The organism is Devosia nitrariae, from assembly GCF_030160115.1.
GTDB classification, from domain to species: domain Bacteria; phylum Pseudomonadota; class Alphaproteobacteria; order Rhizobiales; family Devosiaceae; genus Devosia; species Devosia nitrariae.
On sequence record NZ_BSNS01000015.1, the window covers coordinates 54,266 to 110,413 of the forward strand.

A 56,148-nucleotide genomic window follows, 5' to 3' on the forward strand; every position below is an offset into this window, starting at 1 on the left:
GTCGCGGGCGAGATACGAAAACGCGCCCTCGCTCGACACCAGCCACTGCCGCTCCTCCGGAATTGCGGCGAGCGCCTCGCGGATCGGCGCGACGGTCGCTTCGATCTCGGCTGAATAGGCGGCGGCATTGGCGTTGTAGGTCTCCGCGTTCTCCGGATCGTATTCGACAAACGCGGCCCGGATGTTCTCGACATAAACGAGGGCGTCCGACGGCGACATCCAGGCATGAGGGTTAGGCTTGCCCGAATAGGGCCCGTCCGCGATGCTCATAGGCTCGACCCCATCCGAAAGGATGACGCTCGGAATGTCGCCGAGGTTGGAGAGGAACTGCTCGAACCAGAGTTCGAGGTTCAGCCCATTGTAGAGGATAAGGTCGGCGTCCTGCGCGCCGATTAGGTCGCCGGGCGTGGGTTGATAGTTGTGGATCTCGGCCCCCGGCTTGGTGATGGAAACGACCTCGGCTGCGTCCCCGGCAACGTTACGTGCCATATCGGCGAGGATGGTGAAGCTGGTGACGGCCTTGAACCCATCCTGGGCATGAGCCGGCAAGCTCGTCGCCAGGGCGGTGACGGCAATCAGCGAAATGAAAAGACGACGATGCATTGCAGATCCCTTGAAATACGAACCTTGGCACACATAATGCAACTGCAAATCATTCGCAAGTAGGTTGCCGAGAAGGACTCAACCCAGGCGCGGGGCCCGGCCAGCGCTATGTCTTGTCCGAAGCGCGGGCGATGAAAGCATCCTTGTAGTCCGGATGCCATCGCGACAGGGCCGGCCGGCCTTGCGTCATGTCTTCTGCGGCCCAGGTGATGCGGGTGCGGTCGAGCTCGGATGAAACTTCGTTGTCGGGGCAGATTATATAAAAGGCGCCTTCTTCGAGCCGGTCCAGCATGTAGGTTACAACTTGGTCTGAGGTCCAAGCGGCTTCCGGCTTGATTGCGCCGAGCCTGCGGCTGTGCATCCCGGTAAAGGTGTAGCCCGGAACCAGCAGGTGGGCCGTCAATTGACCGGGGTACTTGGAGCGCAGTTCATGTTCCAGTTGTTCGGTCAATACCTTCACGCCCGCCTTCGACACTGAATAGGCGACGTTACCCGGAGGGGTGGTGATGCCTTCCTTCGAGCCGGTGTTGACGATCCATCCGCGGTGTCCTGATGCCGACATTTGCGGGACAAAGGCCTCGAGGCCGTTGAACACCCCCCAGAGATTTACCGCCAGCATCTTTTCCCAGCCCGCGCGATCGCCCCAGGGCGAAGACGGAACGTGAACGCCTGCGTTGTTCATGAGAAAGGAGACGCTGCCGAAGCGCGAGAAGACATCAGCGGCGATCGAGTTCAGTCGTTGGGCATCCGAGACATCGGCAACAATGCCTACGACCGCACCGTCGTTTGCCGTCTCGAGCTCAGAGGCTGCCTGGTTCAGAAGCGCATCGTCCGAGTCTATGAGAACCAGATTCAAGCCATAGTGCGACAAACGCTCCGCGGTCGCCCGTCCGATTCCGCTCGCAGCGCCTGTGATTACAGCGGTCTCGCCGGATTTGAGGAATGGCAGCATGGCAGTGGTCCTCTTCTTGGTGAGGCTCAATTCTGCATGAACGTATCGGCCATGGCATCAACAATAAGCCGGCCAGCACCATTGGGATCGACATCGGAGCGTTTCAGCGCTCGACTGCGAAAAGCCAACCAACTGATGTCGCAGAAGCGTGACACACGGCCGGTCCGTTACACTCGGTTAACTTTCTGCCAGTTTTTGCTGCTTAAACTGATCGATTGGGGGCTCCTTAACGGGAGCTGAGATTGACGTTTAAACTCATCGACATCGCCGTCACCGAGCGGCACCCGCACCCGCGAATCGCAGGGCGGGTGGTCGGCGTGGTCCGGGCGGTGCTGAGCGAGGTACAGGAAGGCTTCACCCAGGAACACGACATCCATGTGAATGTCTGGACCGAGGTGAACGATGAAATGAGCGAGGCCGATATCGACCTCGCCTTGATGATGAAGGCGAGCGACATCATCACCCGCGTCAAGGCGCAGCTCGACCCCGGCAAGCCGCCGCTGGCGGCCGAATAACCGGTCCTGGGCATGGGCCCAGCAGCGGCAAATTTAGACTTTGACCGGCAAATCGAGGCCGCGGTTGAGCGCCACGAGCGTGCGCCGCACCTCACTCTCGGCCGCTTTGCTCACGACCTTGCGGTCGGCGCCGTGGCTGAGGGGCACGGGGGTGCCGAAGGCGATGGTTACTTCCTTGGTGCCGCCGGTCAGGATTTCGCGGATGTTCTGGCCGACCGATTTCGACTTGATCCAGGCAATGAGCGAGCGCTCGTTGCGCGACACCGGCAGCCCTTGCAGGCGTGTGTAGGCGACGGTCAGCGGCTGGATCATCACGTCCTCCGCGCCCGCTTCCTCCATGGCGTGCTGGGCAGCCCCGATCAGCGCCGAGCGGAACGGCAGGACATGTGTGCCGATGTCGGACTGGCCCTCGGCAAAGAGCAGTACCGCATTGCCCGCCGCCATGTGCGAGGCCATCTCGCGGCTGGTCCGGCCTGCGTCGCTCCGGCGGGTGCGGTCGACATAGATGGTCCTTTGCAAATTTGCCATGAAGCCGACGAACGGCCACTTGCCAACCTCACTCTTGGCAACGAACGTCACGTCGGCAACCGAACCTATGGCAATGATATCGGTCCAGGAAATGTGGTTTGAAACGAGGAGGGTTGGTCTTCCCGTCGCCGGCTGGCCGACGACGGTGACCTTCAATCCGAGGAAGATGCAGCCCAGCCTGTGAAAGAGGCGCGGTCCCGCCTGCCAGAACGGCAGGCGCAGCGCCAGGATCAGGAACTGGGTGGGAATGATAACGAGAATGAACGGCACGTAGATGAGGATGAAAAAGAGGCTGCGGAAGACCAATCTATTTCTCCTTGTCGGTGCTCGCCTTGCCTTCGAGCGGTACGGCATAGAGCTCAAGCCGATGGTCGACGAGCCGATAGCCGAGCTTGCGGGCGATCACTTCCTGTATGGCTTCGATTTCCTCGTTGCGGAACTCGATGACCTTGCCTGAACGGATGTCGATGAGGTGGTCGTGATGCTCGTCGGGAATGGGCTCGAAGCGGGCGCGGCCGTCCTTGAAGTCGTGCTTTGTGACGAGCCCGGCCTCTTCGAAGAGGTTGACGGTGCGATAGACCGTCGAAAGCGAAATGCGCGGATCGATCGTCGAGGCGCGCCGGTAGAGCTCCTCGACGTCGGGATGGTCGGTCGCGGCCTCGAGCACCTGCGCGATCACGCGGCGCTGGTCGGTCATGCGCATGCCGCGCGCCGCACAGGCTTCCTCGAGGCTGAGGTCCTGCTCGGTCTTGCTCACCTGTCGACCCCCGTGTCGCGTTCGCCCATCAGCGGGTTAACCAAGATCGCGGCTCATGACAAGCGCGGTCGCCGCGCTGCCGTCCGGTCGCGCGTAGTATCCATGCCGTTCGCCGACCTGCGCGAAGCCCTCGCGCCGGTAGAGGTGCACGGCCGGCAGATTGGCCTCGTCGACCTCCAGGAACATGCGTGTGACCGGCGAGAACATGAGGTCCTCGAAGGCGGCGTGCATCAGTGCGCGTCCGACGCCCTTGCCGCGCCATTTCGGGTCGACCGCGAGGGTCAGCAGTTCCGCTTCGTCCGCGGCGAGCCGCAGCATGGCAAACCCGGCGATCCGCCGGTTGGCGTCGCACGCGACATAGGCCGGCGTGGTGCGGGAATCACCGAGATAGGCCGCGAACTCCTCACGCGGCCAGCCACGATAGAAAGCGCCCGCATGCAGGCGCGCCAGCGCCTCGGCATCCGCGCCGATGCCCGGTTCGATATGCAGCCCGCCGGGGGCGATCCACAGCCTGTCCACGATCCTTCAAAGCCTAGCTATGCGTTTGTTCGTCTGCGGCTTGGCATCCGCATCGCGGATATAGGCGGCCTCGGGCGCGAACGCCACCGGATCGGCCGACGCGGCAAAGCGCGCCACGTGGACAATGTCGACAAACGGCGTCTCGATCAGCACGCAATCGGGGCGGACCGCCGCGCGCGCCGCCTCCATGGTCATCAGCCGCGCCGGTCCCTCCGGTACGCCAGGCGCCGAGAACGCCTGGAAATAGGCCTCACCCCGCCGCGCATCGACGAGCACGCAGACCGACCGAGCGGCCTCCCCCGAAAGCGAGAGAGCAAGGAGCGAAGGTACGCCGACGACGGGTATGCTGCGGGCTAGCGCAACACCGCGCGCCGCCGAAAGACCGATCCTGAGTCCAGTGAACGAGCCGGGGCCGGTCGTGACGGCAAGGCGCTGCAGATCGCCATAGGCCAGCCCATTGCGTGCGAGCAGCGTCTCGATGCGCGCAAAGATCAGCTCGGCATGACCGGTGCCGATCTCGTCGACGCTGACGTCGGACGTCCCGTCAGCCATCAGCAGCGCCAGTTGCAGGCGCGGCGCGGCAGTATCGATGGCAAGGGTGATGGGCGCGGAGGAAGGCATCATTTGCCTCTAACCCCGCCGCACGCGCAAGTCGAGCCCCGCGCGGCACCGCCTTGACGCTGCCCGAACCGGCGGCGACTTTGCCGTCATGCGCGCTGATTCGCTCGGGGACACCCCTCGATGACCCCTCTGGCTGAGACTGCCATGCTCGCCCATGGCTGGCGGCGCTTTCTGCTGCTCGTCGTCGCCGGTGCCGTCGCCGGGCTTTCCGTGCCGCCGCTCTTCGTGTTGCCGGCGGTGTTCCTTGCCTTTCCTGTCTGGATCTGGTGCCTCGATGGCGCCGAGCGCGGCAAAGGCTTCGCCCGCCTCTTCGGACCGGCCTTTGCCATCGGGTTCGCCTTCGGCTGGGGGTATTTCACCGTTGCCTTCCACTGGCTCGGCACCGCCTTCTTCGTCGATGGCGGTTTCATGCTGGTTCTGATGCCCTTCGCGATCCTGGCGCTCGCCGCGCTCATTGCCGCCTTCTGGGGCCTCGCCAGCGCGGCAGCTCACCTGTTCTGGTCGCATGGGCCCTGGCGGATCGTAACGCTTGCAACATTCCTGACCATCGCCGAATGGACGCGCGGCCATGTGCTCTCCGGCTTTCCCTTCGATCTTCTCGGCTATGCGCTCACCCCCACCGCCGAGATGATGCAGTTGGCCTCGGTCATCGGCGTCTACGGCCTCACCTTCCTTGCCGCGCTTCTCGCCATGACCCCGGCGCTGATCTGGCCGGCCGAGGAACGGCCGCTGACGCGGCGCCTGGCGCCATTCTTCCTTGCCCTTGCCGTCATCGCCGCGCAGCTGGGCTACGGCTACAACCGCCTTGCCGGAACGCCCGTCACTGCGCGCGAAGATGTCCGCCTGCGCCTCGTGCAGCCGCTCGTCTACGAGCACGCCGATTGGGGCAATGTCGATCCTGCGGCCATCATCGACCGGCTGATCATGCTCACCGAGATGCGCATGGGCCCCGACGATGCGGGCCTGGCGGCGGCGACCCATGTCGTCTGGCCGGAATCGGCACTGCCCTTTTATCTCAGCCAGTACCCGGAAGCGCTCGCCCGCATAGCCCGCATGCTGCCCCAGGGCGTCACGCTCCTTGCCGGCGCGCCGCGAGTGCCCTTCGAGGCCGCGCCCGGTACGGCGCCGTTCAATGCGATTCTTGCCATCGACGATGCCGGCGAGATCGTTGCAAGCTACGACAAGTCGCACCTGGTGCCGTTTGGCGAGTTCCTGCCCTTCCAGGAGTTCTGGGCAAATCTGGGCATCAAGCAATTCGTCCCTGGCGCCGAAGGATGGGCCGCCGGTGACCCGCGCCGCCGGCTGATGCAGGTCCCCGGCACGCCGCCGTTCCTGGCGCTGATTTGCTACGAGATCATCTTCTCGGGCGATCTGGGCGATACCGGCGCGGCGCAATTCCTCTTCAACATCACCAACGACGCCTGGTTCGACGGATCGATCGGCCCGGCCCAGCATGCTCATCATGCGCGCGTGCGGGCGGTCGAAGAGGGAATGAGCCTCGTGCGCGCGGCCAACTCCGGGGTGACACTGGCAACCGACCCGTTGGGGCGGATCACAGCAGAGCTTCCCCCGCGTGAGATGGCGGTGGTGGACGCCGCGGTCTACCAGCGGCTCGAGCCGACCCTCTTTGCCCGCTACCGCCACTGGCCGCTGCTCGCCGCCCTGGCGCTGGGCCTGCTGATCGGCCTCGCCACCGGGCGCCGGCGGCGTCGGCGGTGAGCAAGAGATTTCATTTCCGCCGCTCGGATCATATCAAGCTTTCTTTATATCCCGCTTGACCGGAGCTCGGCGCGGTGCCAAAAACCATGTCCAACCAGTCGAAATGGCGCCTTGCGAGGCATTTTTGAGGGACTTGGCGTGGCACGCTCTTCCTATCTCTTCACCTCCGAGTCGGTTTCCGAAGGCCACCCGGACAAGGTCTGCGACCGCATCTCCGACGAAATCGTCGATCTGATTTTCAAGGAAGCCAAGAAGACCGGCATGGACCCGGCCAAGGTGCGCATCGCCTGCGAGACGCTGGCGACGACCAACCGCGTCGTTATCGCCGGCGAGGTGCGTGTGCCCGAGACCCTCCTCAAGAAGGACAGAGAGGGCAACATCGTCAAGGACGCCGCCGGCAATCCCATCGTCAATCCGGCCAAGTTCAAGTCGACCGCCCGCAAGGCCATCCGCGCCATCGGGTACGAGCAGGCCGGCTTCCATTGGAAGACCTGCCGTATCGACATGCTGCTGCACGGCCAGTCAGCGGACATCGCCCAGGGCGTGGACGAGTCCGGCAACAAGGAGGTGGGCGCCGGCGACCAGGGCATCATGTTCGGCTATGCCGCGCGCGAGACCCCCGAGCTCCTGCCCGCCCCGATCTACTATGCCCACAAGATCCTCTCGGTGCTAAGCCAGGCGCGCAAGGCCAACAACGGCCCGGCCGGGCTCCTCGGCCCCGACGCCAAGAGCCAGGTGACGGTCAAGTACGAGAACGGCATTCCCGTTGGCGTGACCCAGATCGTGCTCTCGACCCAGCACCTCGACTCCGAGCTCACGTCCGCCGACGTGCGCAGGATCGTCGAGCCCTATATCCGCGAGGCGTTGCCCGAGGGCTGGATCAGCGAGGAGACTGTCTGGCACGTCAACCCGACGGGCAAGTTCGTCGTGGGGGGGCCGGACGGTGACGCCGGGCTCACCGGCCGCAAGATCATCGTCGATACCTATGGCGGCGCTGCGCCCCATGGCGGCGGCGCCTTCTCGGGCAAGGACCCGACCAAGGTCGACCGGTCGGCTGCCTATGCGGCGCGCTATCTTGCCAAGAACGTGGTGGCTGCCGGCCTTGCCGATCGCGCCACCATCCAGCTCTCCTACGCCATCGGCGTTGCCCAGCCGCTCTCGATCTATGTGGATCTGCATGGGACAGGCAAGGTCGACGAATCGGCGGTCGAGAGGGCGCTCTCGACGGTCATGGACCTGACCCCGCGCGGCATCCGCACCCATCTCGATCTCAACCGCCCGATCTACGCCAAGACCGCCGCCTACGGCCATTTCGGCCGCAAGCCCGGGCGTGACGGCTCGTTCTCCTGGGAAAAGACCGACCTCGTCAGCGCGCTGAAAGCCGCGGTGAAGTAGAGGGCGAAAGATAAGATACACGGCAACGAGCTAATCGCCGGTTAGATGGTTGTCGACATCATCGGCCGGTTCACCTGCCTCGATGCTGCCATGGCCGATAACCTTTACCGCTTCCGCCGCCTCAAATGGGGCGATCCACAGGAAAAGCTCAAACTGCTGCCGGACCCGCCCGGCGGGGGTAAACTGCGTTTCAGTTGGGAGCACATCGCGATGGTGGTCCTGCTCCTTGCGGTCGCTTTCATGTCCTACGAGTTAGTCGTCGGCTAGACAAAAACAGGCTTGGAGGCGAGCCCGAGGCCGGGTAGAGACCCGCCATGGCTGACAAGATCCGCGACCTCCCAAAAACCCTCGACGGCGCGCCTCGCGCTTTTTTCGGCCGCCGTTCGGGCAAGACCCTGCACGAGGGCCAGCGCGCCCTCTACGATACGCTGCTGCCGAAACTGACGATTGCCGATGAGGAGGGTTCCGTCGACCCGGCGGAACTCTTTCCGCAAGCGCGATCCTTCGTCCTCGAGATCGGCTATGGCGGAGGCGAGCATCTGGCGCGGCAGGCACGTGCCTACCCGGAAACCGGCTTCATCGGCTGCGAAGTGTTTTCGGGAGGCATTGCCAAGCTGCTGCAGGCGGTCGAGAGGGACGGGCTCACCAATGTCAGGCTCTTCACCGACGATGCGCTGAAGCTCCTGCTCCGCCTGCCAGATGCCGCCTTCGAGGCGGTCTATCTTCTTTATCCCGATCCCTGGCCCAAGACGCGGCACCACAAGCGTCGCTTCGTCTCGCCGGCAACGCTGGCGGAATTGGCGCGTGTCATCCGCCCTGGGGGGATATTTTATTTTGCCACCGATATCGAGGACTACGCCAACTGGACGCTGGCCCACGTGCTGCGTCAGCCCGCCTTCCATTTCGCACCGGCAACGCCGGGCGGCTGGCACGAGCCCTATCCCGGCTGGCAGCCGACGCGTTATGAACAGAAGGCCCGGCGCGAGGGCCGATTGAAGAGCTTCTATTTCATTTTTGAGAAGCGCTGACGCCGTTCCGAGCCGGGATGGCGCTGCTCAGGGGAAGCGGGCTGCTACGGGCGAGCGGCCGGTTTAACCTGCGGTAAATCTTCTTGTCAGGATGGAACTTTTTTAAGCCTCCGACTCTGGACCCGAGGGCTCGTTCTACCCATATCGCAGGCTGAGGGGGCTGCGCCATCCTGTCGGGACGGCGCACCTCCTAATCATGTTTAAAGCGTGTTCATTCGCGCAGGCGTTTGCCAGCGCACATTGGTCTTTTCCGGAGTAGCTCATGACGAGTTCCGCTTTCCGCCGTGACATGCCGGACGAGGTGCTGATGGTCAGGCCCAGCAAATGGACGCTGATCGTGGTCACCAGCCTCAGGAACGAGAGGTTGAGGTTCAATGAGCTGCGCCGATCCATCGGCACCATCTCGCAGAAGATCCTGACGACGACGCTGCGAGAACTGGAACGCGATGGTTTCGTCAGTCGCACCCTCTATGCCACGATCCCGCCGCGGGTCGAGTATGAGTTGACCGATCTGGGGCAGGACCTGCTCGAACTGGCCGACCAGCTCGAAATTTTCTTTCGCGCCCATCGGGCCCAGGTCGAAGAAGCCCGCCGGCGGTTCGATGCTGCCAGTCACTCGGCGAACGCGCGGCTCGTCATCTCGCGTTGAAGCGTGCGAGAAAGTTGGGACTGGTTCTGCGCGAAACCTTCCATGACAACAAAAACCGATTTGAGTCCATCAAATCGCATCGCGCTCCAGCGGCTCTGCCGGGCGCGGGACGCCGTCGGTATTCACCGGCGGCGTCCGTTCTCCCGGCACTGGATCACAGTGTGATCGGAGCCAGGGTGGTCTTGTCGAAGAATTTCATGCTCTGGGTGCCGTCGTCATTGACGACGAACGCGCGCCACAGGCCGTTCCACTCGTCGACCGAAGAGGCGGGGACTCCCTGCTGGCGCAGCTCGATCTGGGCGATCTGGGCGTCCCGCACATAGCTGTTGTCGCTGTCGTCATTGGTATCGGCCATTGCGGGCACGGCAACGCCGGCAAATGCGGCAACGGTGGCGAGAGCAACGAGAGAGGTCTTGATCATTTTCGGTGTTCCTTTCGTTTGAACACACCGGAAATGATCATCGCCAATTTCATCCGCAAGTGACAAAAAACTGTAATAATGGGCTTGAAGATCCGGAATGGCCCACTAGGGTTTTTTAAAGGAAATTCAGGCACTTATAGGTAACTCAGTTTCCTCGACGACACTGGGTTTCATAGATGCTTCCGCCCCGAACGCAACGCCGCTGTGACGGTGCGCGGCGAGAAATTGCTTAAGTCCGTACTTAAGGATTGACGCCGACCGCATGCAGCTATACTTAAGGCGCGGCTTAAGCATCGGAGGCAAGCCATGATCGACCGTTCTGCCCAACGTGCATCCGCCCGCGAATGGACGGGTCTCGCCGTCCTCGCCCTGCCGACCCTTCTGGTTTCGATCGACGTTTCCGTCATTCTGCTGGCGTTGCCGCGAATCAGCGCCGAGCTCGGCGCAGGCAGCGCCGAACAACTTTGGATCATGGATATCTACGGCTTCATGCTCGCCGGCTTCATGATCACCATGGGCACGCTTGGCGACCGCATTGGACGGCGCAAGCTGGTGATGATCGGTGGGGCGGCGTTTGCCCTGGCCTCTGTCCTTGCCGCCTTCGCGCCTACTCCGGCTACCCTCATTGCCGCCCGCGCCCTGCTCGGTGTTGCCGGGGCGACGCTTTCTCCCTCGATCCTTGCGCTCATCACCAACATGTTTCGCGATGAGCGCCAGCGTGGCATGGCCATTTCCATCTGGCTGACCTGTTTCATGGGCGGTATGGCGCTCGGCCCGCTCGTGGGTGGAGTGATGATCGAGCGGTTCTGGTGGGGCGCGCCGTTCCTTCTCGGCGTGCCGGTCATGCTGCTCCTGCTGCTGACCGCCCCGATCCTGCTGCCCGAATACCGCGATGAATCCGCCGGCCGCATCGATCTCAAGAGCGTGCTGCTCTCGCTGGCCGCGATCCTGCCCATCGTCTTCGCGCTCAAGGAGTTCGCCAAGGGCGAGAACCTCGCGCAGGCCGGCATCGCCCTCGTCGTCGGCGCGACGTTCATGGCCATCTTCATCATTCGCCAGCTGCGGCTCGACGATCCCCTGCTCAACCTGTCGCTCTTTGCCAACCGGGCGTTCAGCGCCGTGGTCGCCGGCATGTTCCTCATCACCATGACCGGCGCGCTGATGCTGTTCGTTGCCCAATACCTGCAGCTGGTAGTGGGCCTGACGCCGACCATTGCTGGCGTGCTGGGGCTGCCGGGGATACTGGCGTCCGTTGCCGGCTTCATGTTGTCGCCCATCATTGCCCGCCATATGCGGCCGGCTCATCTCATTGCCGGCGGCCTCGTTCTTGCCTGTCTCGGCGCGCTGGTATTGATGATGGCAGTCATCGGCGGCGATCTACTCGCCCTGATTGCGGGCTTCGTGCTCTTCAACCTGGGCTGCACCCCCATGGTCAGCCTCGGCACCGGCATCCTGCTCGGCACGGTGCCGCCCGAAAAGGCCGGCTCTGCAGCTGCCCTTCAGGAAACCTGCAGCGAACTGGGCTTCAGCCTCGGCATCGCGGCCTTCGGCAGCCTTGCCATCGCCCTCTATCGTGCTGGTCTTGCCGGTGCCATGCCGGATGGCATCGAAGCCGAGGCGGCCACCGGCGCCTTCGAGACATTGGCCGGCGCGGTCGAAACCGCCGCGACGCTGCCTGAAGGGATCGGCGCGGAACTGCTGGTAACGGCTCGCGAGGCCTTCTCGTCCGCCATGACCGTCGTCACCGGCATCGAGGCCGCAATCCTGTTGCTGGTCGCGCTCATTGCCATCTTGACGCTGCGCCACATTGGCCCGCTCGGCACCAATGCCGGACACGCTCAGGCCCCCGAGGCGGAAGCGGCGGAAGGCGACGTCAAAACCGCGTCCGCTCGCTAAAGCGGGATGCGAAAAAAGCCTGTCCCGGACTTGAGCCGGGATGGGAACCGGGTTTTCGCGAAAAGCCCGCGACAACAATGAGCTGGAGCGCGATAGGATCGATGCATCAAATCCTATCGCGCTCCAGGCGCGTTGGATCGGGCGAAAGGCGTCTGCACGCGCCTTTCGCTGCGCGGCACCCCGCCCTTGCGCGAAGGGCAGTCGCGCGTTATATAACGCCTAACATCTCTGGCTTGATTGCAGAGTGGGTGCCGACCGGCCCCGCTCTTTTTTATTACTAAAGGGACCTCAAGCACCCAATGGGCTTCGATCTTACCGAGAAGCGCTATATCAAGGAAACCGGGCTCGAAACCCGCATCGCCGCTATCGTCGAGCCAGTCGCCAACGACTTGGGCTACGCGCTGGTGCGCGTCAAGGTGACCCCCGAGAATGGCTGTACTCTGCAGATAATGGCGGAGGACGAAAACGGTCGCTTCAGCATCGCCGACTGCGAAAAGCTCTCGAAAGACCTTTCGCCGGTCCTTGACGTCGAGGATCCGATCGACCGCGAGTACCATCTGGAGGTTTCGTCGCCCGGCATCGACCGTCCGCTGGTGAGGCGCCGCGATTTCGAGATCTATATCGGGCACGAAGCCAAGGTCGAGCTTTCCGACATGATCGAGGGCCGCAAGCGCTTCCGCGGCCTCATCGAGGCGGTCGACGACGAGGCTGTCACTATCCGCCTGCCCGATGCCCCGGCTGGCACCGATCCCGACCACCGGCTGCCCTTGACCATGCTGGGGGAAGCCAAGCTGGTCATGACCGACGCCTTGATGGACAAGGCGCGCAAAGACCAGGAACTGTACCCGATCGACGACCAGGACACCGAAGTCGTCGAATATGACGAAGACGATACCTCTGAGGAGTTGAACTGAAATGGCCGTCAGCGCGAACAGGCTCGAACTGCTGCAGATTGCGGACGCCGTCGCCCGCGAGAAATCGATCGACCGCATGGTCGTGATCGAGGCCATGCAGGACGCCATCGAGAAGGCCGCCAAGGCCCGTTACGGCGCCGAGACTGAGATCAAGGCCGAGATCAACCCGCGCTCGGGCGAATTGCGCATGTGGCGGCTCCTCGAGATCGTCGACGAGGTAGAGGAGCCTTCCCGCCAGGTCAATCTGAAGCTTGCACAATCCAAGAACTCCAGCGCCAAGATCGGCGATTTCCTCACCGAGCCGCTGCCGCCCATCGAGTTCGGCCGCATCGCCGCCCAGTCGGCCAAGCAAGTGATCGTCCAGAAGGTGCGCGACGCCGAGCGCGACCGCATGTACGAGGAATATTCCGGCCGCATCGGCGAGATCGTCAATGGCACGGTCAAGCGCGTCGAATACGGCAACGTCGTCGTCGACCTGGGACGCGGCGAGGGCATCATCCGGCGCGACGAACTCATTCCGCGCGAGCAGTTCCGCTACGGCGACCGCGTGCGCGCCTACATCTATGACGTACGGCGTGAGCAGCGCGGCCCGCAGATCTTCCTGTCGCGCACGCACCCGCAGTTCATGGCCAAGCTCTTCATGCAGGAAGTGCCCGAGATCTACGACGGCATCATCACCATCCGCTCGATTGCCCGTGACCCGGGCAGCCGCGCCAAGATCGCCGTGACCTCGTCCGACTCCTCGATTGATCCGGTCGGCGCGTGCGTCGGCATGCGCGGCAGCCGCGTGCAGGCGGTCGTGGGCGAACTGCAGGGCGAAAAAATCGATATCATCCCCTGGACCGACAACATAGCCGACCTCGTCGTCTCGGCCCTGCAGCCGGCCGATGTCGCCAAGGTCGTGCTCGACGAGCAGGCCGAGCGCATCGAGGTCGTCGTGCCCGATGAGCAGCTCTCGCTTGCCATCGGCCGGCGCGGCCAGAACGTGCGGCTTGCAAGCCAGCTCATCGGCTGGGACATCGACATCCTCACCGAGCAGGAGGAAAGCGAGCGCCGCACGAAGGAATTCACCGAACGCTCGGCTTTGTTCATGGAAGCCCTTGACGTTGACGAGATGGTTGCCCAGCTATTGGCTTCGGAAGGCTTCTCCTCGGTCGAAGAACTGGCTTATATCGACCTTGAGGAAATTTCCTCGATCGAAGGGTTCGACGAGGAGACCGCGGCCGAGATCCAGAATCGCGCCGTCGAATATCTCGCCGAGATCGACCGCAAGTTCGATGAAGAGCGCGTCGCGCTCGGCGTCGAGGACGAGCTTTATGAGATTGCCGGCCTGACCGCCGCGATGCTCGTGGCGCTCGGCAAGGAGGACATCAAGACCGTCGAGGACTTTGCCGGCTGCGCCGCCGACGATCTCGTCGGCTGGACCGAGCGCAAGGATGGCGAGGTCAAGCGTTTCGACGGTACCTTCAAGGACTTCCCCGTCTCGCGCGAGGAAGCCGAGGAGATGATCCTGCAGGCCCGCCTCAAGGCCGGCTGGATCACCGAGGAACAGTTGGCAAGCCAGGACGGCGAGGCCGACGACTTCGGCGAAGAGGCTGCGGTCTAGAGCGGGATGCGAAAAAGTGGAAACCGGTTTTTCGTGAGAAATCCCGCGACAACAAAACCCGGAGCGGGATGTGATTTGATAGAATCAAATCGCGTCGCGCTCTAGGTCGGCGCTCGCAGCGGAAGGGGTCCGATCATGCCCCCAAGCCAAGCGACGACCCGGCTTTGTGCCTTGACGCGAACGGAAAAGCCGGTCACGGACCTCATCCGGTTCGTGCTGGGTCCGGACGGGGTCTTGGTGCCCGATACCGAGGCGCGAGCGGAAGGCCGGGGCGTGTGGATCACCCTGAGCCACGCCGCGGTCGCAGAGGCGGCGAGCAAGAAAGTCTTTGCCCGCAGCCTCAAGACCGAGGTCAGGCTTCCCGAGGATCTGGCGGGTCTCACCCGCCTGCGCCTCGAGCAGCGTTTCGCCTCCAGCCTCGCCATGGCTCGCAAGGCCGGCCAGTTGGCCACCGGCGCCGGCAAGGTCAAGGCGGCGATCGAGTCGGGTGAGCTCCTGGCGCTCATCACCGCCACCGATGCGGCCGAGGACGGACGCAACAAGATGGCCCAGGCGCTGCGCGCGCTGCACTATGCGGCCGAGGAAGCCGGAGAAGCGGCGTTTACCGTGCCGCATCTCGAATTGCTGAGTTCGGACCAATTGGGTTTGGCACTCGGCCTGGAAAATGTGATACATGCTGCCCTCATGACTGGGGCGGCAGCCCGATCGGCGTTGGACAAGGGCCTCAGACTGACCCGCTACAACGCCTAAACCCGGGGTAGAGACGATACCGACGCCATAAGGCGTAGTCGGTGCCGCTTTGCCGCAAAGACGAGACAGAGACGCGAATTTCATGGCTGATAACGACGACAAGCGCACTGACGACACCTCCGGCGCTGGCGGCAAGAAGACGCTGACCCTGAAGGGTGGTCCCGGTCTCGGGAACCGCCCGGGCATGTCGCGCTCCTCGCGCACGGTCGTCGTCGAGAAGCGCACCCGCCGCGTGCCGACCCCCGGCGCTCCGGGTGGCCCGGGCCAGCGTCCACAAGGCGCCTCCGGCGCTCCGGGTCAGCCCAACAGGCCGCAGGCCGGTCGGCCGATGCAACAGCGCGGGTCCGTTGGGCTCTCGGCCGCCGAGGCCGAGGCGCGCCGTAACGCACTGCGCGAAGCGGCCGCCCGTCAGGCCGAGGATCAGGAGCGGTACGCTTCCGACGAAGCGCGTCGCGTTGAGGAAGATGCCCGACGGCGCCAACTGCGCGAGGAAGCCGAGCGCCAGGAAGAGGAGCGTCGCCGCGCGGCCGAGGCCGAAGCAAGCGTCGACGAAGTTCCGACCGCTGCTGCACAGGCAACCGCCGCGCCCGAGGCCGGCGAAAGCGCGGAAGAGGCCAGCCCCCGCCCCGGCGGTCCCAAATCCGTTCGCTTCGTTTCCGGCCGTCCAGGCCAGCAGAACCGTCCGGCCCCGCGCCGCGAGCCGCCGCGTCCGGGTCAGGAGGCGCGGCCGACTGCCGAGCGTCGCCCCGCCGGCGAACGCCGCACGAGCGGCGGCATGGCACCCATTGGCAATGTGCCGGCCGCGCCGCCCGCGCCGCCCAGCGAAGCCGATGGTCGCCGCACACGCACCGGCGCTCCGGTCAACCGTGCCTCGGTCACCGAAGCCGAGCTCGAGAATGCGCGTCGTGCCTCGCGCGGCGCCGAACGTCCCACGCGCCGTACCGGCGATGACAGCGGACGCGGGCGCCTGACTGTCGTCAATGCCGGCGTCGAGGGCGACCGCGATCGCGGTCCCTCGCTCGCCGCCATGCGCCGCCGTCGCGATAAGAAGATGGGCCGCAACCAGGTGGCCCAGCCCAAGTTGAGCCGCGAGGTGATCATTCCGGACGCCATCACCGTCCAGGAACTGGCAAACCGCATGGCCGAGCGCGCCGTCGATGTCATCAAGATCCTCATGGGGCAGGGTCAGATGGTGAAGATCAACGACGTTCTCGATACCGATACCGCAGAACTCATCGCCATCGAGCTCGGCCATACCGTCAAGCGCGTGTCGGAAGCCGACGTCGAGGAAGGCTTGTTCGACGTGACCTCAGACGACAATCCGGCCAACCTCAAACCCCGTCCTCCGGTCGTGACCATCATGGGCCACGTCGACCACGGCAAGACCTCGCTTCTCGATGCGATCCGCCATGCCAATGTGGTTTCGGGCGAGGCCGGTGGCATCACCCAGCACATCGGCGCCTATCAGGTCGAGCAGGAGGGGCAGAAGGTCACTTTCCTCGACACCCCGGGCCACGAAGCCTTTACTGCCATGCGCGCGCGCGGTGCCCAGGCGACCGACATCGCCGTGCTGGTGGTGGCGGCCGACGACGGCGTGATGCCGCAGACCATCGAGTCGATCAAACACGCCAAGGCTGCCGGCGTCCCGATCATTGTTGCCATCAACAAGATCGACAAGCCCGCGGCTGATCCGAACCGGGTGCGCACCGAGCTGCTGCAGCACGAGGTGTTCGTCGAATCCATGGGCGGCGATACGCTCGACGTCGAAGTTTCGGCCCATACCAAGCAGGGCCTCGACAAGCTCCTGGAAACCATCCTGCTGCAGGCCGAGGTGCTTGAATTGAGGGCCGCACCCGACGGGCGCGCCGAGGGTCTGGTCATCGAGGCCAAGCTCGATCGCGGCCGGGGTGCCGTGGCGACCGTTCTCGTCCAACGCGGGACGCTCCATGTCGGCGACATCCTCGTTGCCGGCACCGAGTTCGCCCGTGTGCGCGCGCTCATCAACGACAAGGGTGAGCAGGTCAAGGAAGCTGCGCCATCGACTCCGGTCGAGGTCCTCGGCTTCAACGGCGTGCCTTCTGCCGGCGATCGCCTCTCGGTGGTCGAGAGCGAGGCACGTGCCCGCGAGGTGACGGAGTACCGCCAGCGCCAGATCCGCGAGCGGACGGCCGGCGGCGGCGCAACCAGCCTCGAGCAGATGATGAACCAGCTCAAGGCCTCGGGCGTTTCCCGGTTCCCGCTCATCATCAAGGGCGACGTGCAGGGGTCGGTCGAAGCCATCGTGGCCAGCCTCGATAAGCTGGGGACCGAGGAGGTCTCGGCCCAAATCCTGCATTCGGGCGTCGGCGGCATTACCGAGTCGGACGTGACGCTCGCGACCGCCTCCAAGGCCATCATCATTGGCTTCAACGTGCGCGCCAACAAGCAGGCCGGCGAACTGGCCGCCCGCGAGGGCATCGAGATCCGCTACTACAACATCATCTACGATCTCGTGGATGACGTAAGATCGGCCATGTCCGGGCTCCTGGCGCCCGAGCGCCGCGAGACCTTCATCGGCTACGCCGAAATCCTCGAGGTGTTCAACATCTCCAAGGTCGGTAAGGTCGCCGGCTGCCGCGTCACCGAAGGTATCGTCGAACGCGGAGCGGGCGTGCGGCTTCTGCGCGAGGACGTCGTTGTCCACGAGGGCAAGCTCAAGACCCTCAAGCGCTTCAAGGACGAGGTCAAGGACGTCCAGTCCGGCCAGGAATGCGGCATGGCCTTCGAGAACTACGAGGACATCCGCGCCGGCGACGTCATCGAGTGTTTCCGCGTCGAGACGGTGCAGCGCTCGCTGTAATGCGAGTTCTCGCCGCTTGCTAAATCTTTGGAACCCCGCGCAATCTCTGCGCGGGGTTTTTTAGTGGGTCGGTTGGGCAACGTTCCCAATCCCACCCACAGGGTCATCCTCGCGAAAGCGAGGACCTCTGTTTGCAGTACCGGCAAAGGGAACGGAGGTTCCCGCTTTCGCGGGAATGACCCGGTGGTAATGGCGGCGGTGGGGTCAAAAGCGTTTTCGGCAGAAAAGCGGATACCACTTTTGCGGTTCGAAAACGCGACAGATCAATAATTTAGAGCAACGTGCGCAAGGCTAGACCAGGGCGGCGCTCAAGCACACCCCCGCGCGGCCAGGTGCTGGCCGGTCAACGAGTGGGTCGCTTTAGCCAGCTCCGCCGGCACCCCCTCGAACACCACCGTGCCGCCGTCGTGGCCGGCGCCGGGACCGAGGTCGATCACCCAGTCGGCGCGCGAGATGACGTCGAGGTTGTGCTCGATGACGATGACGGTCGAGCCTTGGTCGACCAGTCGGTCGAAGAGGCCGATAAGAGTGTCGACGTCGTTCATGTGGAGGCCTGTGGTAGGCTCGTCCAGCACATAGATATTGCCTTTCTTGCCCAATTCGGCGGCGAGCTTGAGCCGCTGTCGCTCACCGCCTGAGAGTGTGGAGAGCGGCTGGCCGAGGGTCAGGTAGCCGAGCCCCACGTCCTCGAGCCCCTTGAGGGTCCTGGCGATGGCCGGCTCGGTAAAGAAGGCGACCGCGTCGCTGACCGAGCAATCGTAGACGTCCGAAATCGACTTGCCGCGCAGATCATAGGCCAACACCTCCTCGGTGAAGCGCTTGCCCCCGCAGGTCTCGCAGACCGTGGCCATCGGGTCGAGATGGGCAAGATCGGTGAAGATCAGGCCGAGCCCGTTGCAATCGGGGCAAGCGCCCTTGGAGTTGGCCGAAAACAGCGATGCCGCGACGCCGTTCGCCTTGGCGAAGGCCTTGCGGACATTGTCGAGGATGCCGGTATAGGTCGCCGTGTTCGAGCGACGCGAACCGCGGGCGAGGTTCTGGTCGATGATGATGGTCTCGGGAAAAGCCTGCGGCAGGCACCCCTGGATTAGCGATGACTTGCCGGCCCCGGCAACGCCCGTGACCGCAGTCAGCACGCCGCGCGGGATAGTCACGCAAACGTCCTTGAGATTATTGAGCGCCGCCTTCTCGATACTCAGCTCCCCGTCCGGCTTGCGCACCGTCTCCTTTAGCGGCTGATATTTCCTGATGTGGTTGCCCGTGAGCGTTCCCGAGGTCAGAAGGCCCTCGTAGCTGCCTTCATAGACGATCTCGCCACCCTTCGATCCGGCGAGTGGCCCCATATCGACCACATGGTCGGCAATGGCGATCATGTCGGGCTTGTGCTCGACGATGAGCACCGTGTTGCCCTTGTCGCGCAGCTGCTGCATGAGCCCCGCCAGCCGACCGACGTCGTGCGGGTGAAGGCCGACGCTCGGCTCGTCGAACACATAGGTGATGTCGGTAAGCGATGAGCCCAGATGCCGCACCATCTTGACCCGTTGGCTCTCACCGCCCGAAAGGGTCGCGCTTTCCCTGTCGAGGCTGAGATAACCGAGCCCGATGGTGACTAGGTTTTCGAGCCGCGCCGCGAGGGCCGCCAGCATCGGTCCCACCTGCGGCGCCTCGATGGCGCGCACGAATGGCGCGAGATCCGAAACCTGCATGGCCGAGAGTTCCGCGATGTTCTTGCCCTTGATCCGGCTGTCGAGTGCGGGCGCATTGAGCCGGGCGCCCCCGCACACCGGGCAGGTCCTGCGGGTAAAGATCTTGTCGTATTCGGCGCGCACATGAGGCTGCAGGCTTTCCGGATCCTTGGAGCCGAGGCCTTTCCTCAGCTTGGCGACAACGCCCTCATAGGTGAGGCCGATCTTGCCGACCTTGATCTTGCGGCCGTCGTCGAGGTTGAGGAGGTTCTCGCGCTCCTCCTCGTCGTAGTCCTTGATGGGCTTGTCCATGTCGAAGAGGCCGGAGTTCTTGTAGATCTCCCACCACCAGCTATCGACGGCGAAATCCTTAGGTCTGAGCGCTCCTTCGTTCAGCGATTTGCTCTCGTCGATCACCGCACTCATGTCCATGGCCGCCACTTGCCCGATGCCTTCGCATTCGACGCACATGCCGCGCGGGTCGTTGTAGGAGTAGAGGCCTGGCGGGCCGAGATTCGGTTCGCCAAGCCGCGAGAAGACCACACGCAGCATCTGCGCCGCGTCAGTGACGGTCGCGACCGTCGAGCGCGAATTGCCGCCCAGCCGCTGCTGGTCGACGATGATCGCCGCCGAGATGTTGCTGAGCGCGTCCGCGTCCGGCTGGCCGTAATGCGGCATGAACTGCTGGACGAAGGCGGGGTAGGTCTCGTTGATCAGCCGCTGGCTTTCGGCCGCGATGGTGCCGAAGACGAGCGAGGACTTGCCTGAGCCGGAAACGCCGGTAAAGACGGTGATCCTGCGCTTTGGGATGTCGAGTGAGACGTTCTTGAGGTTGTTTTCCCGCGCGCCGCGGATTTCGATCGAGCCGTAGAGCGTATCAGACATGGATTGTCCTTTGGAATGGTCTGGAGAGGCCGGCGGTGTCGCCGGCCGCAGGCAAGCCCTGAGAGGGGACTAGACAGTCGCCTTCCTGATAGTCGTCGCGCCGACCGCAAGACCGATGATCAGCACCGCCAGCACGACGAGCGAGCCATAGAGCACGCTCATGGTAGCGAATTCGCCGACGAACAGCGCCCGCTCGGCCTCGACCAAATAGGTCAGTGGATTGAAACGCGAAGCTGTATAGAGCCAACCGGGCGCCATTTCCATGGGCAGCAGCACGCCGCCGAGCAGCATAAGAGGCAGCGCAACGGACTGGCTGACCATATAGAACATCGAGGTGTCCTCCTTCGCGGCGACAGCCAATGCATAGGAGAGTGCGGCCACCCCGATGCCGAAAAGGCCCAGCAGCAGAAGCCCGTAGATCATCGTCGGTCCAAAGATCTGCAGCCCGAACGGAACAGCGATGACGATCATCACCACCGCCTGGAAGACGAGGGGAAAGAGCTCCTTCATTGCCCGGCCCATCAGCATCGCGGGCCGGCTCATCGGCGTCGCGAGGAACCGCTCCAGCACGCCCGACATCAGCTCCTCGGTCAGACTCCAGCCGACCATGGCAGTTCCGAACAGGGTCAGCATGACGATCATGCCGGGGATGAACCACTGCAGGGGTGACGGACCTTCGATACCGACCTGCCCGAGCAGCGGTACGAAGAGGCCGATATAGAGCAGGGGCTGTACGAGTCCGAAGGCGAGCCACACCCAGCCCGAGACCAGGGGCTTCATTTCCCGGGTAAAGGACGTCCACACATCAGCGGCAAAAGTCATTTGTTTGTCTCCTGGATAGAGCGGGATGCGATAAAGTGGGAACCGGATTTTCGCAAAAATCCCACGACTCTAGGCCGTCAGCCGACGGCGCTCTCGCGCAGCGACCGGCCGGTTAGGCCGAGGAACACATCGTCGAGTGTCGGGCGCTTAACGGAAGCGGTGGCGACCTGTGCCCCTACCTCGTGCAGGCGCCGGATGAATTCGGGCAGGATCGCTTCGCCTTCGCGCACGGTCACGGCGACTGAATATCCGCAGACCTCGGTTTCGCGCGCGCCCGGCAGGTTCGCGGCTATGCCGGCCGCTTGCTCGGCTTCGGTGGTACTGGTGAGGCTCACGCTGATGCGGTCGCCGGCAAGATCTGCCTTGAGCCGCGCCGGCGTGTCGTCGGCAATCAGCCGGCCGTTGTCCATGATCATCACCCGCTCGGCCATGGTGTCGGCCTCGTCGAGATAGTGGGTGGTCAGGAAGATAGTCATGCCTGTTGCCTTGCGCAGCCGGTCGATGTGCTCCCAGAGATTGGCACGGCTGTGCGGGTCGAGCCCGGTGGTCGGCTCGTCGAGGAAGAGGATTTCGGGGTTGTGCATCAGCCCCAGCGCCACGTCGAGCCGCCGCTTCTGTCCGCCAGAGAGCTTGGCGCCCGTACGGTCCTCGAGGCCGGTAAGCTCTAGCATCTCGATGAGCTCGTCTGCCCGGCGCCTGGCGACGGCCGGATCCATGCGCTGCGCCCGGCCCTGCGTCAGGAGCTCGTTCCGGACTTTGTAATAGACCCCCGCACCGTTCTTCTGGCCGACATAGCCGATCTTGCGTCGGACCGCCGCGGGCTCGGCGACGACGTCACTGCCGCCGACGCTCGCCGTTCCCGAGGTCGGCGGCAGGAGGGTGGTCAGCATCCGCACCGATGTGGATTTCCCGGCCCCGTTCGGGCCGAGAAAGGCGACGAGCTCGCCTTCGGCGACATCGAGGGAAAGTCCGCGTACGGCTTCCACTGCTCCGGCCTTGGTCTTGAATGTGCGGGTGAGGTCGCGGGCATGGATCATGGCACTGGCTCCGGATTGGGGTAGGGCGCGGCAACACTCATCCAACCCTGCTGACATGACGTGTCAGCAGGCTGGATTTCGACACCGGCTCGACAATTTTCGACCGGTCATATAACTCTATACGGCGCACAAGGTTTAGCAGAACCATGTACGGTGTAAAGGGTTTGTTGGAGCAGAGATGACCGAGGAGATTGGCGGCCGGGGCGACCCTGTGAAGGTGCTCGAACTGCTCTGGGGCAGGGCCGAGTCGGGAAAGCGAGGTCCCAAGGCCCGGGTGGGGTTGGCGGATCTGGTAGCCGCTGCCGTCGCCATTGCCGATGCCGAGGGTCTCTCGGCGGTTTCCACCCGCCGCGTCGCCGAGGCGGTCGGCATCTCGCCCATGTCCTTTTACACCCACGTCCCCGGCAAGGCCGAACTGCTCGACCTGATGATGGATGCGGTCGCCGTCGGCGAACCGGACGATCCGTCCCCACCGTCGGACACCGACTGGCGCATCCGGATGACGTTCGTTGCCGAAACGCTTTGGCGGCACTACCTCCGTCATCCGTGGGTCCTCGATCTTGCCACCCATCGGCCCGTGCTCGGGCCCAATACCGTGGCTGCTTACGAGTTCGCCCTTTCGGCCGTCGATGGCCTTGGACTCACCGAAATCGAGATGGACATGACGGTCACCGTGCTCGCCAACTTTGTGCACGGCGCCGTCCGGGACGCCGCACGCGGGAGGATGGTCGACGAAGTGACCGGCATGAGCGACGAAGAGTGGTGGCGGCGTATCGAGCCGTTCCTGGAAACGCTCGATTATACGCCCTATCCGGTTGCCTCACGTGTCGGCCCTGTGGCCGGCGAGACGTATGGCGTGGGCGATCCCCAGCGCGCCTTCCGCTTCGGTCTCGACCGCCTGCTCGACGGGCTTGCCCTCTTCATCGAGGGCAAGCGCCGCTAGAGCGGGATGCGAAGATGGGAGCCGGTCGCCTTAGCGCCCGAAGAACTCCGCGAGCACCGAGCCCAGAACCTTGGGATCGAACTCATGGCTCTGCCCCGCCAGCGTCCGCCGCGTTGAGTTGGGCAGCGCCGCGGCCACCCAGTCGGCGCCTGCCTTCATGAAGGGAAAGCTGGCGTCGCCGTCAATGACCAGCACCGGCATCCTCGCACGCTGCCAGCGCTCAGGCGCCCGGTTGCCATCGGTGGCCTCGGCCATGATCCGATAATCGTGCTCGAGCGTCAGACCGACCGCCTCATAGTCCGCCCACGCCGGGCTCTGCTGAAAGCCCTCGACCGCCTCGGGCGGCATCCCGACGCCGGTGACGAACTTGACCATCATGCCCGCGGCATCTCCCGTCTCGGCGAGCGCGGCCATCTCGGCGTGTTCCTGCCAGGACGTCTCTGAGTTCTGATCGGGATCGACAGGCGGCTCGTACATCACGACACCCGTCACCTTCTCGGAGAGCGCTGCCGCAGCCTCCAGCGCCAGCACCGCCCCCGACGACATGCCGAAAAGGCCCGCCTTGCCGCCGGCGGCGGCGTCGATCAGCGTCGCAATGTCGTCAATCTCGCGGGCAACGGCATAAGGGCCGGTGTCGCCCGACTCTCCGCGTCCCCTGCGGTCGAAGTTGATGATGGTGAAACGGTCGGCGAGGAGGTCGATCATCACCGGCGTGGTGCTGTCGACGGCGCGATATTGCGTTGCACCGGCGACCAGTACGATTGCCGGGCCGCTCCCCTTACTGTCGTAACCGACGACGGTGCCGTCTTTTGAGGTAACCGTAGGCAGATCGTTCTCCCATGTCATGCTTCGACTGCACGACGAGTGAGAGGTCGGAAAATCGACGGGTCTCGCTTCAGTTCTCCGCTATTGCAGCACCACCACCCTGGCTCCGGTCGGCACGCGCTCGTAGAGGTCGATGATGTCCTGGTTCATCAGCCGGATGCAGCCCGAGGAGACATTGGTGCCGATGGTATAGGGCTCGAGCGTGCCGTGGATGCGGAAGTAGGTGTCGCGTCCATTGCGGTAGAGATAGAGCGCCCGGGCGCCCAGCGGATTGTTGAGCCCGCCCTCGATGCCGCTTCGGTAGGGCCCGTAACGGTCCGGCTCGCGGCGGATCATATTTGCCGTTGGCGTCCAGCGCGGCCATGCAGCCTTGCGGCCGATCCTGGCCGTACCCTTGAACTGCAGCGCCTCCTCGCGTCCCACGCCCACCCCGTAGCGGATGGCCATTCCGCCCGGCTGAACGAGATAGAGAAAGCGGTTGGGCGTATCGACGATGACGGTACCGGGCGGCTCTGCGGTCGCATAGGCCACTTCCTGCCGCCAGAACTGCGAATCGACCCGCCGCAAGTCGACGGCCGGCACGGGGAATTTGTCATCGGGCATGGCCGCGTACATCGACATGTAGCGCGCGTCGATCACGTATTCGTGGACAATGGGGCCGCGGGCGGAACTGGCACAGCCGGCCAGCGCCACGGGCAGACCGAGCATGAACAAACGTCGGTTTATCAATGTGATTCCCTAAGATTTTTGAGCAGCCACGCAGAGCTAAGCTGGAGGTATGGAGCCTGTCGAGTGCAGGGCGGCAACGGCTGGAGAACAAAATCCGTTCCTCGCGAGCAAGTGATCGGCAAGAGAGTGTTGCTCAAAAGCAAAAGCCCGGATCACGGGGATCCGGGCTTTCCCATTTGACTCTAATTAGCGCGATAGCGGTCCTTATTCGGCCGCCGTTTCTTCCCGGTCTTTTTCCTTGCCGGTCTCCTGATCGACCACTTTCATGGAAAGCCGCACCTTGCCGCGCTCGTCGAAGCCGAGGAGCTTGACCCAGACACGGTCACCTTCCTTGACGACGTCCGTCGTCTTGGCGACGCGCTGGTCGGCGAGCTGGGAAATGTGGACAAGCCCGTCCTTGGCTCCGAAGAAGTTGACGAAGGCGCCGAAGTCGGCGGTCTTGACCACGGTGCCCTGGTAGACCTCGCCCACTTCCGGCTCGTCGGTGATCGAGCGGATCCACTTGACGGCCGCATCGATCTGCTTGCCGTCGCTGGAGGCGACCTTGACGGTGCCGTCATCCTCGATGTTGATCTTGGCGCCGGTCTTTTCCACGATCTCGCGGATCACCTTGCCGCCTGTGCCGATCACTTCGCGGATCTTGTCGGTCGGGATCTTGAAGGTCTCGATTCGCGGAGCGAACTCGCCCACTTCCTCGCGGCTGGAGGTAATGGCCTTGGCCATTTCGCCGAGGATGTGCATGCGGCCGTCCTTGGCCTGGCCGAGGGCGATCTTCATGATCTCCTCGGTGATGCCGGCGATCTTGATGTCCATCTGCAGGCTGGTGACGCCCGCTTCGGTGCCGGCGACCTTGAAGTCCATGTCCCCGAGGTGATCCTCATCGCCGAGGATGTCGGAGAGCACGGCGAACTTCTCGCCTTCCAGGATAAGGCCCATGGCAATGCCCGCCACCGGCCGCCGCATCGGCACGCCTGCGTCCATCAGGGCGAGAGAGGTGCCGCAGACGGTTGCCATCGAGGACGAGCCGTTGGACTCGGTGATCTCGGAGACGACGCGCACGGTATAGGGGAATTCCTCGAGCGACGGGCGGATCGGGTTGATGGCGCGCCACGCGAGCTTGCCGTGACCGATCTCGCGGCGGCCAGGGGAGCCCATGCGCCCGGCTTCACCGACCGAATAGGGCGGGAAGTTGTAGTGCAGGAGGAAGGTTTCCTTCCTGGTGCCCTCGAGCGAATCGATGAACTGCTCGTCCTCGCCCGTGCCCAGGGTCGCCACCACCAGGGCCTGCGTCTCGCCGCGGGTAAAGAGCGCCGAGCCGTGAGTGCGCGGCAGGACGCCTACTTCGGAAACGATCGGCCGCACCGTCTTCAGGTCGCGCCCGTCAATGCGGTTGCCGGTGTCGAGCACGTTCCAGCGCACGATCTTGGCCTGAAGGTTGTGGAACACATCTCCGACGGCCTCGGCCGAGACGGTGCCGGCCTCGATGCGGGCGGCATACTGTTCCTTGACCTTCTGCTTGGCCGCGTCGACCGCCGCGTAACGGTCTTCCTTGCGGGTGATCTTGTAAGCTGCCCGCAGGTCCGCCTCGATAAACGAGAGCATCTCGGTCTCGAGGTCCGAGAAGTCGGCAGGCTCGAAGTCGCGCGGTTCCTTGGCGGCCAGCTCCGCGAGCCTGATGATCGCGTCGATCACCTTGCGGCTCTGCTCGTGGCCGAACATGACGGCACCCAGCATCACATCCTCGGAAAGCTCCTGGGCTTCCGACTCGACCATCAGCACGGCGTCGGCGGTGCCGGCCATGACGAGGTCGAGCTTGCTGTCGCTGCGCTTGTCGATCGGCGTGTTGAGAACATACTGCCCGTCGATATAGCCGACGCGCGCCGCTCCGATCGGCCCCATGAAGGGAATGCCCGAGATGGTGAGCGCGGCCGAGGCAGCGACCATAGCCAGGACGTCCGGGTTGTTCTCCATGTCGTGCTGGAGAACGGTGATGATGACCTGCGTCTCGTTCTTGTAGCCGTCGGGAAAGAGCGGACGGATCGGCCGGTCGATGAGGCGGCTGGTCAGCGTCTCGGCCTCGGTCGGGCGCCCTTCGCGCTTGAAGTAGCCGCCCGGGATCTTGCCGGAGGCGAAGTATTTTTCCTGGTAGTTGACGGTCAGGGGGAAGAAGTCCTGGCCGGGCTTGGCGGTCTTGGCCGAAACGACCGTCGCGAGGACGACGGTCTCGCCGAGCGTTGCGAGCACGGCGCCGTCCGCCTGGCGGGCGATCTTGCCGGTCTCGAGCGTCAGCGGCTGATCGCCCCAGTTGAGTTCCACTTTGTGATGATCGAACATCGTTCTTCGTCTTTCATGTCTGCCTGGATGCGCCGATGCGCGGGGCGCAGGCCCGCGCGCGCATTCAGTGTGCCGGCCCGTCCGTGCACCCCATGTGCGTGGCGGGCGTAGATGCGGCACCGTTACGGCCCGGCGGCCGGAACATGAGCAAGACGACGAGACGCTCCCAGAAAATCACCATGCCCCTAGCCCCTTGGGCCAGTCGGGCAATTCCGAGAGCGGCCAATGATCCTGCCATGCTCCGCTCTTGCCGGTCTGCGCGGCTCCATCCGGGATGCCGGATGGAAAAGATGCGGGAGCCATACCGGCCCCCGCATCCGATTGGTTCTTTGGCGCCTAGCGGCGCAGGCCCAGCTTTTCGATCAGGGTCTTGTAGCGGGCTTCGTCGATGCGCTTGACGTAGTCAAGCAGGCGACGACGAAGCGAAACCAGCTTCAGGAGGCCACGCCGGGAGTGATTGTCCTTGGCGTGGGTCTTGAAGTGTTCGGTGAGATTGGCAATGCGCTCGGAAAGGATCGCGACCTGGACCTCGGGCGAACCGGTGTCGTCCTTCTTGGTGGCGTATTCCTTGATCAGAGCGGACTTGCGCTCAGCAGTAATCGACATCGGGATATCCTTTCGAAAAGGAGAGTTTGAGCCGCCCCGGCCGGGATGTCGTCCAGGCGGGGCCTCGTGATGGACCTTTCCACTCGGGAAAAGCTTGCGCGCGATATACGCAACTTTGCCGGCAAAGGCCAGAAATATCTCTTGCGACGGGTCGCCCGGCGAATAGCCGGCCCGGTTCGGGCTTACGCCTTTGCGCCCAGGATATTGACCATCCACGGCACGCCGAACCTGTCGACGCACATACCGAAGGTGTCGCCCCATGGCGCCCTTTCGAGCGGAACCGTCACCGTTCCACCCGCAGAGAGCTTGTCCCAGTAGCCGCGCAGCTCCGCCGCGTCGTCGCCGCTGAGCGAAATCGAGTGGTTGGTGCCGGGATTGTAGCCCATGCTGTTGGGGGTGTCGGATGCCATCAGCGTCAGACCATTGGGTGTCTCCAGCATGGAATGCATGATCTTTTCGGCCTCGGCCGGATCCTCGTTCATGTTGAGATCGCCGAACGTGTTGACGGTCAGTTCGCCGCCGAACACCGAGTGGTAGAATTCCATGGCCTGCCTCGCCGTGTCGCGGAAGCCGAGATAGGGGTTGAGGCGTGTGCTCATCGATGCAGTCCTCCCTTGATCGCCGCCGCTATTCGGCGGCCTTGTCCTCGTTTGCTCTGGGCCCGGCATAATCGGGGTGCAGCGCAGACATCGGAATCTCGAAACGCCACTCCATGCCGTCCCCGTGCATGATGCGTTCGACCTTGGCGCCGAGCGCGCCGCCGACCATGGAATTGAGTACAGTTGTGCCGAACCCCTTGTGCTCGGTCCGAGCCTCTGCCGTGTCTTTGGTCTCGGGAAGCGCTCGCTTCGTTTCCATATATTCGCGCCAGCGGAAAGCGAGGTGGTCTCCCTCAATGGTCCAGGAAACCTCGAGTCGGCCCTTTTCCGTCGAGAAGGCGCCGTATTTGGCCGCGTTCGTCGACAGCTCGTGCGCGGCCATGCCCATGATCTGCGCGGCTTGCGCGTTGAGCCGCACCACTTCGCCCGTGAGCTTCAGCCGCTCTCCGTCAGAGGGTCCGAAAGGAGCGATGTGGTGGGTGAGGAGTTCTTTGAGCTCGACGCCCGCCCGCCCATGCGTGAGCAGCAGATCGGTCGAGCGGGCGAGACCCATTATGCGCTTTTCAAAGTTCTGCACGTAATGGGCGACGTCCTCTTCGCCGCGAGCGGTCTGCTTGGCCATGGCGGCGATGACCGTCATCTGGTTCTTGGACCGGTGCGCCAGCTCGCGCATCAGGAAACGCACTTCCGCCTCGGCCGAACGCCGCTGGGCCGAGGCCTCGGCGAGCGCCTGCGAGACATCCGCGATCTCGGCGACGGGATAGGGCTTGGCCACGACGCTTTCGCCGCGCCCCAGGCGCTTGGCGTCGCGGGCGAGTCCGCGCACCGAAGAGCCGATGCGGCGCGTCACCCAATAGAGGGTGATGATAATGAGCGCGGCGAGGACCACGGCGCCGGCAACGAGCGAGAGGACTGCATCGAGCAGGGGCTTGTTGATCACCTCGACGGGCGCCCAGGAGACCAGCCGCCAGCCCGTCAGCCCTGACCTTTGGATCACGGTCTGGTAGGTGCCTTCGTCAGTCGTTATTCGCTGCCAGCGCACCGAGAACGGCTGACTGAGCGCATCGAAGCGGGTGAAGGTCTCGCCGGTCACCCCGGCCCCGAACGAGGCGGAGATGATCTGCCCGTCCGCGTCGAGCAGGGCCGTCGACCAGCCTTCCGGCAGCTTGTTGGTCAACAGGGCCTGGGAGATGTTGTCGGCCCTCTGGTTGAGGGCGATGATCTTGCGTCCATATGGGCCCAGGTTCACGGGCAGCAGGATGTTGTAGGCCCAGTCGTTCGAGAGCGACCCGCGCACGAGGTCGGTGATCTCCACGTCGTTGCGCTCGAAGGCGCGGCGGATCGAGTCGAGGTCGGACGAGCGCGGCAAGGATTCGCCGAACGGTGTGCTGGTCGACATCAGCGTCGAATAGTCGGAGTTGACGACGAAAAGGTTTGCCTTGGTGTTTTCCAGCGCCAGACGGCCATAGGCATGGAAGGCGCGAAAGCTCCCCTGGTGCAGCGACGGCGTCGTCGCCAGCACGCGCAACGTGGTGATGTTGGCGTTGATCTCACGCTCGACCGCCTGCACCAGCGAGCGCGTGGTGGCAAGGATCAGCGTCTCGATCGTGTTTTCCTGCGCCTGATGGTTGCGCTGCATCAGGATGCCGGCAAAGACGAACGAGGGGACGAGGGTGATCAGCGCCAGCGCCAGTAGATAGGCCGCGATCGACCAGGGTCGGCGAGCCTTGGAGGCGTCCGATGTGCTGGCGGTTTCGGTAGCGCTCACTGTGGCCATTAGTCTGCTGACAGCTCGTCCGTATCGCCCGGTCATCATCACCATAGACGGCAAGGGCGCGCGCTGCCAGCATGCATGACGACAAACTTCTCTGCGCAATCCACAGCTGGTCGGCTTGGGCACGGCGGCTTTGCACCGCAGTGTTTGTACGCTTGGCCGACCTCGCTTATACGGGAATGTGTTTGTAGGAGTTGTGTTCGATGACCCGTTTGCTGGCTGCGGTGCTTTTGTCCGTCCTTGCACTCATCGGACCCGCCTGTGGGCAGGAGGACGGGGCCGCTCGCAGGGAGCAAGAGGTTATCCTCGGCCTGCTCGGGCAAGCGCCCGTCGAGGAGAACCAGTTCACGCCCGAGTTCCTCGCCCAGGTTCCGCTCGCCCAGGTCGAGCAGCTCCTCGTCCAGATAAAGTCCACCATCGGCACGCCCGAGGAGGTTCGTCCGACCGAGGACGGCTATGTCGTCGAAACTCGCACCCACACCATGCCCGTACAGATCACCCTCGATGAGGCTGGGCGCATATCGAGCCTGCTGTTCCGCCCGCCGGTGCAGAGCAACGCCTCGATCGCCGATATCGCTGCCCAGTTCGATGATCTCGAGGGCACGGTATCCTACCTCGTCGTGCGCGATGGTGAGGTGTTGGCCGAACGCGACGCCGATACTCCACTCGCCGTTGGCTCGGCCTTCAAGCTCGCGGTGCTCGCTCTGCTCGATGAGGCGATTGAGCGCGGCGAGCACAGCTGGGACGATGTAGTGAGGCTCGAGAACCGCCACATCTCGCTGCCGACCGGACTCATGCAGACCTTTCCGGTCGGCTCGCCCGTCACGCTGCACACCGCGGCTGCCCTGATGATCTCGATCAGCGACAATACGGCGACCGACCTTCTGATCGACGTGGTCGGCCGCGAGGCGCTGGCCGAAAAGCTCGGCGTCGATTTCGCGCTGACCACTCGTGAGTTCTTTTTCCTCAAGGGTGATCTCGAAACCCGCGACGCCTTTCTTGCCGCCTCGCCCGAGGGAAAGCTGGAGATCACCGAGGACATGGCCGGCCGGCCCATGCCCGCGCTCAACCCCAACCTGCCTCTCCACGACGAGGGCGTCGAGTGGTACGTGTCGGCACGCCGACTCTGCGAGCTCATCGACGCCGTCGCCCATCTCGATGTCATGAGCATCAATTCCGGCATCGCCACCGCCTCCGACTGGCGGCGCGTCGCCTACAAGGGCGGCAGTGAGACGGGTGTCCTCAATTTCACCACGCAGCTGACGGCCAGGGACGGCTCCGAGATCTGTGCCGTGCTGACCATCAACAATGACAGCGCCGTCACCGGCACCACCCCGACCTCGGTCTACGCCTCGATCCTCGCGGCTCTGGCTCCGCGGCAGCCGTAGACGAGAGAGCGTAAGGCTCTAATTCGCTCGCGCAACCCGGAAGGGGGAGGGAGCTACAGGTTGAAAACCCGCCTGGGGACGAACTGGCCGCGCACCACGCTTCCGGTCGCCACCACCTCTCCGGCAAAGCTCGCCCAGGCCGCATCGAGCGCCACGGGTGCGCCGCCCCCGGTGAGCAATACGGGATTGCCGTTGCGCAGGGTCGTCGCCTGCTCGCCACGCACCCGCACCTCGCAAAGGGTGCCAAGGCCTGCGGCGACGGGCTTCAGCACCGCGTCGCGCTCTGCCGGGCTCATGGCTTCGAGGTCGGCAAGACGCACTGCGTCCGCGTCGTGGAAATCGCCGACCGCTGCGCGATGGAGCCGGGCGACATGCCCACGCGTGCCGAGCCGCTCGGCGAGATCCCGGGCGAGGGCCCGCACATAGGTGCCTTTGCCGCATGTGACCTCGAACGTCGAGGTCTCGACATCATGCGCGACGAGCCCGAGGCTGTCGATGGCAATTTCGCGCGGCTTGAGCTCGACGGCTTCGCCGGCGCGGGCGAGGTCGTAAGCGCGCTCGCCCCCGACCTTGATCGCCGAGAAGGTCGGCGGCACCTGCTCGATGGTGCCGGTGAATTGAGGCAATGCCGCCAGGATCTCGGCTTCGGCCGGCCGCCGGTCGCTCACCGCCACCACCTCGCCTTCCGCATCGTCGGTGCTGGTGGTGCTGCCCCAGCGCACCTCGAACCGGTAGACCTTGCGCCCGTCCTGCACATGAGGCACCGCCTTCGTCGCCTCACCAAGCGCGATCGGCAGTATCCCGGTCGCCAGCGGATCGAGCGTCCCGGCATGCCCCGCCTTGGCCGCGGCGAATAGCCAGCGCACCTTGCCCACCGCCTGGGTCGAGGTCATGTCATAGGGCTTGTCGAGCACCAGCCAGCCGGAGATGGTCCGCTTTTGGCGCTTGCCTGCTGCCTGCACGCTTACTCGTCCTTGTCGTCGTCCTCGAGATCGCGCCGCACCCGCTCGGATCGCAGCAGCGCGTCGATCCGATCCGCCTCCTCGAACGTCTCGTCGACGAAGAAGCGGAATTCGGGGGCGAACTTGAGGTCGAGCTGCGGGGCGATCTGACCGCGGATGAACCGCCTGTGCCGGTTGAGCGCAGCCACCACCTCGTCGGCATGCTGTCCGCCCAGCGGCATCACATAGGCATTGGCGATCTTGAGGTCGGGCGTCATGCGCACTTCAGGCACCGTCACGACAGTGCCGCGCAGCGCCTCGTCCTCGACTTCCCCGCGCGCGAACATGGCGGCCAACGCATGGCGCACGAGCTCCCCGACGCGTAGCATCCGCTGGCTCGGGCCCTTGGGATTGTTGTCTTTGCTCATTGCGTGCACTTAGGGCGAGACGCCCCTCGCGTCAATCGCCGGTCGCGATCAGCTCGGCCTCGTCGTGGAGCTGGCGCGCGCGCAGCTCCACGACATCGGTCGGGACGGGCCAGGCAGTCGGATCCGTCGGATCGAATGCATCGCCACGCCATTCCTGGTAGACGGCGGCAATACCCGCTGGCGTGCGCTTGAATGAAATGATCGCCACTTCTCCCATGCCGATGAGGTTACCGAGGCGTTCGAGGAACGCTCCGCACACGAACCCGAGCGGCGCCAGCGCTTCGCCGCGGTCCTCGCCCAATTGGAAGAAGCCGGTGAGTCCGGGCCGGCAGTTGCGCGCATAGCCCGTCATGGTCGAGCGACGATAGTCGATCAGCGCCCGGTCGGGCTCGAGCGTGATGCGCGCTGCATAAAGGGTGCGCCAGGTCTCGGCCGTCTCACCCTTGGGCGTGATGGTGAGGATCGCCTGCCGTTCGCTGCTCGAGAACATCGTTTCAACGAGCGGCAGCGTCTCGCCCGCGCGCTCGTCATCGGTTAGCCAGTCAGGAAGCGGCAGGACGAGCCGGTGCGCATGCGTTTCGAGGACGAGGGCCTCGCCGTTCTGCGTGAGCGGCATGGGGGCGGCATCCTGACCTGCGGCGGGCGTCGCAAGGAGGATTGCGAGAAGACCGGCAAAGCCGACAGATGAACGTAAGGCGGACCTGAGGGTCGAGCGGTTCAAGACGGGTCTCCCGGCCCGGACACGAAGAAGGCAACGCCCGTCCCCAGTCCCTCATCTGGTGGCGGCAGCGTTGCCCGAGCAATAAGAGCCGGCGCCGTAACGAAGCAAGCCCCTCACTGACCCCGCCGCTGATTCCCCGTTCTACTGGGCTTTCCCGGCAACACTCATCGTCACCCACCCGCGCGCGCGGACCGTGCGAGTCCCGTCTGCCCCTCGGGCAGTACTAGATGCGGGGGCTGATGACCGTCCATGAAGGTGCGGATGTTCACGATCACCGCCTCGCCCATCTCGATCCGCGCCTCGAGCGTTGCCGATGCCATGTGGGCGGTCATGACCACCTTGTTGGCATCGGCGAGCGCCAGGAGCCGCGGGTTGATGCCGTTCCTGTGCTCGAAGACGTCGAGTGCGGCACCGGAAAGGTGTCCGCTCTCGATTTCGGCGACCAGTGCCGGCTCATCGATGAGCTCGGGCCGCGAGACGTTGACGACGAAGCTGCCCGGTTTCATGCGTCTCACCCGCTCAGCCGAGAGGAGGTGGTGCGTCTCGCGCGTCAGGGGGGTATGGAGAGAAACGATGTCGACCGCCTCGAGCATGGCGTCGAGCGAGGCCCAGTAGGTGGCCCCCAACGGCTCTTCCACCTGCGGCGAGCGCCGGTTGCGCGAGTAGTAGTGGATGGAAAGGCCGAAGGCGCGGGCGCGCTGGGCGACAGCCGTGCCGATCCGCCCCATGCCCACGATACCGAGCGCCTTGCCGCGCAGCCGGTGGCCGAGCATCGAGGTCGGCGACCAGCCCGCCCAGGCTCCGTCGCGCACGAGCATGCGGCTGCCTTCGATCAGCCGCCGCGGCAGGGCCAGCATCAGCGCGAGAGCCATATCGGCCGTATCCTCGGTCAACACGCTTGGTGTGTTGGTGACGGTCAGGCCCGCGGCCCAGGCGGCCTCGAGATCGACATTGTCGATGCCGTTGCCGAACTGGGCGATGAGCCGCACCGTCTCGGGCAGGCGTGCGATGAGCCCCGCATCGATCCGGTCGGTGATCGAGGAAACCAGGACGTCCTTTTCTGCAAGCCCTTCGATCAGGTCGTCTGCCGTCAGCGGGACGTCGGCTTCATTGACGTCGGTCTCGAAGAGCGTCGCCATGCGCGCCTCGATCGTGGCGGGCAGGCGCCGGGTCACCAGAATGCGCGGCCGGATGCCGCTCATTTCCGGTCCCCCATGCGGCCTGCTGCCGCAATGCACGCCTTGGCCGCCAGGATGCGCCGGGGAGACGGAAAATGGCCATAGCCCATGGATAGTCGTGCCCGAAGGTGGAGGGGTCCGGCAAGCTTAGCAGGTCACCGGGCGCGGTCCAGCAGCAATCCTTCAGCGCCCGTTAAGGATACTCGGCTAGTGATAGGTCAAAAGCACCGCGTCTGCAAAGTCATGTCAAAAGCAAAAGTTCCGGCACCGCACGCGGGCCCTGCCGGTCGTCCGGCGGGGCCCCTGGCGTGCCTCCTCGCCGTGTTCTGCCTGCTAGCGGCGATGGTTGCGCCCGTCCTTGCCCAGGACAACCCCAGTGGTCTGCCGCTGCCGCGCTTCGCCACCACGCGCTCGACGCCCATCAACGTGCGCGTCGGCCCGGGCACGCGCTACGATATCTCCTGGATTTACGTCAAGGAGGGCGTGCCGGTCGAAATCATCCAGGAATTCGATACCTGGCGACGCATTCGCGACGTCGATGGCTCGGAGGGTTGGGTGCACCAGAACCTGCTTTCGGGCGACCGCGCCGCCTACATTGCCCCGTGGGATGCGACAATCGAGGTGCCGCTGCTGCCTGACAGGAACGAGGAAGCGTCAGCCCGGGCAATCCTCGCATCCGGCTTTCGCGTCGACCTTTCCGAGTGCGACGGGTCCTGGTGCGAGGTGAGCGCAACCCATAGACCCGAGGGCGAGCGCGCCGCGACCTATCATGGCTACGTGCGCCAGGATCAGCTTTGGGGCGTCTACCGGACCGAAGTGTTCGACTGAGGGGCCCAACCTCGCTCAATCGGCCCGCATCAGCGCCTCGGTTTCCGCCCGTTGGTGCTTGAGGCGCAGGTCGTCGGGCTGTTTGGGACAGGAGGCGCAATAGACGCGCGGCTCGATGAGATAGTCGAGGCAGCAGCCCTTGCGAGCGATGATCAGCGCCTCACACCCGTCGGCGAGCATGATGGAATCGAGAGCGCCCTGTCCTGTCAGATCCATGGCTGCCAGCCATCGCTCGCACCAGCCGTGCAGCGTTGCCGACGCAAGCTCCGGGCGCTTGCGCTGGGCGAAGGTCACGAGCCCCAGCATGCGGTCGGCGAGGAGCCGCAGCGCCGGAACGCGCTTCAGCCTGGCGATGGCGTTGATTTCGAGGAGAAGATCGTCGGCCAGTGACCGCAGTTGCGCTCCGGCCTGCGCGATCATCTCGTTCTCGCTGAGGCCTGCTATCGGATAGCCCGCGATGCGATAACCGTCGGCATGGATACCGGCGCAGTGCTGGCTCATCGTCGAAAGATCGGCAAGCACGCCGCCAAAATGCACACCAACGAAAGCGAGATAGGCCGGCTGCCAGAGGAGGTTCGTCCGCCCAGAGCGGCGCCCCGGCCTCGGGATATTGCCGCGCCAGTGCCTCATGCAATGCGTGCAGCACTGCCCGATTGTCGGTTCCCGGCGCATACCAGCCGGCTGGCGATTCGCCGACCTCGCCCTCTAGAAAGCCCGTCACCCGCCGCGCCAGTCCGATCAGGTCCTGGGGCGGCCCAACGGCAGGGCTCGTCTCGTGAAAGGGGAGTTGCGCGGTCAAATCGGTGCTGGTGCCAGAACTTGATAAGCTGATACTGGCGCTCAGCTTCAAATGCAACCCGCGTCGACTGCCGCTGGGCCATTGACCCGGCGGCCATTGTTTGGCCAGGGCGTTTTCAGCAAAGTGGATACCACTTTTGCGGTTCGAAAACGCGAGAATTCAACGATTTGGAGCTCCCGTTCCGGTCCAATCGGAACGGGAAGAGCTCTAGGCCGTGGCCACCTTGAGCACCCTGAGACGGAAGAGCAGGGCGCCCAGCACTGCGCCAACCGCGGGCGCGACGATGAAGAGCCAGAGCTGGACGAGCGCCTGGCCGCCTGCCAGAACCGCCGGCCCGAAGCTGCGTGCCGGATTGACCGAGACGCCCGTGACCTGGATGCCGACGAGGTGGATGGCCGCCAGGGTCAGCCCGATGGCGAGCCCGGCGAATCCCGGTGCCGAGCCTTGCCCCGTCGCCCCGAGGATGACGATGACGAAGATCGCGGTAAAGACGATCTCGAAGATCAGGGCTGCGACCAGCGAGTATTCTCCGAGGTACCCCGGCCCCCATCCGTTCTGCCCGAGATTGGCGTTGCTGCCGACGATCGCCAGCAGGATCAGCGCGCCGACGAGTGCCCCGGCGAACTGGGCGATCCAGTACATGACCATCTCATTGGCGCTCATCCGCCCGTCGATGAAGGCTGCGAGGCTTACCGCCGGATTGACGTGGCACCCGGAGATCGGGCCGATTCCGTAGGCCATCGCGACGATTGCGAGGCCGAAAGCCACCGCGATGCCGACCTGACCGATATGGTCGCCGCCGAGCACAGCCGCGCCGCACCCCACGAGCACAAGCACCGCCGTGCCGATGAATTCCGCTGCAAGTTTGTTCATGGCAATTCGTCCCCAAGCAAGCTTCCCAAGACCCCTCCGAGCGAATCAGAAGGCACACAGAAGACGTTCTTCCTGCACAAACCGCTGTGCAAGAACGAAAATACAAGAAGATGATCGCGCGGTGGATAAGCCGTCGCGCGACGCCCGGCATGCGCTCCGCATCGCCGGCTGTTGCGGCTCACCGGCCAGTCGCGAAAGCCGCTTGACATGCTGTCGTAGTGTGCTACCAATATAGCACACTATGCAGGCAGTACACATGGACGACTTCCACACAGGCCAGCCGATCTTCGTTCAGATCCGTCAGCGACTGATCGAGATGATTCTGCAGCGCGCTGTGGCCGAGGGCGAGGCCCTTCCATCCGTGCGGCAGATCTCGGCCGACCTGTCGGTCAACCCGTTGACTGTCACCAAGGCCTTCGAGGCGCTGGTCGATATCGGCGTCGTCGAAAAGCGAAGGGGGTTGGGGATGTTCGTCAAGCAGGGCGCTCGCGCGCTGTTGATGGCGCACGAGCGCGAGAAGTTCTTGAACGAGGAGTGGCCGCGCATAGCAGCGCAGATCACCGCCCTCGAGCTTGATGTCGAAAAGCTGTTGTCGAAGGCCGAAAGGCCCGAGAGCAAGGGGTCCGAAAATGAATAACGCTGAAATCATCATCTCCGCGCAGGGACTGCGCAAGAGCTTTGGTCGCAAGGAAGTCCTGCACGGGCTCGACTTCGAGGTGCCCGCCGGGCGCATCTACGGGCTGGTCGGTCACAACGGGGCAGGCAAGACCACGACGCTCAACGCCGTGCTCGGCCTCACCAACTGCGAAGGCACCATCCGCGTCCTTGGCGAGGATCCTTTTGCCAGGCGTGCCCAACTGATGGAGAACGTCGCCTTCATCTCGGACGTGGCCAGCCTGCCGCGGTTCCTGAGGGTCCGCGAGCTTTTCGCGCTTCTGAGCAATATCCACCCGAACTTTTCCCAGGAGAAGGCCCGTTCCTTCCTCGAGGGCACCGACATCCGGATGGATGCCAAGATCAAGCACCTCTCAAAGGGCATGATTGCGCAACTGCACCTGGCAGTCGTCATGGCGATCGATGCCAAGCTCCTCGTTCTCGACGAGCCGACGCTCGGCCTCGACATCTCCTACCGCAAGCGCTTCTACCGTCGCTTGCTCGAGGACTACATGACCGAGGAGCGCACGCTCCTCATCACCACCCACCAGGTTGACGAGATCGAGTTCATGCTCTCCGACATCATGTTCATGCGCGATGGCGAGATCATCCTCCACATGCAGATGGAATCGGTGAACGAGAAGTTCAGCCAGCTCGTCGTCACCGATCAGGTCAAGGTCGCCAGCGCCCGCTCGCTGGGGCCGGTCTACGAGGAGACCCGCTTCGGCCAGACGGTGATGATCTTCGACGGGGCCGATCGTGGCGAGCTCGAGAAGCTCGGGCAGGTCTCGACCCCGAGCATCTCCGATCTCTTCGTCGCGCTCATGCAGCGCCCGACCGCCAATCCGAGTGCCGCGTGATGAAAGCCTTCTTCGCCCTCGTCCACCGCGAACTCCTCGAACACCGCGGCGCCTTCCTCGTGGCGCCGCTCGCGCTCATTGGCATTCTCTTTACCATGATCGTGCTGGCCTATGTCTCGGGCCGGCTCAACTTCGAGCTTGCCGCCATGGTCAACCCCCCGGCGCTGCGCGTCTTCGAGGTCGGGTTCCTCGGCTTTGCCGTCGCCTGGTGGCTCTACCTGCTTGGCGTTCTGTTCTTCTATTGCGCCGACGGCTTCTCGGCCGACAAGCGCAACAACTCCATGCTCTTCTGGAAGTCCATGCCCCAGTCGGACTTCAAGATACTCCTGGCCAAGTTCGGCGCTGCTACGGCGCTCTTTCCGGGCCTCATCTACGCGGCCGCGCTCGTATGCGGGGTGATCGTCTATGTCCTGACCCTCATTATGGTCTCGGTAGGCGGCGAGGACATGGGCACCTTCATCCTCGGGGCCGTGCGCGCTTATCTCTCCATCGCAGGCGGCATCCTCGTGGCGCTCGCCGCCTCGATCCTGTGGTTCGCGCCGTTCTTTGCCTGGGTCGGCGCGCTTTCCACGATCGTCGGGCGCTGGAGTGTGCCGCTCTCGATCCTCGTACCTCTCCTGGCCGCAGGCATCGAGAACATGTATGTGAGCGGTCCCGCGCCGGAGGGCGGCTGGATCTGGAGCTATCTGTCGTACCGGGTCGATTTCCCCATTAACGAGGAAGGTTATCTGCGGTCCTGGTTCATGAGCGGCGAGCGGTTCGACGTCTACCAGTTCACTCTCGATCTCGTCGGCCGCACGGACTGGATGCAGGTTGTCCTCGGCCTCGCCTTCGCACTCGTCGCTATCTTCGCGGCCAGCGAATACCGCCGCCGGACTATCGATAACTAGAGCGTTTTCAGCAAAAGTGGACACCACTTTTGCGGTTCGAAAACGCGCCGGTTCAAGGACTTAGAGCTCACGTTCCGATCCAATCGGAACGTGAAAAGCTCTAGAGGCTGGCTGCCTCCCCTCGAAAGGGAGGGAGCGCTCGGCGTCGGAGCACGTCGTCACACCTTGACGGCGTGCTCCACTCGCCCCTCCTCCCCGAAAATCCTGAGGTAGCGCGCGATTTCGGCCGGCTCGCCCGTTGCCTTGGCCGGGTTGTCCGAAAGCTTGACCGCAGGGCGTCCATTGGCTTCGGAAACCTTGATGACGATGGAGATGGGGTCGAGCCCGGGGTTGGGCTCGGGTGCGCACCCTTCGAAGTCGTTGGTCAAATTCGTGCCCCAGCCGAAGGCCATGCGCACGCGGCCGCTGAAATGCAGGTACGCGTCCTCGATCATGTCGACGTCGAGTCCGTCCGAGAAGATCAGAAGCTTTTCGCGCGGGTCTCGCCCGCGTTCCTTCCAGAAGCGGATGATGCGCTCGCCCCCTTCGATCGCCGGAGCGCTGTCCGGCCTGAAGCCGGTCCAGTCCGCCACCCAGTCCGGCGCATCCCTGAGGAACGCGTCCGTGCCGAAGGAATCGGGCAGAACGATCAGGAGATTGCCGCCATAGTAGCTGCGCCAGTCCTGCAGCACCCGGTAGGGAGCCTCGCGCAGTTCCTCCTCCGATCGGGCCAGCGCCGCCAGCACCATGGGCAACTCGTGCGCGTTGGTGCCGAGCGCCTCGAGGTCGGTGTCCATGGCGAGCTTGACATTGGAGGTGCCGGTGAGGTTCTCCCCGATCCCCTCCTTGAGGGCCTCAACGCACCAGCGCTGCCAGAGGAAGGAATGCCGCCGGCGCGTGCCGAAGTCGGAGATCTTGATATCCGGCAGGTGCGCGAGCCGTTCGACCTTCTCCCACATCTTGGCCTTTGCCCGCGCATAGAGCACGTCGAGGGTGAACGGCCCGTAGGCCTTCATGGCTGCGCGCGAGCGCAATTCGTTGATGATGGCAAGGGCCGGAATTTCCCACATGGTGGTTTCCACCCACTTGCCGGGGAACTCGAGGAGGAACTGTCCGTCGCGTTTTTCCAGCCGGTATTCGGGTAGCTGGAAGTCCTCCAGCCAGCGCAGGAATGCTGGCGAAAAGATGCGCTTGCTGCCGTAAAAGCTGTTGCCCGCCAGCCAGATCATCTCTTTCTTGGTGAAGCGCACGGTCCTGGCATGGTCGAGTTGGGCGCGCAGTTCCTCGATGTCGATTTCCTCGGCGAGCTTCACCGACCGCGTGCGGTTGATGAGCGAGAAGGTCGCATCGACGTCGCGGTAAAGCCCCCAGATCATCTGCAGCATCAGGAGCTTGTAGAAGTCCGTATCCAGAAGCGAGCGGACGATTGGGTCGAGCTTGAAGGTGTGGTTGTAGACCCGCCGTGCGATGTCGGTATAGGTGGCCATCGGAGGAACTCTTTATTGCCAGCAGCGCTTGTTAGCGCGCCGATGGAGGAATTGCTAGGCGGCGGGGAACCACGCCTGCCGTCGGTGGTTGACCGCCGGTCATCAGGAGAGCCGCAGTGCAGCTCGATATCCGTCCGCTGACGCCTGACCTCTGGCCCGCCCTCGTCGATCTCTTCGGCGAACGCGGCGCCGTCAACGGCTGTTGGTGCATGTATGGCCGCATCGGCGCGGCCTATCACAAGCGCCCGCCGTCCGCCAACAAGACCGATTTCCATAAAATCGTCGCCGACGGCCCTCCGCCCGGTCTCCTCGCCTTCGAGGGCGAGCTGCCCGTCGGCTGGTGCCAGGTGACCCCGCGCGATGCCGTTCCCTGGCTCGATCGGGTCTGGCGTTTGAAGCGCGTCGACGATCTGCCGGTCTGGTCGCTCTCCTGCCTTTATATCCGCATCGGCTACCGGCGAAGCCGCATCGCCACGCGTCTCATCGCGGCGGCCATCGACGCGGCCCGCGCCGCCGGCGCTCCGGCGCTCGAAGCCTACCCTCTCGACGGCCAGCTCTCTCCCAGCGCCACCGGCACCGGCTACGCCTCGACCTTCGCCCGGCTCGGGTTCAAGGAGATCGCAAGGCGGTCGCCCGAGCGGCCGATCATGCGGTATGCCCTGCCCTAGAGCTCTTCCCGTTCCGATTGAATCGGAACGAAGCTCTCCAAATTGTTGGATCATCGCGTTTTCGAACAGCAAAGTGGTGTCCACTTTTGCTGAAAACGCTCTGGTTTCAGGGGAAGTACTCCCCGGCGGATTGATCGCGCAGCCAACCTGCCTTCCAATCGCGTCATGGATCCGGATCGAACCCAGATAGACGTGCGCCGGCCGTGGCAGGGGCAAGAATTGATCTTCCTTCTCGGCCCGGGCGGAGTGGGAAAGTCCACCCTCGGACGTGAGCTCGCAAAGCGTCTGAGTTGGCCGCATATCGACCTCGACCTGGAGTTCTGCGAGAGCTTCGGCGAGATCGGCGGATTCATCGGCACGCATGGCTATGAGCGCTACCGCGCCGAGAACCTCGACCTCGCTTTCAGCCTGACCGCGTCGATCGATCGTCCAACGCTATTCGTGACCTCGTCGGGCTTCCTGGCCGCTCGAGCCGGAACGCGCGACTATGCGCAAGCCCGCCAGCTGGTCAGCACGGGCTATGGGCTGGTGCTGTTGCCTTCCCTCGACATCGAGATTGCCACACCACTGGTGGTCGCGCGGCAGTTGTCCCGCGGTTTTGGCCTGGAGCGTGCGACGGAAGACCGGAAATTCCGCGAGCGGTTCGACATCTACCGGCGGGAAGGTGACGTGCTGGTGGTATCGATGGAGCCGCCGGACCAGATCGCTTCAGCCGTTGAGCAGGCGATCCACCAGAAAACCTGAAGAGGTGCCTACGTCGCTGGCGCGACTACGGCGCGACAGCCTTCGCCAGTGCCTTCCGCAAACCTCGTGGCTGCCTCGAGGGCTTGCCGAGCCGAAGCTGCGCAGCAGCGAAGGCTGGTGGAGCCAAGCGGGATCGAACCGCTGACCTCCTGCATGCCATGCAGGCGCTCTCCCAGCTGAGCTATGGCCCCATTTCCTTGGGAACGCTTGGCGGAGCAGGGCTCCCGTCCAAAGCGTGGCGCAACCTAGTGAAGGTTGAACCAAATCGCAAGAGCCAATTTCGGCTCTTTTTGCCCTCCGCCGGTCTGTGGAAAACCGGGCGGAAACGACTGACTTTAGGCACCTGAGAGGATGCGAGGACGGGTCAGGCCGAGGCGAAAACCGTGAACTTCGAGAACCGGAACGGAGCGTACCTGGAGGTACGAGAGCACCGGAAGCGCAGAAGTTCGCGGTTTGCGCCCGGCATCACCCGCCCGCGCGCCTCTCAGCGTTCGTCGTCGCTGGGGACGTCGATATCGAAGTCCTCGTTCTCGTCGTCCTCGTCCTCAAGGAAAACGTCCTCGTCGTCCTCGCCCAGGTCCTCGTCGACCTCGACGTCCTCGACATCGGGGATGTCGTCCTCGGCCCCTTCCTCGGCGTCGGCCTCTTCGAGAGAGATCACCTCGGGCGCTGCCGCGTCCTCGGTTTCCTCTTCTTCCGTCTCTTCCTGGGCTGCGACCGGGCGGGCCGGCGCGACCTTGGTCAAGACTGCCTGCTCGAAGAACGAGCGAGGATAGGATTTGCCTGTATAGGGAGAAACGATCGGGTCCTGGTTGAGGTCGTAGAACTTCTTGCCAGTATCCGGATCAGTCCGCTTGGTGCCGCGTTCGTCGTTGGACACTCTCAATATCCTCTTTGCGTGATTGCGCTCGCCCCACGCCGCCGCACTTCAAAAGGTCGTAGGGCGTATAATATCGATCCGCCAACTGCGCCTTGGCCAGCCAGCCCGGGCCCCGCCCGTTTCGGTCAGTCCGGTTAGGGCCAAACAATTCCCCTGTCAAACCGAAAATGAACGCCGCAGTTCCTTGGGCGCAGCGCGCAATTGCGGTTGAAAGCGCCCGTCGAGGTGGCGTCGGTCACAACCCTGTGTTAAGCGGCGCTGAGGTCATCTCCGCAACCTCTGCCAGTCACCACGCTCTTTCATGCCGATCGAGACTGCCCATCCGAGCGCCTATCGCATCGAGCGCGCCGCGCCCCTCTCCGGCCGGCTCCGCGTGCCGGGGGATCGGTTGGCCGCGCACCTGGCCCTGGCGGCAGCGGTACTTGCCGAGGGCGAGACCGTGCTCGAAGGCCTGCCGCAAACCCCCGAATTCGCGGCGAGCCTTGCGGTCGTTGCGGCGCTCGGGCCGCGGGTTCGGGCTGAAGGCGGTCGCGCCTCCATCCACGGTCTCGGCCTTCGCGGGCTCCTTGCCCCCGTCGGCATTATCGATCCCGGGTCCGGCGATCTGACCGCCGCCCTCGGCCTCGGCCTCGCCGGCATCCTGCCCATGCCGACGCGCTGGTCGCCTTCCGGCGGACGGCTGCCCGCCGCGCTCGAGGCTCCGCTGCGCGCCTTCGGCGCGATGGTCGAACCTCATGAGGATCGCACTCAGCCCTTCCTCGTTGGCGGTCCGCGAGTGCCCGCACCCGTCGCGCTTCGCCCGGCTGGCGAAGCGGAAGCCTTTCTGGCAATTCTTGCCTGTCTCGTCACGCCCGGCATCAGCCGCTTGCAGCTTCCCGCCGATCTCGCCTCGGCCCTGGCCGGTCCGTTGCGTGCGTTCGGCGCGGACATCGCGCTCAAGGGGGAAGGACCCGAGCGCACTCTTTCGGTGACGGGCCTGACGCCGTTGGCGGCGCGTCGGTTCGCTGTCGCCGGCGATCCGGCAGAGGCCGCCTGGGCGGCGCTCGCCGCGCTCATCGTGCCAAAGTCGGACGTCACCATCGAGAACGTCCTCGTCACCCCCGCCCGCACCGCTCTCATCGACGCGCTCCTCGAAATGGGTGGCAATATCGAGTTCGCCAACCAGCGCGAGGAGGCCGGCGAGCACATCGCCGACCTCAGGGTCCGCTCCTCCTTTCTGCGCGGCACCGCCCTTCCGGAGGCGCGCGCATTGGGTGCGGGCGGGCTCGCCGCGCTGGCTGTCGCCGGTGCCTATGCCAAGGGCGAGACGCGCCTGCCCGCAACTGCGGATTTTCGTATCCTGGCGGCGGGCCTGCAGGAGGCAGGAATGGACTGCGTGTTCGAGAACGGCACGGCACTGATCACCGGCCGCCGCACACTTGCGGGCGGCGTCGAACTGACGGCCCGCGACGCTCGATCGGCGCTGGCGCTCGCCGTCCTCGCCCTTGGCGCCGACCGGCCGACGACGGTCGCTTTTGCCGGCGCCGGGGAGGAGGGTTGGCCGCCGCTCCTTTCCAGCTTTTCTCAAATCGGCGCCCGCCTGGAGCCCATCGCCCCAAAGGAGGCGTCATGATCATCGCCGTCGACGGACCCGCGGCATCGGGCAAGGGCACGCTCGCCGCCGGGCTCGCCGCCCACTATGGCCTCGCGCACCTCGATACCGGCCTGCTCTACCGGGCCGTCGGCCTTGCCGTGCGCGGCCATCTCGATGCCCCCGATTTCGAGGTGCGCGCCATAGAAGCCGCCCGCGCGCTCGATGCCGCGCACCTGACCAATCTGAGGGAGTTGACGGGCGCTGAGGCCGGCATGCTCGCCTCGCGCGTTGCCGTTATTGGCGAAGTGCGCGCCGCTATGCGCCAGTACCAGCGCGATTTCGCCCATCGGCCGGGTGGCGCCGTGCTCGACGGCCGCGACATCGGCACGGTCGTGTGCCCGGATGCCGACGTCAAACTGTTCATCGCGGCCGACAGCAAGGCGCGCATGGAACGTCGCGCCCGTCAGCTCGAGGCGAGGGGAGAGGTGGTTGACCGTTACGCTCTTTATCACCAGATAGAGGAGCGGGATGCCAGGGACATGGCCAATCCCCATGGCGGCTTCTACCAGGCCGCCGATGCGGTCTTGCTAGATACGACCCAACTGGGTATAGAGGCCGCACTCCAGGCTGCCGTCGCGATCGTCGACAAGGTCATGGCCGGAAAGGTGCGGGGCAGCTAGCCTCGTAATCCAAGCCTTCTCCGCCCACTCCTCGATGGTCACCAAAGGCCACGGCGCTGGACTTTATCGTATTTGCATTTCGTTCGTGGTCGTGCCGCCGCGCCGGGTCGTTCATTGAAACGACGGAGCAGGACCTTCGGAATGTTTTCAACCCCCAACCACCGGCGCGACTGGAGAATTGAATTTGGCACAGCAAACTGTGACGAAAGAAGATTTTGAATCCTTGCTGATGGATTCCTTTATCGACAACGAGCCCTTGGAAGGCGCCGTCGTCAAGGGCAAGGTCGTTGCCATCGAAAAGGATCTGGCCATCATCGATGTTGGCCTGAAGACCGAAGGGCGCGTGGCGCTCAAGGAATTCGGCGCGGCCGGCCGTGATGGCACCATCGCCGTGGGCTCGGAAGTCGAGGTCTATGTGGACCGCGTCGAGAACGCCATGGGCGAGGCCGTGCTTTCGCGCGAGAAGGCCCGCCGCGAAGAGAGCTGGGTCAAGCTCGAAGAGCTTTATAACAAGAACGAGCGCGTCGAAGGCGTCATCTTCAACCAGGTTAAGGGTGGCTTCACCGTCGACCTCGAAGGTGCCGTGGCGTTCCTGCCGCGTTCGCAGGTCGACATCCGTCCGATCCGCGATATCGGCCCGCTGATGAACGTCCCGCAGCCCTTCCAGATCCTGAAGATGGACAAGCGCCGCGGCAATATCGTCGTCTCGCGCCGCGCCATCCTCGAGGAGAGCCGCGCCGAGCAGCGCTCCGAGATCGTCCAGCAGCTCGAAGAAGGCCAGGTGGTCGATGGCGTCGTCAAGAACATCACCGACTACGGTGCCTTCGTTGACCTGGGCGGTATCGACGGCCTGCTGCACGTTACCGACATCGCCTGGCGGCGTGTCAACCATCCGTCCGAAGTGCTCTCGATCGGCGAGACCATCAAGGTCCAGATCGTGCGCATCAACCACGAGAGCCACCGCATCAGCCTGGGCATGAAGCAGCTCCAGGCCGACCCGTGGGAAGGCATCGAGGCCAAGTACCCGATCGGCGCCAAGTTCACCGGCCGCGTGACCAACATCACCGACTATGGTGCGTTCGTCGAGCTGGAACCCGGCATCGAGGGCCTCATCCACGTCTCGGAAATGAGCTGGACCAAGAAGAACGTCCACCCGGGCAAGATCGTCTCGACCTCCCAGGAAGTCGACGTCGTCGTGCTCGAAGTCGACAGCGACAAGCGCCGTATCTCGCTCGGCCTCAAGCAGACCCTTCAGAACCCGTGGGAGAGCTTTGCCGAGAGGTATCCGATCGGCTCCACCATCGAAGGCGAGGTCAAGAACAAGACCGAGTTCGGTCTGTTCATCGGTCTCGACGGCGATGTCGACGGCATGGTGCACCTCAGCGATCTCGACTGGCAGAAGCCCGGCGAGCAGGCGCTCGACGACTACAACCGCGGCGACATGGTCCAGGCCAAGGTCCTCGACGTCGATGTCGAGAAGGAGCGCATCTCGCTCGGCATCAAGCAGCTTGCTGCCGGCGACGTCACCGACACGGGCGGCGACGGTATCAAGAAGGGCTCGGTGGTGACCGGCACGGTGACCGAGGTCAACGACGGTGGCATCGAGGTCCGGATCGCCGACAGCGAGATGACCGCGTTCATCCGCCGCGCCGATCTTTCGCGTGACCGCAATGACCAGCGTCCTGAGCGCTTTGCCAAGGGCGACAAGGTCGACGCACGGATTACCCAGTACGACCGCAAGACCGGCCGTATTCAGCTCTCGATCAAGGCGCTCGAGATCGCAGAGGAGAAGGAGGCGGTGGCCGCTTACGGTTCGTCGGACTCCGGCGCTTCGCTCGGCGATATCCTGGGCGCTGCCCTCAAGGACCGCGAGCAGAAGTAAGCCCGCGGGTCCTTTCGCAACGCTTGTCCGGCCCGCGCTTTTTTAAAGCGCGGGCCTTTTTCTTGTCGCCAGAGCTTTTCCCGTTCTGATTGGCTCAGAACAGGAGCTCCAAGTTCCTCGATTGTCGCGTTTCGAACGCAAACCGGCGTCCACTTTTGCTGAAACGCTCAAAGTCCCTGCCGCCATGATCACCAGTCTCGCCGCCTGGCGCCCCTTGACGCCGGCTGACCTCTCCGCGGTCGAAGCCATCGCTGCCGACGTCCATCCCGATTTCTTCGAGGAGCCGGCGGTTTTTGCCGAGCGCCAGCGTCTCTATCCGAAAGGGACCCACATCCTCGAAGCCGGCGGTGCGCCATGCGGCTACGTGCTGAGCCACCCGTGGCGGATCGCAAGCCTGCCGTCGCTCAACTCGCTCCTTGGTTCGCTGCCCGAGGATGCCGATACTTACTACCTCCACGATCTCGCCTTGCTCACCCGGGCGCGCGGCACCGGCGCTGCCGGCCGCATCGTCGCCGACCTCGTCGCCCACGCGCGCTCCGAGGGCTTCGCCAGCATGAGCCTCGTTGCCGTCAACGCCAGCCAGGCCTTCTGGGAAAGGCATGGTTTTGCCGCAAAGGAGAGTCCCGCGCTTGCCGGAAAGCTTGAAAGCTACGAGCAGTCGGCGCGGTTCATGGTCAGGTCGATGGACGAATGACTTTTCGCCAGATGAGTTCCGGGTCGCCCTCGTCCAGACCCTCTATGATACCGCTGCGGATAAAGCCGAGGCGTTGAACGAGGCTCTGCATGGCAAGGTTCGACCGATTGGTCGACGTCCACAGGCGCTGTGTGCGGCAGTGACCCGTCAGATGCTCGATCAGCGCCGCGCCGAGTCCCTGCCGCCGGAACCGCGGGCCCACCATCAGCAGCTCGATGAAGCCGTCGTGGAAGAAACCGTAGGTCAGGACCCCGTAACCGGCAGGCCGGCCATCCATCAGGGCGACATGTGCCTGACCGGCCCGCACCCAGGAGTCGATCTCCTCCGCCCGGCGCGCGTCCTGCGGCAGCCATGTATCGAGCGCACAAAGCGCGGCCATGTCTTCGGGTTTTGCCAGGCGGATGGCGATGCTCATGTCGACAGCGTTCACATGCCTCCCCCGTTCGTCAATCTCCTCGCGGGAGCGGGATGCGAAAATCCCGCGACGACAAAAGTTAGCGCGCGCGATTTTCTTCCATCAAATCGCATCGCGCTCTAGCCTTGCAATCGCCATGGCCTGCCATTAACTCGGCTGGACTTAGCCGATCGGAGATCGCCCCCATGACCGACGACCCCCGTTTCGACAGCGCCCACACTCTGCTGGCGGCCGACAGATACCGGCGTTCGCGCGGGCTTTGGAGGATCGCCGCGTTCGTCGCCCTCGCGGTCGCCATCCTGGCGTTGGTCGGGCGCTTCGCGCTTGCTGACGGCGGCGGTGGCGGGGATCGCATTGCACGCATCATCGTTGACGGCACCATCACCACCAACCGCGAGCGGCAGGAGGCGATCGAGGCGGTGATTCAGGACGAGCGCGTCAAGGCCGTCATCGTCTCGATCAACTCGCCCGGCGGCTCGACCGCGGGCGGTGAGGAGCTCTATGAGGCGCTTGGCACCCTCAGGGCGCAAAAGCCCGTGGTGGCGGTCATAAACGAGCTCGGCGCGTCGGCCGCCTACATGACCGCTATCGGCACCGATCGCATTTTCGCCCGCCGCCTGTCCATCGTCGGCTCCATCGGAGTTCTTTATCAGCACGTCAACGCCGGCCAGCTCCTCGACACGATCGGCATCGACCTCGAAAAGGTGGCCTCCGGCCCCTTGAAGGCCGAGCCCGATTTCAATGAGCCGATTACCGGCGAGGTGCGCGCCTCCATCGCCGCCATGGTCGACAACAGTTTCGCCTGGTTCGTCGACGTCGTCGCTGAGCGCCGGGACCTGCCACGCGGGGAGACCCTGGCGCTCGCCGACGGTCGTATCGTTTCCGGGCGTACCGCCCTCGAGACCGGGCTCATAGACGCCATCGGCGGGGAGGCCGAGGCCACCGCCTGGCTCGAGAGCGAGCGCGATATTGCCGCAGACCTGCCCGTGGTCACCGCTTGGCCACAGGAGGAAGAAGGCTTCGGTTGGCTGAGCTACTTCATCGAGCAGAAAGCACGCTCGGCTCTGGGTTTACCCGCCGGTCGCACCGCCGTTCCGCTTGACGGGCTTGTCTCGCTTTGGCAGGTTGACCCGAGCCGCTAGAGCTGGGATCAGGATATCCGGCTCCGGGGCGTGCACGGATTGCATCCTGTCCATGGAAGGCATTGCCCCGGGGAGGGCGACGATGATCAAATCGGAACTCGTCGAGAAGCTCGCGGCCGAGAATCCGCACCTGTTCCAGCGCGATGTGGAAAATATCGTGAACGCCATCCTCGACGAGGTCGGCGATGCCATGGCGCGGGGCGACCGCGTGGAGCTGCGTGGGTTCGGCGCCTTTTCGGTCAAGAACCGACCGGCGCGTGTCGGCCGCAATCCGCGCACGGGCGAGCAGGTGGATGTCGGCGAGAAATACGTGCCGCAGTTCAAGGCTGGCAAGGAAATCCGCGAACGGCTGAACCGCGAGTAACGCGAAAAGGCTGTACGCAATAGAGCGGGATGCGAAAAGTGGGAACCGGTTTTTCGCCAGAATCCCGCGGCAACAAGGAATTAGAGCGAGCGATTTGAGTCTATCAAATCGTATCGCGCTCTAGGGCACGGGTATGGTCAAGAAAATCGCCGGTTGGTTGGTGTTGGTGCCGCTCAGTGTGGTGCTGATCGCCTTCGCACTTGCCAACAGGCAGCTCATTGCCCTCAACCTCAATCCGCTGAGCTCCGCCGGTCCCCTCGATGATGGCCGGGGCGTGCCCATGTTCCTCGTCCTTTATGCAATGCTGCTTATCGGCATATTGCTCGGTGGTGCCGCCACCTGGTTCGCCCAGGGTGTTCACCGTCAGCGCGAGCGGCACTGGCGCCGCGAGGCCCAGCAACTTGGCCGCGAGCTCGACAAGCTCCGCCGCAGCCAGCGTGAGCATCGCGTTGAGGACAGCGAGATCGACGACCTCCTGGATGTCCGTTGATGAGCAACCCCCGGGTGACGCCACGCCGGACCGTCGTTCCTCCCGATTTCGTGTCATTGAATAGCTAAGGCACCATGTCCGACCCTCTGACCGTTAAGATTTGCGGGATCAAAACCCCGGACGTCCTCGAAGCGGCGATCCTGGCCGGCGCCGACATGGTCGGCTTCGTCCACTTCCAGCGCTCGCCCCGGCACGTATCGATCGAGGAGATCGCTTTCTTGATTTCCGAGGCGCGCGGGCGCGTCGAGACCTGCGTGCTGCTGGTCAATCCCGACAATTCCTGCGTTGCCGAGGTCGCGGCCTTGGGCCCCGACTGGATCCAGCTCCACGGTCCCGAGACCCCCTCCCGCGTCGAGGCCATCCGCGCCGAGGCGGGCATAGAAATCATCAAGGCTCTGCCGATCGGCTCACGCGAGGACGTCGCCCACATTGCCGATTTCATCGAGGTCGCCGACCGTATCCTGCTTGACGGCAAGCCACCCAAGGGCGCCGATCGGCCAGGTGGGCATGGCGAGACCTTCGACTGGTCGCTGGTCAACGCGCTTGACCCGCAGGTCTCCTTCATGCTTTCGGGAGGGCTGACGCCCGACAACGTCGCGGCCGCCATTTCCAAGGCCCGGCCCGCCGGGGTCGATGTGTCCACTGGTGTCGAAAGCGCGCCGGGCGTCAAGGATATCGGGTTGATCGAAGCGTTCATCCGCAACGCGCGGGCGGCGGCCTGATTTTTCGGGAAAGCGGATACCGCTTGAAAAGCAGGGTCGAGAGCCGGCCCGAATACGAGGAACGAGTAGCGTGGCGGTGAGCGGTATCAACTCCCTGCGTCTGGGGCCGGACGAAGATGGCCGCTTCGGCCTTTATGGCGGGCGGTTCGTCGCTGAAACGCTGATGCCTTTGATCCTCGATCTCGAGAAGGCCTATCGCGACGCCAAGGCCGACCCCGCCTTCGCGGCGGAAATCCAGCACCTTGCCACCCACTACACCGGAAGGCCGAGCCCGCTTTATTTCGCCGAGCGTCTGACCGCCCACCTCGGCGGCGCCAAGGTATGGTTGAAGCGCGAGGAGCTCAATCACACCGGCTCGCATAAGATCAACAACTGCCTCGGTCAGGTTCTGCTGGCCAAGCGCATGGGCAAGACCCGTATTATCGCCGAGACCGGCGCCGGCCAGCATGGCGTTGCCACCGCCACCGTCTGCGCCAAGTTCGACCTGCCCTGCATCGTCTTCATGGGCGCAACCGACGTTGCCCGCCAGTGGCCGAACGTTTTGCGCATGAAGATGCTTGGTGCCGAGGTGCGTCCTGTCACCGCCGGGGCAGGAACGCTGAAGGACGCCATGAACGAGGCGCTGCGCGACTGGGTGACCAACGTCGAGACCACCTATTACATCATCGGCACCGCGGCTGGTCCTCACCCCTATCCGGAGATGGTCCGCGACTTCCAGTCGGTCATCGGCACCGAATTGAAGGAGCAGTTCCTCGAGGCGGAAGGGCGGCTGCCCGAGGCGGTCGTTGCTTGTGTCGGTGGTGGCTCGAATGCCATCGGCACCTTCCATGCTTTCCTCGACGAGCCCGAGGTTGCACTCTACGGCGCCGAGGCCGGGGGCTACGGTATCGAGGTCGACAATGGCCACGCCGCCTCGATGACCGGCGGGCGGCCCGGTGTTCTTCATGGCAACCGCACCTATCTGCTGCAGAATGCGGACGGGCAGATCCTCGAAGGCCACTCCATCTCGGCCGGCCTCGACTATCCGGGCGTCGGCCCCGAACATGCCTTCCTCCACGACACCAAACGCGTCACATACGCGCCGATCACCGACCAGGAGGCACTGGAAGCCTTCCAGCTCCTGACGCGCATGGAGGGAATTATCCCGGCTCTCGAAAGTGCCCACGGCCTGGCGCAGGTGATGAAGCTTGCCCCGACAATGGACAAGGACCAGTCGGTGGTGCTCTGCCTTTCCGGGCGCGGCGACAAGGACGTGGAAAGCGTCGGCAGGCATCTCGGCATGGATATGAACGCATGAACCGCATTCCTGCACGCTTTGCCGCCTGCGCGGCCGCCAACCGTCCGGCGCTCGTCACCTTCGTCATGGCCGGCGATCCGGACCCGGCGACGAGCCAGGCCATCCTCGATGGTCTGCCTGCGGCCGGCGCCGATGTCATCGAACTGGGCATGCCCTTTTCCGATCCGATGGCCGATGGCGTCGCCATCCAGATGGCCGGACGGCGCGCCCTCGACGCCGGGCAGACCCTGCAGCAGACGCTGTCGATGGTCGAGAGCTTCCGCAAGACGGATGGCGAGACGCCGATCATCCTCATGGGCTACTACAACCCGATCTACATCTTCGGAGTTGATGCGTTCGTCGCTGCCGCCAAGGCTGCCGGGGTCGATGGCCTCATCATCGTCGACCTGCCCGCCGAAGAGGACGAGGAACTGTGCGTGCCCGCGCTTGCGGCCGGCATCAATTTCATCCGCCTGACCACTCCCACCACCGACGACCGCCGCCTGCCTGCGGTGCTCAAGAACACCTCCGGCTTCGTCTATTACGTCTCGATGACCGGCATCACCGGCGCTGCCATCAAGTCGCGCGCCGCCGTTGCCGATGCTGTCCGCCGTATCAAGAGCCACACGGACCTGCCGGTCGCCGTCGGCTTCGGCATCAAGACCGCCGCAGACGCGGCCGAGTTCGGCCGTCATGCCGATGGAATTGTCGTTGGAACCGTGCTGGTGGATGCGGTGGGCAATTCGCTGGACAATGGCAAGGCTACGGGCGGCACCGTCGGCGCTGTGCGCGACATCGTGACGGACCTCGCCAGCGGTGTGAGGCTGGCCCGCGTCTGATCCTCGTTGTCACGTAAGTCCGAACCCTCGCGCCTCCCTTGCGGGAAGGAAGGGGCGGTCCTCTCGAACCACCCCATATGTCCTATTGGACAATCGTAGGGGTCATTGCCGACACGGCACCTGCGTCCGCAACCGGCGTTTCGGGCAGTGAGGAGAGGTCGATCTCGGCAAGCTGGTCGGCGCACAGGTCAGCGGCCCCGTCGATCGGCTCGCGGTCGGCGAAGGTCACCCAGCCGCCGTCTTCGAGGATACCATCCCGGCTATAGGCGCTCTCCTCTTTGAGTGCTGTGAGGTTGGCGCGTGCATCCGGCGAGGCGAGGTACCGGTTGACGCAGATATCTGCCGCCAGTTGTGCCACCGCCTGCTCGGCTGCTTCATCCGCGCGGGCCTGGGCCGAGCCTCCCGTCACCCAGCCGCCCCAGGTGAAACCCACCACCATGGTCGCGATGGCGCAGCCGGCGCATGACCAGAACAGCACCGTCTTGCTGGCTTTGAAGTCGCGAAAGTTATCCGATATAGAGGGCATGGCTGCCTTCCTCCACAGTTCTTATTGGAAGTCGATCCGACTGATCCGCCGGACTATGGTGGAATGATGGCACACTTAGGCCGAGAATGCGACCTAGCAAATTACATGATTAGTATAGCCGTGGTGGGACGTAGAGATTGTATAAAGGTATTTTGACACCGCAATCTAGTTGTCTTGCTTGTCTCGCCAAAGTTGGCAGAATCTGAGCTTGCTGTTGCGCAAATTCTCTCACACAATTATGTGACTTGTGCGGTCGTGGTTGTGCACAGCCCGTGTGCCGCCGGCCATCACCTTTGCCCGTGGCTTATCCCCCTGATAACATTCGCCACAATCGTTCCCTAAGTGACACCAAAGTTAGACCGAGAGACTCGCCATGAACTGGATCGACAACTTCGTCCGCCCCAAGATCCGCTCGTTCCTCAATAAGCGCGAGACGCCGGAGAACCTTTGGGTCAAGGATCCCGAGTCCGGCGAGATGGTCTTTTATCGCGATCTCGAGGCCAATCAGTGGGTGGTGCCCAATTCGGGCCACCATATGAAGATCAAGGCGGTCGATCGCCTGAAGACCTTCCTGGACGACGGCGCCTACGAGACCATCGCGATCCCACCCGTCGCCCAGGACCCCCTGAAGTTCCGCGACCAGAAGCGCTATGTCGACCGCCTCAAGGAAGCGCGTACCAAGACCGGCCAGGACGACTCCGTCATCGTTGCCTTCGGCAAGCTCTATGGCCGTGACATCACCGTCTCCGTCCAGGATTTCGACTTCATGGGCGGCTCGCTCGGCATGGCCGCCGGCCAGGGCATCATCACCGCCCTCGAGACCGCCGCCAACCGCAAGACGCCGCTGGTGCTGTTCGCCGCCTCGGGCGGCGCCCGCATGCAGGAGGGTATCCTCTCCCTGATGCAGCTGCCGCGCACAACCGTCGCCGTGCTGCGCCTGCGCGAAGCGGGCCTGCCGTTCATCGTCGTCCTGACCAACCCGACGACCGGCGGCGTGACCGCCTCCTATGCCATGCTCGGCGACGTCCACATCGCCGAACCCGGCGCCCTCATCTGCTTTGCCGGGCCGCGCGTCATCGAGCAGACCATCCGCGAGAAGCTCCCCAAAGGCTTCCAGCGCTCCGAATACCTCTATGAGCACGGCATGGTCGATATGGTTGTCCACCGTCACAACCTGCGCTCGACCATCGGCTCCCTTGTCGGGCTCCTCACCAAGTCCGAGCCCATCGAGGAGCTGACGACGACTGCGCCCTCGACACGCCTTGCCATCCGTGAGGCGGCGGTCGCGGCCGAAGGCGATGCGGCCGGCGAGGACGATCTCGGCGTTCCCCCGCAGGCCGCCCACGCGGAGTAGGCGAATCGCTCAGCCATAATGCTATGAGAGCCGGTCGATAGCGTTTTCGAGGAAAAGTGGGCGCACTTTCCGGTACGAGAACGCGACGCAATGACAGACCGGAGCGTTTCCCCTTGTCCCGCACCGACGCGATATTGACGCGCCTCTTGGCGCTGCATCCCAAGCTGATCGATCTCAGCCTTGCGCGTATGGAGCGCCTGCTGGATGCCCTGGGGCGTCCGCAGGACCGGCTCCCGCCCGTCATCCATGTGGCCGGCACCAACGGCAAGGGCTCGACCGTCGCATACCTGCGCGCCTTTCTCGAGGCGGCGGGTAAGCGCGTCCACGTCTATACGTCGCCTCAGCTCGTTCATTTCAACGAACGCATCCGCCTTGCCGGTAAGCTCGTCGGCAACAGGCAGCTGAATGCCGCCCTCGAGCACTGCGAGGTGGTCAATGCCGGCGTGCCGATCACCTATTTCGAGATCACCACGGCGGCCGCCATCCATCTCTTTGCCAAAACGCCCGCCGATTACCTCCTGCTCGAGGTCGGGCTTGGCGGTCGCTACGACGCAACCAACGTGGTCGACAAGCCGCTGGGCGCCGTGATCACCCCGGTCTCGGTCGATCACATCGAATATCTGGGCTCCGACATCGGCGGCATCGCCCGCGAAAAGGCCGGCATCCTTAAAAGGGGGGCGCTCGCCGTAGTGGCGCGCCAGACCGAGGCGGGTCTCGCCGCGATCGAGGCCGAGGCCGCCAAGCTTGGCGTGACGCCTTTCCTTGCCGGACAGGATTTCGATTGCCACTTCGCCGATGGCCGCATGGTCTACCAGGATGAAGATGGGCTGCTCGACCTGCCGCCTCCCGCCCTCGCCGGGCCGCATCAGATCGACAATGCCGGCGTCGCCATAGCCGCCGCCCGCCATTTCGGTCTGCCGGT

56 protein-coding genes, 1 tRNA gene and 1 pseudogene (2 of these 58 only partly in view) are annotated in these 56,148 nt (G+C 64.2%); 31 read left to right on the forward strand and 27 right to left on the reverse strand.

Translation table 11 applies throughout. The features are described 5' to 3' along the window. Window positions 1-603 carry the 5' portion of a metal ABC transporter substrate-binding protein gene (locus QQK18_RS16125; RefSeq protein WP_284341387.1) on the reverse strand. 288 nt of this gene lie to the left of the window's left edge, so the window shows 603 of its 891 coding nt (coding positions 1-603); it begins with the start codon at window positions 601-603; its stop codon lies beyond the left edge, outside the window. A gap of 106 nt (window positions 604-709) precedes the next feature. Then, window positions 710-1,555 carry an SDR family NAD(P)-dependent oxidoreductase gene (locus QQK18_RS16130; protein WP_284341388.1) on the reverse strand — a complete coding sequence of 282 codons (846 nt, stop codon included), beginning with the start codon at window positions 1,553-1,555 and terminating at the stop codon, window positions 710-712. Between the two features lie 242 nt (window positions 1,556-1,797). On the opposite strand from QQK18_RS16130, the gene QQK18_RS16135 reads away from it, so the two are divergent. Next, window positions 1,798-2,070 (forward strand): hypothetical protein, encoded by a 273-nt coding sequence (locus QQK18_RS16135; RefSeq protein ID WP_284341389.1) that lies wholly within the window; start codon window positions 1,798-1,800, stop codon window positions 2,068-2,070. 33 nt (window positions 2,071-2,103) lie between these two features. Here the strand turns inward: QQK18_RS16135 and QQK18_RS16140 are convergent, their stop codons facing one another. The 4 genes from QQK18_RS16140 to tsaB all read right to left on the reverse strand — a co-directional run bounded on the left by QQK18_RS16140 (window position 2,104) and on the right by tsaB (window position 4,495). Continuing rightward, window positions 2,104-2,904: a lysophospholipid acyltransferase family protein gene (locus QQK18_RS16140; protein ID WP_284341390.1), complete on the reverse strand. Its 801-nt coding sequence runs from the start codon at window positions 2,902-2,904 to the stop codon at window positions 2,104-2,106. Between the two features lies 1 nt (window position 2,905). Further along, the gene (locus tag QQK18_RS16145; protein ID WP_284341467.1) at window positions 2,906-3,301 is read right to left on the reverse strand and encodes a Fur family transcriptional regulator; all 396 of its coding nucleotides are present in this window, start codon (window positions 3,299-3,301) and stop codon (window positions 2,906-2,908) included. A 90-nt stretch (window positions 3,302-3,391) separates the two neighbouring features. Continuing rightward, window positions 3,392-3,874 (reverse strand): ribosomal protein S18-alanine N-acetyltransferase, encoded by a 483-nt coding sequence (rimI, locus tag QQK18_RS16150; protein ID WP_284341391.1) that lies wholly within the window; start codon window positions 3,872-3,874, stop codon window positions 3,392-3,394. A 6-nt stretch (window positions 3,875-3,880) separates the two neighbouring features. Then, window positions 3,881-4,495: a tRNA (adenosine(37)-N6)-threonylcarbamoyltransferase complex dimerization subunit type 1 TsaB gene (gene tsaB, locus QQK18_RS16155; protein ID WP_284341392.1), complete on the reverse strand. Its 615-nt coding sequence runs from the start codon at window positions 4,493-4,495 to the stop codon at window positions 3,881-3,883. 120 nt (window positions 4,496-4,615) lie between these two features. Between tsaB and lnt the strand changes: the two genes are divergently transcribed. From lnt to QQK18_RS16180, 5 genes are all read left to right on the forward strand, one after another. Next, window positions 4,616-6,214, forward strand: coding sequence for an apolipoprotein N-acyltransferase (gene lnt, locus QQK18_RS16160; RefSeq protein ID WP_284341393.1), 1,599 nt, complete (start codon window positions 4,616-4,618; stop codon window positions 6,212-6,214). Window positions 6,215-6,352: 138 nt separating this feature from the next. Continuing rightward, entirely contained in the window at window positions 6,353-7,609 is a 1,257-nt protein-coding gene (gene metK, locus QQK18_RS16165) for a methionine adenosyltransferase (RefSeq protein WP_284341394.1), read from the forward strand. A gap of 45 nt (window positions 7,610-7,654) precedes the next feature. Continuing rightward, window positions 7,655-7,876 (forward strand): hypothetical protein, encoded by a 222-nt coding sequence (locus QQK18_RS16170; protein WP_284341395.1) that lies wholly within the window; start codon window positions 7,655-7,657, stop codon window positions 7,874-7,876. Window positions 7,877-7,923: 47 nt separating this feature from the next. After that, the gene (gene trmB, locus QQK18_RS16175) at window positions 7,924-8,637 is read left to right on the forward strand and encodes a tRNA (guanosine(46)-N7)-methyltransferase TrmB (RefSeq protein ID WP_284341396.1); all 714 of its coding nucleotides are present in this window, start codon (window positions 7,924-7,926) and stop codon (window positions 8,635-8,637) included. Between the two features lie 262 nt (window positions 8,638-8,899). Beyond that, a complete protein-coding gene (locus tag QQK18_RS16180) occupies window positions 8,900-9,286 on the forward strand; it encodes a winged helix-turn-helix transcriptional regulator (protein ID WP_284341397.1) in 387 nt (128 codons plus the stop codon). Window positions 9,287-9,440: 154 nt separating this feature from the next. Here the strand turns inward: QQK18_RS16180 and QQK18_RS16185 are convergent, their stop codons facing one another. After that, entirely contained in the window at window positions 9,441-9,707 is a 267-nt protein-coding gene (locus QQK18_RS16185; RefSeq protein WP_284341398.1) for a hypothetical protein, read from the reverse strand. Window positions 9,708-10,013: 306 nt separating this feature from the next. Here QQK18_RS16185 and QQK18_RS16190 point away from each other — a divergent pair, with 306 nt between their 5' ends. The 5 genes and pseudogenes from QQK18_RS16190 to infB all read left to right on the forward strand — a co-directional run. Further along, the gene (locus tag QQK18_RS16190) at window positions 10,014-11,603 is read left to right on the forward strand and encodes an MFS transporter (RefSeq protein ID WP_284341399.1); all 1,590 of its coding nucleotides are present in this window, start codon (window positions 10,014-10,016) and stop codon (window positions 11,601-11,603) included. 299 nt (window positions 11,604-11,902) lie between these two features. Continuing rightward, on the forward strand, window positions 11,903-12,517 hold the full coding sequence (gene rimP / locus QQK18_RS16195) for a ribosome maturation factor RimP (protein WP_284341400.1): 615 nt from the start codon (window positions 11,903-11,905) through the stop codon (window positions 12,515-12,517). A gap of 1 nt (window position 12,518) precedes the next feature. Next, window positions 12,519-14,123: a transcription termination factor NusA gene (gene nusA, locus QQK18_RS16200; RefSeq protein WP_284341401.1), complete on the forward strand. Its 1,605-nt coding sequence runs from the start codon at window positions 12,519-12,521 to the stop codon at window positions 14,121-14,123. A gap of 135 nt (window positions 14,124-14,258) precedes the next feature. Next, window positions 14,259-14,873, forward strand: coding sequence for an RNA-binding protein (locus QQK18_RS16205; protein WP_284341402.1), 615 nt, complete (start codon window positions 14,259-14,261; stop codon window positions 14,871-14,873). Between the two features lie 460 nt (window positions 14,874-15,333). Continuing rightward, window positions 15,334-17,712 (forward strand): annotated as a pseudogene (infB, locus tag QQK18_RS16210) (translation initiation factor IF-2); the annotation flags it as partial. Between the two features lie 308 nt (window positions 17,713-18,020). Here infB and QQK18_RS16215 read toward each other — a convergent pair. From QQK18_RS16215 to QQK18_RS16225, 3 genes are all read right to left on the reverse strand, one after another. Next, window positions 18,021-20,282 (reverse strand): ATP-binding cassette domain-containing protein, encoded by a 2,262-nt coding sequence (locus tag QQK18_RS16215; protein WP_284341404.1) that lies wholly within the window; start codon window positions 20,280-20,282, stop codon window positions 18,021-18,023. Window positions 20,283-20,351: 69 nt separating this feature from the next. Further along, entirely contained in the window at window positions 20,352-21,104 is a 753-nt protein-coding gene (locus tag QQK18_RS16220; RefSeq protein WP_284341405.1) for an ABC transporter permease, read from the reverse strand. Window positions 21,105-21,181: 77 nt separating this feature from the next. Then, window positions 21,182-22,141: an ABC transporter ATP-binding protein gene (locus QQK18_RS16225; protein WP_284341406.1), complete on the reverse strand. Its 960-nt coding sequence runs from the start codon at window positions 22,139-22,141 to the stop codon at window positions 21,182-21,184. 178 nt (window positions 22,142-22,319) lie between these two features. Between QQK18_RS16225 and QQK18_RS16230 the strand changes: the two genes are divergently transcribed. Continuing rightward, window positions 22,320-23,084 carry a TetR/AcrR family transcriptional regulator gene (locus tag QQK18_RS16230; RefSeq protein ID WP_284341407.1) on the forward strand — a complete coding sequence of 255 codons (765 nt, stop codon included), beginning with the start codon at window positions 22,320-22,322 and terminating at the stop codon, window positions 23,082-23,084. 30 nt (window positions 23,085-23,114) lie between these two features. Here the strand turns inward: QQK18_RS16230 and QQK18_RS16235 are convergent, their stop codons facing one another. The 6 genes from QQK18_RS16235 to QQK18_RS16260 form a co-directional block, all read right to left on the reverse strand. Continuing rightward, window positions 23,115-23,930 carry an alpha/beta fold hydrolase gene (locus tag QQK18_RS16235; protein WP_284341408.1) on the reverse strand — a complete coding sequence of 272 codons (816 nt, stop codon included), beginning with the start codon at window positions 23,928-23,930 and terminating at the stop codon, window positions 23,115-23,117. A gap of 60 nt (window positions 23,931-23,990) precedes the next feature. Then, the gene (locus QQK18_RS16240) at window positions 23,991-24,617 is read right to left on the reverse strand and encodes a L,D-transpeptidase (RefSeq protein ID WP_284341409.1); all 627 of its coding nucleotides are present in this window, start codon (window positions 24,615-24,617) and stop codon (window positions 23,991-23,993) included. A 225-nt stretch (window positions 24,618-24,842) separates the two neighbouring features. Next, a complete protein-coding gene (gene pnp, locus QQK18_RS16245) occupies window positions 24,843-26,972 on the reverse strand; it encodes a polyribonucleotide nucleotidyltransferase (RefSeq protein WP_284341410.1) in 2,130 nt (709 codons plus the stop codon). Between the two features lie 336 nt (window positions 26,973-27,308). Further along, window positions 27,309-27,578, reverse strand: a complete 270-nt coding sequence (gene rpsO / locus QQK18_RS16250) for a 30S ribosomal protein S15 (protein ID WP_284341411.1) — start codon at window positions 27,576-27,578, stop codon at window positions 27,309-27,311. Window positions 27,579-27,760: 182 nt separating this feature from the next. Then, entirely contained in the window at window positions 27,761-28,177 is a 417-nt protein-coding gene (locus QQK18_RS16255) for a VOC family protein (RefSeq protein ID WP_284341412.1), read from the reverse strand. A 28-nt stretch (window positions 28,178-28,205) separates the two neighbouring features. Continuing rightward, window positions 28,206-29,945 carry a sensor histidine kinase gene (locus QQK18_RS16260; protein WP_284341413.1) on the reverse strand — a complete coding sequence of 580 codons (1,740 nt, stop codon included), beginning with the start codon at window positions 29,943-29,945 and terminating at the stop codon, window positions 28,206-28,208. Between the two features lie 209 nt (window positions 29,946-30,154). Between QQK18_RS16260 and QQK18_RS16265 the strand changes: the two genes are divergently transcribed. After that, on the forward strand, window positions 30,155-31,339 hold the full coding sequence (locus tag QQK18_RS16265) for a serine hydrolase (RefSeq protein WP_284341414.1): 1,185 nt from the start codon (window positions 30,155-30,157) through the stop codon (window positions 31,337-31,339). A 53-nt stretch (window positions 31,340-31,392) separates the two neighbouring features. Here QQK18_RS16265 and truB read toward each other — a convergent pair whose 3' ends face one another. The 4 genes from truB to QQK18_RS16285 form a co-directional block, all read right to left on the reverse strand. After that, complete coding sequence (gene truB, locus QQK18_RS16270) at window positions 31,393-32,301, reverse strand: tRNA pseudouridine(55) synthase TruB (protein WP_284341415.1); 909 nt, start codon at window positions 32,299-32,301, stop codon at window positions 31,393-31,395. 2 nt (window positions 32,302-32,303) lie between these two features. After that, window positions 32,304-32,708 carry a 30S ribosome-binding factor RbfA gene (gene rbfA, locus QQK18_RS16275; protein ID WP_284341416.1) on the reverse strand — a complete coding sequence of 135 codons (405 nt, stop codon included), beginning with the start codon at window positions 32,706-32,708 and terminating at the stop codon, window positions 32,304-32,306. Window positions 32,709-32,739: 31 nt separating this feature from the next. Continuing rightward, a complete protein-coding gene (locus QQK18_RS16280; RefSeq protein WP_284341417.1) occupies window positions 32,740-33,429 on the reverse strand; it encodes a hypothetical protein in 690 nt (229 codons plus the stop codon). 170 nt (window positions 33,430-33,599) lie between these two features. Continuing rightward, window positions 33,600-34,631 (reverse strand): 2-hydroxyacid dehydrogenase, encoded by a 1,032-nt coding sequence (locus QQK18_RS16285; protein WP_284341418.1) that lies wholly within the window; start codon window positions 34,629-34,631, stop codon window positions 33,600-33,602. Window positions 34,632-34,949: 318 nt separating this feature from the next. On the opposite strand from QQK18_RS16285, the gene QQK18_RS16290 reads away from it, so the two are divergent. Further along, entirely contained in the window at window positions 34,950-35,435 is a 486-nt protein-coding gene (locus QQK18_RS16290) for an SH3 domain-containing protein (protein ID WP_284341419.1), read from the forward strand. A gap of 15 nt (window positions 35,436-35,450) precedes the next feature. Here QQK18_RS16290 and QQK18_RS16295 read toward each other — a convergent pair whose 3' ends face one another. Then, window positions 35,451-36,065 (reverse strand): (2Fe-2S)-binding protein, encoded by a 615-nt coding sequence (locus QQK18_RS16295; protein ID WP_284341420.1) that lies wholly within the window; start codon window positions 36,063-36,065, stop codon window positions 35,451-35,453. A 376-nt stretch (window positions 36,066-36,441) separates the two neighbouring features. Next, window positions 36,442-37,107, reverse strand: a complete 666-nt coding sequence (locus QQK18_RS16300) for an aquaporin (protein ID WP_284341421.1) — start codon at window positions 37,105-37,107, stop codon at window positions 36,442-36,444. 256 nt (window positions 37,108-37,363) lie between these two features. Between QQK18_RS16300 and QQK18_RS16305 the strand changes: the two genes are divergently transcribed. The 3 genes from QQK18_RS16305 to QQK18_RS16315 are packed head-to-tail and all read left to right on the forward strand — an operon-like array spanning window position 37,364 to window position 39,511. Then, window positions 37,364-37,744: a GntR family transcriptional regulator gene (locus QQK18_RS16305; protein ID WP_284341422.1), complete on the forward strand. Its 381-nt coding sequence runs from the start codon at window positions 37,364-37,366 to the stop codon at window positions 37,742-37,744. Then, window positions 37,737-38,621, forward strand: coding sequence for an ABC transporter ATP-binding protein (locus QQK18_RS16310; RefSeq protein WP_284341423.1), 885 nt, complete (start codon window positions 37,737-37,739; stop codon window positions 38,619-38,621). The genes QQK18_RS16305 and QQK18_RS16310 overlap by 8 nt, the downstream gene beginning before the upstream one ends. Further along, the gene (locus QQK18_RS16315; protein ID WP_284341424.1) at window positions 38,621-39,511 is read left to right on the forward strand and encodes a hypothetical protein; all 891 of its coding nucleotides are present in this window, start codon (window positions 38,621-38,623) and stop codon (window positions 39,509-39,511) included. The genes QQK18_RS16310 and QQK18_RS16315 overlap by 1 nt, the downstream gene beginning before the upstream one ends. Window positions 39,512-39,669: 158 nt before the next feature. Here the strand turns inward: QQK18_RS16315 and pncB are convergent, their stop codons facing one another. Further along, window positions 39,670-40,977, reverse strand: a complete 1,308-nt coding sequence (pncB, locus tag QQK18_RS16320; protein ID WP_284341425.1) for a nicotinate phosphoribosyltransferase — start codon at window positions 40,975-40,977, stop codon at window positions 39,670-39,672. Between the two features lie 116 nt (window positions 40,978-41,093). Between pncB and QQK18_RS16325 the strand changes: the two genes are divergently transcribed. Continuing rightward, complete coding sequence (locus QQK18_RS16325; protein WP_284341426.1) at window positions 41,094-41,645, forward strand: GNAT family N-acetyltransferase; 552 nt, start codon at window positions 41,094-41,096, stop codon at window positions 41,643-41,645. Between the two features lie 219 nt (window positions 41,646-41,864). Continuing rightward, the gene (locus QQK18_RS16330; RefSeq protein WP_284341427.1) at window positions 41,865-42,389 is read left to right on the forward strand and encodes a shikimate kinase; all 525 of its coding nucleotides are present in this window, start codon (window positions 41,865-41,867) and stop codon (window positions 42,387-42,389) included. A gap of 115 nt (window positions 42,390-42,504) precedes the next feature. Here QQK18_RS16330 and QQK18_RS16335 read toward each other — a convergent pair. Both QQK18_RS16335 and QQK18_RS16340 read right to left on the reverse strand, forming a co-directional pair. After that, a tRNA-Ala gene (locus QQK18_RS16335) sits at window positions 42,505-42,580 on the reverse strand. A 293-nt stretch (window positions 42,581-42,873) separates the two neighbouring features. Then, window positions 42,874-43,269: a TIGR02300 family protein gene (locus QQK18_RS16340; RefSeq protein ID WP_284341428.1), complete on the reverse strand. Its 396-nt coding sequence runs from the start codon at window positions 43,267-43,269 to the stop codon at window positions 42,874-42,876. Between the two features lie 301 nt (window positions 43,270-43,570). On the opposite strand from QQK18_RS16340, the gene QQK18_RS16345 reads away from it, so the two are divergent. The 4 genes from QQK18_RS16345 (at window position 43,571) to QQK18_RS16360 (ending at window position 48,098) form a co-directional block, all read left to right on the forward strand. Next, window positions 43,571-44,881: a hypothetical protein gene (locus QQK18_RS16345; protein ID WP_284341429.1), complete on the forward strand. Its 1,311-nt coding sequence runs from the start codon at window positions 43,571-43,573 to the stop codon at window positions 44,879-44,881. Beyond that, the gene (cmk, locus tag QQK18_RS16350) at window positions 44,878-45,522 is read left to right on the forward strand and encodes a (d)CMP kinase (RefSeq protein ID WP_284341430.1); all 645 of its coding nucleotides are present in this window, start codon (window positions 44,878-44,880) and stop codon (window positions 45,520-45,522) included. The genes QQK18_RS16345 and cmk overlap by 4 nt, the downstream gene beginning before the upstream one ends. 184 nt (window positions 45,523-45,706) lie before the next feature. Continuing rightward, complete coding sequence (rpsA, locus tag QQK18_RS16355) at window positions 45,707-47,404, forward strand: 30S ribosomal protein S1 (protein WP_284341431.1); 1,698 nt, start codon at window positions 45,707-45,709, stop codon at window positions 47,402-47,404. Between the two features lie 121 nt (window positions 47,405-47,525). Beyond that, complete coding sequence (locus QQK18_RS16360; RefSeq protein WP_348523237.1) at window positions 47,526-48,098, forward strand: GNAT family N-acetyltransferase; 573 nt, start codon at window positions 47,526-47,528, stop codon at window positions 48,096-48,098. Here the strand turns inward: QQK18_RS16360 and QQK18_RS16365 are convergent. After that, complete coding sequence (locus tag QQK18_RS16365; protein WP_284341432.1) at window positions 48,079-48,528, reverse strand: GNAT family N-acetyltransferase; 450 nt, start codon at window positions 48,526-48,528, stop codon at window positions 48,079-48,081. The two genes, QQK18_RS16360 and QQK18_RS16365, sit on opposite strands and share 20 nt — an antisense overlap. Before the next feature lie 170 nt (window positions 48,529-48,698). Between QQK18_RS16365 and sppA the strand changes: the two genes are divergently transcribed. From sppA to trpA, 6 genes are all read left to right on the forward strand, one after another. Beyond that, entirely contained in the window at window positions 48,699-49,655 is a 957-nt protein-coding gene (gene sppA, locus QQK18_RS16370) for a signal peptide peptidase SppA (protein WP_284341433.1), read from the forward strand. Window positions 49,656-49,737: 82 nt separating this feature from the next. Further along, window positions 49,738-50,019 carry an integration host factor subunit beta gene (locus tag QQK18_RS16375; protein ID WP_284341434.1) on the forward strand — a complete coding sequence of 94 codons (282 nt, stop codon included), beginning with the start codon at window positions 49,738-49,740 and terminating at the stop codon, window positions 50,017-50,019. 133 nt (window positions 50,020-50,152) lie between these two features. Continuing rightward, entirely contained in the window at window positions 50,153-50,509 is a 357-nt protein-coding gene (locus QQK18_RS16380) for a LapA family protein (RefSeq protein WP_284341435.1), read from the forward strand. 74 nt (window positions 50,510-50,583) lie between these two features. After that, entirely contained in the window at window positions 50,584-51,231 is a 648-nt protein-coding gene (locus tag QQK18_RS16385; RefSeq protein ID WP_284341436.1) for a phosphoribosylanthranilate isomerase, read from the forward strand. A gap of 76 nt (window positions 51,232-51,307) precedes the next feature. Continuing rightward, the gene (gene trpB, locus QQK18_RS16390) at window positions 51,308-52,528 is read left to right on the forward strand and encodes a tryptophan synthase subunit beta (protein WP_284341437.1); all 1,221 of its coding nucleotides are present in this window, start codon (window positions 51,308-51,310) and stop codon (window positions 52,526-52,528) included. Then, window positions 52,525-53,346, forward strand: a complete 822-nt coding sequence (trpA, locus tag QQK18_RS16395; protein WP_284341438.1) for a tryptophan synthase subunit alpha — start codon at window positions 52,525-52,527, stop codon at window positions 53,344-53,346. The genes trpB and trpA overlap by 4 nt, the downstream gene beginning before the upstream one ends. 82 nt (window positions 53,347-53,428) lie before the next feature. Here trpA and QQK18_RS16400 read toward each other — a convergent pair whose 3' ends face one another. After that, window positions 53,429-53,872, reverse strand: a complete 444-nt coding sequence (locus tag QQK18_RS16400; RefSeq protein WP_284341439.1) for a hypothetical protein — start codon at window positions 53,870-53,872, stop codon at window positions 53,429-53,431. A 373-nt stretch (window positions 53,873-54,245) separates the two neighbouring features. Here QQK18_RS16400 and accD point away from each other — a divergent pair, with 373 nt between their 5' ends. Beyond that, window positions 54,246-55,226: an acetyl-CoA carboxylase, carboxyltransferase subunit beta gene (accD, locus tag QQK18_RS16405; RefSeq protein WP_284341440.1), complete on the forward strand. Its 981-nt coding sequence runs from the start codon at window positions 54,246-54,248 to the stop codon at window positions 55,224-55,226. Window positions 55,227-55,339: 113 nt separating this feature from the next. Continuing rightward, window positions 55,340-56,148 carry the 5' portion of a bifunctional folylpolyglutamate synthase/dihydrofolate synthase gene (locus QQK18_RS16410; RefSeq protein WP_284341441.1) on the forward strand. Its footprint extends 484 nt past the window's final position, so only the first 809 of its 1,293 coding nucleotides appear in the window; its start codon is at window positions 55,340-55,342; the stop codon falls past the right edge of the window.

Bases quoted from the DNA above. Each gene is read 5' to 3' on its own strand.
- nusA (WP_284341401.1), top strand. From the start codon at position 12,519: ATGGCCGTCAGCGCGAACAGGCTCGAACTGCTGCAGATTGCGGACGCC.
- QQK18_RS16235 (WP_284341408.1), bottom strand. From the start codon at position 23,930: ATGACATGGGAGAACGATCTGCCTACGGTTACCTCAAAAGACGGCACC.
- QQK18_RS16145 (WP_284341467.1), bottom strand. From the start codon at position 3,301: ATGCGCATGACCGACCAGCGCCGCGTGATCGCGCAGGTGCTCGAGGCC.
- sppA (WP_284341433.1), top strand. From the start codon at position 48,699: ATGACCGACGACCCCCGTTTCGACAGCGCCCACACTCTGCTGGCGGCC.
- QQK18_RS16240 (WP_284341409.1), bottom strand. From the start codon at position 24,617: ATGCTCGGTCTGCCCGTGGCGCTGGCCGGCTGTGCCAGTTCCGCCCGC.
- pnp (WP_284341410.1), bottom strand. From the start codon at position 26,972: ATGTTCGATCATCACAAAGTGGAACTCAACTGGGGCGATCAGCCGCTG.
- QQK18_RS16305 (WP_284341422.1), top strand. From the start codon at position 37,364: ATGGACGACTTCCACACAGGCCAGCCGATCTTCGTTCAGATCCGTCAG.
- QQK18_RS16285 (WP_284341418.1), bottom strand. From the start codon at position 34,631: ATGAGCGGCATCCGGCCGCGCATTCTGGTGACCCGGCGCCTGCCCGCC.
- QQK18_RS16225 (WP_284341406.1), bottom strand. From the start codon at position 22,141: ATGATCCATGCCCGCGACCTCACCCGCACATTCAAGACCAAGGCCGGA.
- QQK18_RS16190 (WP_284341399.1), top strand. From the start codon at position 10,014: ATGATCGACCGTTCTGCCCAACGTGCATCCGCCCGCGAATGGACGGGT.
- lnt (WP_284341393.1), top strand. From the start codon at position 4,616: ATGACCCCTCTGGCTGAGACTGCCATGCTCGCCCATGGCTGGCGGCGC.
- QQK18_RS16215 (WP_284341404.1), bottom strand. From the start codon at position 20,282: ATGTCTGATACGCTCTACGGCTCGATCGAAATCCGCGGCGCGCGGGAA.
- rimP (WP_284341400.1), top strand. From the start codon at position 11,903: ATGGGCTTCGATCTTACCGAGAAGCGCTATATCAAGGAAACCGGGCTC.
- cmk (WP_284341430.1), top strand. From the start codon at position 44,878: ATGATCATCGCCGTCGACGGACCCGCGGCATCGGGCAAGGGCACGCTC.
- rbfA (WP_284341416.1), bottom strand. From the start codon at position 32,708: ATGAGCAAAGACAACAATCCCAAGGGCCCGAGCCAGCGGATGCTACGC.
- QQK18_RS16310 (WP_284341423.1), top strand. From the start codon at position 37,737: ATGAATAACGCTGAAATCATCATCTCCGCGCAGGGACTGCGCAAGAGC.
- QQK18_RS16220 (WP_284341405.1), bottom strand. From the start codon at position 21,104: ATGACTTTTGCCGCTGATGTGTGGACGTCCTTTACCCGGGAAATGAAG.
- QQK18_RS16255 (WP_284341412.1), bottom strand. From the start codon at position 28,177: ATGAGCACACGCCTCAACCCCTATCTCGGCTTCCGCGACACGGCGAGG.
- QQK18_RS16265 (WP_284341414.1), top strand. From the start codon at position 30,155: ATGACCCGTTTGCTGGCTGCGGTGCTTTTGTCCGTCCTTGCACTCATC.
- QQK18_RS16180 (WP_284341397.1), top strand. From the start codon at position 8,900: ATGACGAGTTCCGCTTTCCGCCGTGACATGCCGGACGAGGTGCTGATG.
- rpsO (WP_284341411.1), bottom strand. From the start codon at position 27,578: ATGTCGATTACTGCTGAGCGCAAGTCCGCTCTGATCAAGGAATACGCC.
- trmB (WP_284341396.1), top strand. From the start codon at position 7,924: ATGGCTGACAAGATCCGCGACCTCCCAAAAACCCTCGACGGCGCGCCT.
- QQK18_RS16205 (WP_284341402.1), top strand. From the start codon at position 14,259: ATGCCCCCAAGCCAAGCGACGACCCGGCTTTGTGCCTTGACGCGAACG.
- QQK18_RS16385 (WP_284341436.1), top strand. From the start codon at position 50,584: ATGTCCGACCCTCTGACCGTTAAGATTTGCGGGATCAAAACCCCGGAC.
- QQK18_RS16300 (WP_284341421.1), bottom strand. From the start codon at position 37,107: ATGAACAAACTTGCAGCGGAATTCATCGGCACGGCGGTGCTTGTGCTC.
- trpA (WP_284341438.1), top strand. From the start codon at position 52,525: ATGAACCGCATTCCTGCACGCTTTGCCGCCTGCGCGGCCGCCAACCGT.
- QQK18_RS16170 (WP_284341395.1), top strand. From the start codon at position 7,655: ATGGTTGTCGACATCATCGGCCGGTTCACCTGCCTCGATGCTGCCATG.
- QQK18_RS16375 (WP_284341434.1), top strand. From the start codon at position 49,738: ATGATCAAATCGGAACTCGTCGAGAAGCTCGCGGCCGAGAATCCGCAC.
- QQK18_RS16295 (WP_284341420.1), bottom strand. From the start codon at position 36,065: ATGAGGCACTGGCGCGGCAATATCCCGAGGCCGGGGCGCCGCTCTGGG.
- pncB (WP_284341425.1), bottom strand. From the start codon at position 40,977: ATGGCCACCTATACCGACATCGCACGGCGGGTCTACAACCACACCTTC.
- accD (WP_284341440.1), top strand. From the start codon at position 54,246: ATGAACTGGATCGACAACTTCGTCCGCCCCAAGATCCGCTCGTTCCTC.
- QQK18_RS16315 (WP_284341424.1), top strand. From the start codon at position 38,621: ATGAAAGCCTTCTTCGCCCTCGTCCACCGCGAACTCCTCGAACACCGC.
- tsaB (WP_284341392.1), bottom strand. From the start codon at position 4,495: ATGCCTTCCTCCGCGCCCATCACCCTTGCCATCGATACTGCCGCGCCG.
- QQK18_RS16400 (WP_284341439.1), bottom strand. From the start codon at position 53,872: ATGCCCTCTATATCGGATAACTTTCGCGACTTCAAAGCCAGCAAGACG.
- QQK18_RS16290 (WP_284341419.1), top strand. From the start codon at position 34,950: ATGGTTGCGCCCGTCCTTGCCCAGGACAACCCCAGTGGTCTGCCGCTG.
- QQK18_RS16185 (WP_284341398.1), bottom strand. From the start codon at position 9,707: ATGATCAAGACCTCTCTCGTTGCTCTCGCCACCGTTGCCGCATTTGCC.
- QQK18_RS16345 (WP_284341429.1), top strand. From the start codon at position 43,571: ATGCCGATCGAGACTGCCCATCCGAGCGCCTATCGCATCGAGCGCGCC.
- QQK18_RS16380 (WP_284341435.1), top strand. From the start codon at position 50,153: ATGGTCAAGAAAATCGCCGGTTGGTTGGTGTTGGTGCCGCTCAGTGTG.
- QQK18_RS16130 (WP_284341388.1), bottom strand. From the start codon at position 1,555: ATGCTGCCATTCCTCAAATCCGGCGAGACCGCTGTAATCACAGGCGCT.
- QQK18_RS16230 (WP_284341407.1), top strand. From the start codon at position 22,320: ATGACCGAGGAGATTGGCGGCCGGGGCGACCCTGTGAAGGTGCTCGAA.